The organism is Streptomyces sp. NPDC058758, assembly GCF_042746075.1.
Classification (GTDB): Bacteria; Actinomycetota; Actinomycetes; order Streptomycetales; family Streptomycetaceae; genus Streptomyces.
On the sequence record NZ_JBHYPS010000023.1, the window covers coordinates 54,324 to 110,146 of the forward strand.

Genomic DNA, 55,823 nt, shown 5'->3' on the forward strand with positions numbered 1-55,823 from the left:
GGATGGTCGATGCTTCTGCACGACGAGTGCGGCGACCCTGTCGGCGACCCGGTCCACATCAGCGGGGACGGCTCCACCGTGCTCGACTGCCTCGCGGACTCCGCCGCCCTGGCCGCCGTTGTCGCCGACTGGATCACCGCTCCGGTCTCGCGTCACTGCGACTGCTACGCCCAAGAGGGCCATGGGCGGCCGCACGACCGGGAGTGCAATCGCTACCGGCGCCCGGCCAGGGCCGTGCAGTGAGTGCCGGGTGCGCAGTTGACCGCCCTGGCCGGGCCGGGGAGTAGGGAACGGCATCACCCTTTCGGGTAACGGGGGCTTACCGTGATGGGTAAGGCCCTGTTACCTTCGGACTTCCGGACGGGTTCCTGCGCGTCCGGACATACGGCGCCGCCGCCATGCAGTGCTGCGGCTACCAGGGAGTAGACCCATGCGGACCTTGCAGTCGACTCACGACCGCGTCACCGAAGACCTGGACGAGGAAGAGCGCGACGCCCTCGTCGCCCTCGCCCGCGCCGGCACCAAGTACCGCTCGACCTACGCAGCCGGCCGGTACCAGGAGGAGAACGCCACCGTCGAACTGCGCGCCTACGTCACCGAGGACGGCGAGCAGCGGTGGGCCGTACTCAGCAACAACCCGGCCAGCTCCGACGTCACCGACACCGCGGACGAGGACAAGGCGGTCGCCGCCTACGAGGCCGAGGTCCGCGAACTCGCCGAGTGCGCGGGGAAGGACGACCCGCCGTGGTGGACGGAGAGCGACGTCGCCGGCATCCCCCACGGCCTCTACAACCTCCTCGTCGAGCGGCAGGACGGCGGGGAGTGGACGACCGTCCACGAGGCGAAGGAGCACCTGGGGCGCGTCCCGAGCGTGCCGGGCTACGTCGTGCGGGACGGCTGCGAGCCGTGGGCGCTGACCGGCGCCGCCGAGTTGCTCGCGGAGGAGATCGCGCGGGAGCAGGCCAGCATGAACTACAACGCGGCCATCCACACGGCGCTGGGGTGGCCGGTGACGGACCCGACCGCGCAGACGGTCCGCGTGACCGTGACCGGCGTGGGCGCCGACGGCGAGGAGACCCACACCGAAGAGCGCCAGGTGCCCGAGGAAGTCCCCACCACGCAGGAGATCGAGGAGCACCGCCAGCACATGGCCGCCGTGCACGCCGAGATGGCCGAGCGCGCCGCGTACGACGCCTACGACGACTGATCACCCTCCCCCGGGGCCCGGCCGACCGGCCGGGCCCCGTCTTCCTCTTGGAGCAGCACATGCAGAATCCCCTGGACCATGCGGCCCGGGTCCTGGCCGAGACCGATCCGGTCCGCCGCTTCCACGCCGCCGAGGCCGCCGCCGAGGCCGCCGCCGCCCCCTACAAGCAGGCAGCCGAGGAGGCGTTGGCGGAGCTGATCGCCCAGCACGGCGGGAACCGGGCCGCGGCCGCCCGCGAACTCGGCAAGACCCGGCAGGCCCTGTACATGCGCAAGAAGCGGGACCCCGCGAAGAGCAGCAGCGTGGCCGCCGCGGAGCAGGTGCAGCCCGCCCGGCGCTTCGACAGCCTGGAGGAGGCCGAAGACGCGCTGCGTGACTGGGCGGGCGATCAGCAGGAGGTCACCGACCGGCTCGACGTCCTCCTCCTGGGCGCGCTCGCCGCCGGCGCCGACCCGGTCGACATCTCCGAGAACAGCGGCGTCGGTCTCGACACGCTGCGCCGGATCCGGCCCGCCGGGAACATCGCTGTCTCCCGGCTGAACGAGTACGGCCCGGAGATCGACGACTTCGCCCGCGCCGTGCACGCCCGCGCCGCCACCCTGCGCGCCGCCGCCACCTCGACGGCCGAGCACGCGGCCGCCGACATCTGGCGTCACGCCGCCCGGGAGATCGCGCGGAACGCCGCCCCGGCCGCGCTCATGCCCGACCACGGGCTCCGCAAGGAGGACTTCGCCACGGTCGAGGACTTCGTTGAGGCCGTCGTCACCCGGAAGCCGAGCGAGGAGGAGGAGGCCGAGGACGCGAAGCCGCTGTCCCCCAGCGCGTCGGCCGGACCCGACGCCTACCTCGCCGCCACCTACGTCGCCTTCCGCCGCGAGGCCGCCCGCGGGCGGCTCGGGAGCGAGCGGACGCCGCAGGAGGCCGCCGTCGGCGAGGCGGTGCAGGCCGCGTTCGGCGAGCTGGCCGACGCGATCCTGCACCTGCGCACCACCGGCCAGGTCCCGCCCGCCCTGCTCACGGAGGCATCGTGACCTACCCCGGCATCGCATACGTCACCGAGGACGACCTGGAGGCCGCCGCCGAGTTCAGGGAGAGGCATGAGAAGGAGCCGGGGGCCTTTATCGATCTGCTCTTCGGCGTCAAGGACTACGGGCCCACCGCGATGCTCAACCCGCGGGACCAGGAGGCCGTGGGCGCGACGCTCACGCTCCATCTCTCCGGCGCGGCGGCGCAGGACCGTCTCCTGCCCGTCCTGCGGGCCGTGGGCCGGGTCCACTGCCAGGGCGCGGGACCGATGCTGCCGCTCGGCGCGGTCATGCTCGGCGGCGAGATCGCCGCCCGCTACCTCCACCAGCAGCTCTCCCACAGGCACCCCCCTGTCCTCCTCGCGCCCCTCCAGACCGCCATCGGCCTCCAGTGGCCCCTCCCCGGGGAGGAACGCCCCCAGGAGCCCGATCACCCCGCGAGGGCGGCGGTGGCGCTCCTGCGCCTCGCGAACGGCCCGCACCGGCACGCGTTCACCCTCACCGAGATCCAGGCCATGCGCCTGGTCGCCCGCACCCTGCCGGGCGAGGGCCTCCAGCAGCGGCTACGGTGCGCCGCCGGCGTCTGCGGCACCTTTGCTCGGGGGCGCATCCGCTTCGACCGTGACGTCCTCACCGCCGTCCGCGAGGACGTCCTCACCGCGCGCACCGCCGGCCTGCCCACTCTGACCCTGGAGACGCTGTGATCCTCCCCGTGACCGCCCGCGTCACCGACCGGGACATCGAAATCGCCGACGCGAAGGCCGCCGAGCTGGACCGGACCGAGCACGGCCTCACCGGGCTGCTGTTCACCGTCCCGGACTACGGGCCGACCGCGGGCATGCTCCCGCAGGACCGCGCCGCCGTCGGCATCGCCCTCACCCGGGGCCCGGGCCTCTGGGACCTGGACGAGGCCCGGCTCCTGCGCGTCCTCTACGCGACCGCCCGGTGCCACCGCTGGAACGGCGAGGGCGCCCCCTCCCTGCACGTCGGGGCGGTCATGCTCGGCGGCGAGGTCGCAGCCCGCTACTTCCACCGGCGGCTCACCCACGAGCACGGCTCCGACGGCTTCGAGGCCCTGGAGGCCGTCATCGCCACCCTGTGGCCCCTGCCCGACGAGACGCCCCCGCCGGTCCGAGGGCACGCCGGCATGGCCCTTCACCGGCTCGCCACCGGGCCCTTCCGGGACCTCTTCACCACCTCCGACGTCCAGGCCATGAACACCTTGGCCCGGGGCGTGCCCGGAGGGATCGACCAGGGCACGCAGCTGCGGTGCGTTGCACGGGTCTGCCGGCTCGTCCTGACGGACCGGGCCACGGTCTCGGCCCAGGAGCTCGACGCCGTACGGAACGACGTCCTCGCCCGGCGCCAGGGCTTCGGGCTCTCCGACGTCCAGGCCGCGGACATGGCCCTGGCCTCCCGGCTGCCGCGAAGTGACGCGTAACGCTCTGTTACCGGCGTGACGTTCGGTCAGGGTGAGCGGCCCGGAGGCTGTTTCATAGGTGGTCGTCACGGCACAGGCGGCATGCGGTCGGCTGACCGCACGATCGGGTGGCCTGCGCCCCACCGGCCCCTGGCGGCCTGGCGTTTCCGCGAGGATGCGGCCATGCCCATCATCACCCGCGTGAACGCCCAGGCCGTGCTCCTCGACCATCCCGAGGGGGCGATCCCGCACCTGCTGCTGGAAGACCCTCAGCGACAGGTGGCGGTGTCGGGGTCAGACCCCGTCACCGCGTTCATCTCGTCCGCGCTCGACGCCGGACTCCACCTGGCGCCGCGGAACAGCACCCTGACCGTCCCGGAGGCTGAGGGGTGGCAGGTCCGCTTGTCGAAGGGCCTGCTGAGCGTGCGTTCGCCCCGGCTGAGCGGGCCGTTCCTGCACCCCCTGCGTCTGTCGCTACCGCCCGGATGGCGCCGGGCGGCCCAGAGGGTGCGCGGCGTCCTCATCTTCGCGGGCGATGACCTGGGGCTGTCGCCGAACTCCGCGAGCCGGTCGGACAACATGATGGAAGCCGCGGCCGCTGCCTGCGACCGTGCGGGCCTGGCGGTGGGAACGGCCCGGTTCAGAGAGCGGTGACAGCAAATTCCTCGGAGACGCTACAGAGAGCTACTTGTCACTTGGCGGCAGCTTCGGAAGCCCCGGGCCGACATCCCGGCCCGGGGCATGCCCGGCGAAATCGACCAGGTCACGTAGCTGCGGCGCACCGTACGGGGCGGGGCTGCGTACGATCTGATGTGCCGATGCTGCCAAGCTGTCTGGCATGAACGAGGGGCCCGGGTTCACACGAACCCGGGCCCCTCGTCTTGTTGCTCGGCGGCCCCGCCCCACCCCCGCGAGGGCCGGACCGCCGGGTCTGCGCCCTGGGCTATCCGGCGAGCGCCGGGGCCTTCGGGGCGGTCGGGAGGACGCTCGCGAGGAGCTGGGCGACGGAGATGAGGGTGCGGTCGGTCAGGTGCGGGCCGATGAGCTGGATGGCCAGCGGCAGGCCATCGGCGGTCTGGCCGGCGGGGACGATGAGCGAGGGGAGTCCGACCGGGCCGGCGAGGTTGATCCACGCGGTCTGGTCGTAGTACGAGCGCTTCTGGCCGTCGACGGTGATGTACCGCTGGGGGACCGGGACGGAGGTCTGGTCGAGGACGGCGGCGGTCGGGGCCGCGGGGGTGATGAGGAGGTCGTGGGTCTCGAAGTACGTCGCCCAGGTGGCGCGGAGCTTCTGCCGGTCCTCGTCGGCGCGCGCCCAGTCGCGGTGCCGCATCGTGCGGCTCTTGAGGTAGAGGGCGCTCGGGTCGTCGTCGGCGAGGGCGTCGGCGGCCGCGACCTCGCCGGCGAACGCCGCGTCGGTGGAGCTGGCGGCGGACGTCGCGTACATCAGGCGCTGGAACAGCTTGTCGCTCGCGGCGAAGTCCACCGGGCGGGTGGTGTCGTCGACGCGGGCGCCGGCGGTGCGCACGGCCTGGGCGACGGTGGCGAGCAGGCCGCGGACGTCGGCGCCGACGCGGCAGTACGCGTCATCGGCCCAGATCCCGATCCGGTACTGGTTCAGGCACGTCTTCGTGGCCGCCGGGAGGTTGATCTGCCAGGCGGAGGCGTCGGCCGGGGCCGGGGCGGCGAGGACGTCCAGGAGGAGGTCGAGGTCGGCGGGCGTGCGGGCGATCGGGCCGAGGGCGAGCATGTCGCTGCTGGTGAGCCAGCCGGGCGGGCGCGGGATGTGACCGCGCGTCGGCACGATGGGGGAGGTGCCGCGGCTGGTGCGCAGGGCGTAGACGCCGCAGTAGGCGGCCGGGAGACGGAGCGATCCGGCGAGGTCGGAGCCGACTTCGAGGGAGGACAGGCCTGCGGCGACGGCGGCCGCGGGGCCGCCGGAGGAGCCGCCGGCGGTGCGGTCGGCGGCGAAGGGGTTCTTCGTCGTGCCGAAGATCGGGTTGCTCGTCTGGATGTCCTGGCACATGACCGGGACGTTCGTCTTGCCGATGATGACGGCGCCGGCGGTGCGCAGGAGCGCGACGGCGTCGGCATCGGCTGTCGGAATGTGGTCGGTGAGGTCGGGGGAGCCGCAGGTCGTCCTCAGCCCCTTCGTCTCCAGGGCGTCCTTGACGGTCATCGGCAGGCCGTGGAGCGGGCCGAGAGTCCGGCCGGTGCTCGCGAGGTACTGGTCGGCCTTGTCGGCGGCCGCGCGGGCGGCGGCCGCGTCGAGGGTGGCGACCGCGTTCAGGCTCGGGTTGAACTTGGCGTGGTGCGCGAGGAGCTGTTCGAGCAGGGCCCGGCTGGTGATGTAGCCGTTGCGCAGGGCGGTGAGCTGCTGGCGCGCGGGGGCGAGGTAGAGCGGGGTGGCGGCGCGGGCGGCGCTGCCTTCCTCGGCGGCGGTGGCCGGGCGGGCTATGCCGAGGGCGCCGGCGACGGCCGCGGACGCGGCGAGGAGAGTGCGGCGGGACATCAAGTGCGTGCTCCTGAAGAGGTTGTGCCGGTGGAAGAAGCGGAGGGGGCGAGCTGCGGCGGCGCGCAGAAGAAGCTGGCGACGCGCAGGAGGTGTAGTTCCTCGGCGCGGACAGTGTCGAGGGCTAGCGCGCGGTCGGCGTACTCGGTGGGGTCGTCGACCGGTGTGCCCTGGGCGTGGAGGACGAGGGCGCGCTGGACCTGGTCGGCGGTGACGGCGGCGGTGAGCCGGCGGCCGAACCGCCAGGGGCGGCGGCGGCGCTCCTCGATGGCGCGGCGGTCTGCGGTGCTGAGGTAGGGGCGGAGCGTGATCATGGCGTCTCGGATCTCGACGCGGCGCCGGATGAGCTCGTAGTGGAGGCCCCTCTGCTCGCGCAGGTACTGGCGCTGGGAGACCGGCGGCTGGAGGACGACGCTGGGGTCGGTGCGGACCAGGGTGGCCCACAGGTTGCCGAGCCGGGCGTAGGTGTAGTGCTCGCGGACCAGGGCGAAGGCGGTGTTGGTCCGGGCGGCGATGACCGGGAAGAAGAAGCCGACCTGGGTCAGGGCGGCCCCGATGTCGCCGCAGGCCCAGGCGAACCCGTTGAGGTGGCTGACGCTGAATCCGGCCTCGGCGCCGATGATGCCGGCGATGCGGATGCCGCTGTACCCGAGGGTGATGGTGGCGCCGACGGCGACGAGACGTAGGCCGAAGGCGATGGAGGGGGCAGCGGTACGTGCGTACTTCCAGCAGGACCGGGCGAGGTAGATCTCGGCAGCCGAGTACGTGCCGAAGTAGAGCAGCACGTACGCCTGGTAGAAGGGGTCGTGGGCGTAGTAGAGCGCGAAGTCCACGGGCCGCTGTGTGGCCGGGGTGAGCAGCGCGAAGAGGATTGCCATCGCGGAGATGACCGTGGCGGCCGCGATCAGCAGGTGTTGGGCGCGGCGGCGGGCCTGTTCTGCGGGCCGGGACCAGTAGGCCAGGACGATGCTCTGGAGCGTGAGGACCACGATCACGAGGCCCTGGGCGATCGGGACGACGATGTTCGTCACGCCGAAGAAGTCGTCGACCCGGATCCAGACCCAGGTCATGGAGACGGCGTAGCTCAGCGCCGAGGCGAGGAATGCCCAGGCCAGCGCTCCGAGGGCCGGGTCGGTACGGCGGTCGCGGACCAGGTCTCGGAGCAGGACGAGGAAGCCTGTGCCGGCAAGGACCAGGCACAGGGGGTGGAGGAGGTCTTTCACTGGGTCGGCCTTCTCAGGAGCGTGCGGGAGATCGGGTCGTCGCTGTGCGCGGGGCCCCGGCGGGAGCTGGAGTTGACGTGCTCCGTGAGCATCGAGCCGATGTGCTCGGCGTCCGCCTCCGTCGGTACGGAGTACCGGGTGCGGCCGCGAGCGGCGAGCAGCATCTTGATCATGTTCGGCGTCATGTCCGGGAGGAGTCCGCCGAGGTCGCCGAGGCCGGAAAGTTTGTCAGCTTCCGCCTTGTCGGCGAGCTCTTTGGCCTCGCGGAGGATGTGTGCGAGCTCGTGGCCGATGATGAGGTCCTGGTGGGCCGTGCTGGTCAACGCGTCGTAGAAGATGTTGTCGGTGCGGTCGAGGGCCAGCCACATACCGCACGGGGTGGAGCCTTCTCCCAGATCGGGCAGGGTGTCCCGGTCCGTGACCGGGACCAGCCGGATCGGCCGCCCGGTGTAGTTCTCGACGAAGGGAATCAGCTGGCGGACGCTGTTCGCCGGCGGCAGGCAGAGGCTGGTCACGAACTCTCGTGCTTCCCGGCGTCCTTCGTCCGGCTCTACGCGGGAGGGGCGCTGTCGGCGCCACGACTTCCACATGGTTTTCCCCTCCGCGGCTGTGCCCGTTTGCATCGACATTTGAACGCGTTCAAGTATTACGCCAGTTCCTCGGGAGTGGGGGGTAGCCCCTCCATCTTCCGGACCTGCTCGATCAGCGCGAGCACGTTCTTCTTGTTCGCCGGCGACAAGGCGGCGGCCCGGAGGGCTATCTGCGCCACACCCTGGTCGTTCAGCTTCCTCACCAGGTCGAACTGTCCGACGATCGACTGCGCGACATCGTCGTCGAGGAAGTAGCTCGGCTTCACCTCGAAGAAGTTCGCCAGGGTTTGGATGATTTTGCCGCTAGGGTTCTTCGACTCGGCCGGGTCCCGAAGCTGCTTGATGTACGTCGAGGTGATGCTCGTCGGGCCCAGCTCGGAGGCGACCTTGGCGACCCAGCCGTTGGTGAACTCGCCGGTCGATGTCGCCTTCTTCCGGTAGTCCTTGTCGCTGACGCTCGGCCTCAGGTTGTCGAAGAGGTAGTTCAGCCGGTGGGCGAACGAGGAGCCGGGGCCAGGAGCCGGCACCGGGCTGCTCTCACCCTCGGGTGACTGGCTGTGGGTATGGGGCATGGCGCGATTGCTGCTCTCATGGGAGGAGGTCGAACAATAGTTGACTATGCCATAGGCATATGTGGTCGCCGGTCGGAGCTGGTCAACTATTGTTCGACGGACGGTCGAGGGGGCGAAGGCCCCGGCCGCCACAGCCAGCTCATCTACCGCCAGTGGGAACGAGACAGAGAGTGACCGAGACGCCGGACCCGCCCATGGGCTTCCGCCGCGCCCTGACCGCCCGGACGAACGTCCTGGCCAGCACTGGCGAGCGCCAGGGTGCACCGACCCAACGAGTGGCCCTCCGGCCTGACCGCACCGTCGTCGACGCCGGACGGCTCCTCGCCGCGCGCTCCAGCCGTTACTGCCTCACGGCAGGCCCCGACAGCGCCGCTGACGCCAGGGAGACAGGCGGCATGCTGCTGCGCACGCTCTTCTTCCGTGGCTCGGTCGACCCCAGGGCCGAGGTTACGACTCACCGGGCCCTCGTCTGCCTCGGCGAGCTGGCGGCGTCGGCGGCAGCCCGGCAGGCCTGGGGAACGACCCTGTGGTGCCAGATCTGGATGGACGACGAGCACGTCTTCGTCGCCGTCGAAGAAGACGCCGGCCCGTTCTTCACGGCACCCGGACGCGTTCTCCACGCCGCTCACGTGCTCACCGAGGAGTACGGCTCGACCGTACTTCCCGACGGCTTCCAGACCTGGGCCGCGGTCCGCCGCCTTGGTTGAGAAGCGGCCGTCAGAAGCCCATCCGACCCCCGGCTTGCGTCCGACCTGACAGATTCCGGGGCACGCAGGAGATTCGCTTCACCGGGTTAGCCAGTGGAATGCGGACGCCCCTACGCCATGGGCATCCGCCTCAGGACCCGCTCCCAGGCCGCCTTGTGGTCGGCCCTGCCGAGTCGACGCCGGCCGTCAGCCGAGGTGATCACCTGCCGCGGGTACCGGCGACGCTGCCGCCACGGCCCCAGCGTCGTCAGGACGACCTCCCCCTGGTCCTCGTGCGTGCTCGGGCCCCGGCGGACCCCCTTCTTCGGGCTGCGCATCCACTCCTCTTCGTCCTGCCACCAGTTCCACAGCTCGACCTCCGCCGCGTAGAACCGGGCCCGGCGGGCGACCGTCCCGTGTACGCCGATCGTCTGGGCGGCTTGGACCAGGCAGACAACTTCCCTCGGCCTCCAGTGCCCGGCCTTTGCGCGGGCCTGCGCAAGGGCCGTCCGCTGGGTGTGGCGCTCGCCCTTCGGCAGGGTGCTCCCCGCTGATGTCCGGCACGGACTCCCCGGAGCAGCGTGGCAGGTGGGGCACTCGTGGTGGGGGACGAGAGAGGCCCTGGCGACGACCATCAGCTCCTGCATCCTGAGCAGCTTCCGGCGCACGCAGCGGCGTTCGTACCCGGTGGCGGCCACGAGCTCGTCGACGGTGAGCGGGGCCGTCCGGTGTTCGGCGAGCGCCACGTACACCCTGGCCGCGTGGTGGCCGATCCCTCCGGGGCGGCGGGCTCGGCCGTGCCCCAGCCGGCCGTAGGAGAAGACATCGGCCCGTACCTGCTCCAAGCGCTCCTGGAGCTTCCCCAGGAGGGTGGTGCGGGCGGTCTCCACCCATAGGCGGGGTCCTTGTGTCCCACCCCAGGCGCTGAGGGGAAGTTGGGGGGTCGCGGCGGCGAGGGGGTGCTCGTCGTCGAGGGGGAGGAGGGTCCAGGATCCGGCGGGCCCGACGCTCTCGCGGGCGGCGATGAACCTGTCGAGGGCGAGCCGGATCAGGGCGCGGTGCATCGTGGACCGGCCGTGTCCGGTGGCGAGGGCGGCCCTTCGGATGTCGATGTCGAGGGTGAGCTTGCCGGCCTTGAGGGCGTACATGCACAGCAGGTCGAGCACCGCGCGGTCGGCGGGCCCGGACTCGATGGCCCAGCGGCCGGGCGTCGCATCGGCGGCGGCCTGGAGCGCGACGACCAGGGCGACGACGTCACACAGGCGGTCGCTCCAGGGAGCGGCGTCCTCGTGGTCCTCGCGCGCGGGCATCCGGGAGGCGAACTCCACACACCGCTTCCACTGCCGGGCCAGGCGTCGCTCGGCGGCCTCCTCGGAGACCTGCATGCGGTAGCCGGCGCGGCCCCGCGTGCAGGCGTGCAGGAGAGCACCGCGGCGGTACTCCTTCTGTCGCAGCAGCGCTTGGACCATCGGCCACGTCCAGCGGCGGACGGCCAGGCGGACGAGGATCGAGGCGAGGGCGCGGCTCGCGTCGTCCGGGACGGCCCGCAGAGCGGCCGCGGTGTCGGTGTCCAGGAGGGTGGAGGGGATCCCCGCCAGGCGGGGGCCAAGCCGGTCGTGGACGACGGCGGAACGGCGCTGGAGCGGGGCGACGGTGGCGTCCCGGGGGTCGGCTCCCAGGAGCACCGCCAGGCGCTCGAACGCCTCGATCGGGTTGCCGCACGTCGCCGGCGTGAGTCGGCGGGCGGCCTCGGCCTCGGTGTCCGGGAACATGAGGGTCGCGCGGCCGCCGTCGCGGTGCGGCGACCCGATGGGCCGTACGGCCCCAGTCGCGGAGTTGTTCAGCACGGCGGCGTCGAGGGTCGGCAGCACCTTCTTGGCGGCCGCGTTGATGAGCCGGACGAGACGGCGCGGCAAAGGGGTGGTGGCGGCGATCCACACGTGGCGGCCGCCGGCCGGGCCCGAGGAGGCCATCACGAAGACCAGACCGGCCTCGTTGAGGTAGCGGATCAGCCGGGCCAGATCCAGCCCGACCCCCCCCAGCTTGGCGTCGAGGTCGAACACCAGCCAGCGGAAGCGGTGCTGGTCGTCCGTGAGGTGCAGCGCGTAGGGCCGCCCGTTCGGCGTGAAGCCGGCGAGGGGGACCGCCTTGTACTCGTGCAGCCAGCGCCCCAGCTCGTCGCGGGTGTCCACGCGGAGCTCCGCGCGCGGCGACAGGTCGAGCATCACCCCGGCGAGGCCGTCTTGGTGCTGGAGGGGAATCGGACGTGCTTCCGGGGCGCCCGGATGGGTGAGCGCGAAAAGGGTGAGTTGCGCCTCTCGGTGGGTCGATTTGTCGGCTTCTGGCGGGCTTGTTGTGCGGCGCGCCGCCCGGGAGGGCTGGAAGCGCGCGCGGGCATGCGGCATCATGGCTCCGTGCTCGGCCACCTTGTGCGGGCACGACAGAGCCCGCCTCGGCGGGGCTGGTGTGAAATTCGGAGATTCGGTCCTTGGGCCGGATCTCCGCGTCGGACGGGTGAGTCCGGCGCAATGGGCCGTGGCAGCGCTCGGGGGTAGGAGCCCGATCGTGACGACCGCGGTCTAGGCGGTACGAGGGCGGTGGACCCGTAGGAAGGTCCGGTGCCCGGCGGCCGCCGGGGAAGCTAGGTCATGACCACCCCAAGGGGGAGCGACGAACAGGCAGCGGGGAACACCGAGAGCACGAACGCACAACGGCCCACCGGACGCCGGCGCACGACGCGCCGCCCGGTGGGCCTTTCCGTTGCGTGTCCCCGTCGTGTGACGGGTACATTGGTGCTCATCGAGACCTGGTACTCCTGCTGGGTCTCCCAGATGCCCCGCCAGATGGGCTCGCTGCTCAAGGTTTCGCGGCCTTTTTCCTCGCAGCTGAGCCCGGCGGGGCTTTTCTGGTCTCTCGGTGTGGTCTTGTCGGGACGGTCGTCCGCCCGCCTGTGGATAGCGGACGCAGGGGCCCCGGAGGTCAGCCTAGACCTTCGGCTCACGCTGACGGGCGCATCCGTCACCGCGCGTCCCCCAAGTCGGTGGCGGGCCGTCACTTCTGGCCGCGCTTCGCCTCGTACGCCGCGTTCGCCCTCTCGGCCTGGTACTCGGCGAGATCCTTGTCGCCGTGGTACGCCACGGCGACGCCCTCGGCCGTGGCGACGATCGCCCAGGGCAGCGGCGCGCCTTGGTGGACCTGGTGGTCCTCGGGCCGGTGCTCGACGACGTACGCGGCCGTCGTCCGGGCGGTGGACGGGGCGCGCAGCGGGCCGGCCGCGGCGAACAGATCGCTGATGCGGCGGGAGGTCTCGGCAGACGCCTCGGTCTCGGAGGCGAGCGGGGTGCCGGCGGCGTCCTGTCGGGTACGCAGGGGCATGGAGTTGGAGTCGATCCCCGCTGCGGCGAGCTCTGGGACGGGGGTCTGGGTGTGGCGAGCGAGGAGGTAGGCGTTCTGCTCCGCCTCGGTGCCGACCTCTCGGGCGCCGAGCCGTGTGTAGGCCGCGCGCAGCTCGGCGACGGCCCTCTCGGCCTCGGCGTGGTGGCCGGCGGCGCGCGCGGCGGCGAGGCGGCGAAGGGTGCTGCGGCTCCAGTCGGTGAAGGAGTTCGTCACGGCGGGCGTCCTGGGATCAGCGGGCGGGTGGGGCTGCGTGCATCGTGCCAGCAGGCACCGTCATTGGGAGTCGATAACCGGCCCCAGGCCCCTCATTCTCGCTGCCCGCGCGGAAGCGCGGCCTCGGCCTGGCGCGTGAAAAGACGCTGGCTACGCCGAGGGGCCTGGGGCCGGTTATCGATCGAGGTCACGTGATCCGCCGGACGCGCATGACCTGCATCTCGTTGCCGCAGCCGGCGGTGCAGAGGGAGCCCGCCCGGCGCGCGCGGCGCAGCAGGGTGGGGACGTCGTCGGGGTTGATCCCCGTGTGCTCCGGCACGGCTTCGGCCGGGAGCCACTGCTTGAACGGGAGGCGGTCGAGAGCCTTCCTCCACGATGAGGCGCTGTCCATGCGCCGCTCCTTCCGGGCCCGGGTCGCTCTTCCCGGTGCGTTGCGGACACGATAGTGCACACCAATGTAGCGCGGCCCTGATTCACGCCCGCGCGCCGGAGTGAATTGCCTGGCGGCGGTCAGACAGGCGGGGTACACCTGACAACCCATTGGGTAACGGTTCCGTAACTGCTCTTCTGCGAACCGTCCGCGCTCACGCCGCGTTTGCCCTTGTTCGCATCGGATTCACTATCTCCCAAATACGGGCGAACAACCCATCCTGACCTTTTGACCGTTTTAGGGCGAAGCATTGACTTTCGGTTCTGCGTTCTAATTGACGCTGGCACATGCCGCTGGAGCTGTCGGAAGATGACGTTCCGACAGGACCGACATCTGGAGTGGAGCCGATGCGTGAGACGCCCAGCCCGAGCAGCACGCAGTCGCACAGCTGCGACCCGGGGCTGGACCTCAACGCCGTCGCCATGGCCGCCGCGCAGGACGTCGAGGACCGCGACGGCCTCGCCACCCTCTTCCAGCACATGTACGAACCCGTCGTCCGCTACCTCGAAACGAAGGTCAAAGACCCTGCGACAGCAGAGGACTTGGCCCAGGACACCTTCGCCCGCGTGGTCGAACGGATCGACACCTACACCGGCGCCGGCGTCTGGTCCTGGGTCTTCCGCATCGCCGACAACGCGTGCACCGACCACTACCGGCCCATGCGCAACCGCGGGTACGAGCAGCCCGCCGAGACCTGGCGCTTCGACCAGCCCAGCCACGACCTCGGCCCCGCGGAAACGGTGGAGTGGAGCGAGCTCGGCCGTGCCCTGAACCAGAAGATCAACCGCCTCCGGCCGGACTACCGCGAAGTCCTCCGCCTGCGCCTGATGGTCGGGCTCACCCCGACCCAGACGGCGGAGGTCATGGCCCGAAAGGTGGGTACCATTCGGGTCTTGCACTACCGCGCGCTCAAGGCACTCCGCAAGGAGCTGCCGGCCAGCGCCACGGCGGCGCTGTACTTGCTGTCCGCTTCCCCAGATGCCGGGGAAGACGATGTAATGCACGCATCACACATGGAGCTGAGGGAGAAAGACGATGTGGCTGGGGCGTCGGGATAGCGGAGCGGAGAAACTGGACCGCTGCCTGTCCGGCGAGAAAGCCGCAGACCGCGAGACGGAAGAGCTGGCCGCGCTCGCCGCCGCCATGACACCGCGCCGTCCCATCAGCGAGGGCGGCCGCACTCGCGCCTTCGAGGCGATGATGCGCCGCGCCGACCGTCGCGCCCACCCCGTCGCCGGCCACGCCGAAGAAGACCTCACCGCCCCCGCGGTCCACGTGCGCACCGCCAAGACCGGCGAGCGCGGACGCCTGCGCGTCGTCGACATCGAACCGCTCGACGACGCGAGCGTCGAGGAGATCGCCGCCCGCGTCGCGGCACGACTCCGCCAGGAAAGCCGAGACCGTACGTGATACCTGGCGACACCGGGTCTCGCCTCAACATCATCTGCGAAAACCTAGGAAAGGACTGCATCGCCTGGAACGACGAGGAGGGCGTTACTCACGTCTTCGTCTCACCAGCGCAGTCCTTCGGCTCGGCCGTCGACAAGCTGACGAAAGCCGTGCCCGGTATCTCCCTGCCTCGCGCGCAGCACCTGATCCGCACGCACTGCCCCGAGATCCGCGAGATGAACGAGCGGCTGGGCATCGACAGCGGCTCCATCCCGCGCTTCGAGGCCGCGCCCGACAGCGCCGCGGCCGAACCTCTCGTACCAGCGCCCCCTCGGCAATTCCGTGCCTCGCGGTGGGCCCGGCTCGCCGCGGTCGCTGCGCCGGCTGTTCTCCTCGGCGCGGCCGCCGCGCACTTCCTTGCCCCCGCGGTCGGGAACAGCCCCGCGAGGAGCGCTCCTTACCTGAGCCGCGCGGATGCCGAAGCCTCGCAGACCTACGGCCTGCCGCTGTTCAAGGAGATCGTCAAGGACGGCCAGATCGTGTGTGACCCGATCGGCGAGTTCGAGGCGAAGTGCGTGGACGCCGACGGGGAGATCATGACCTCCGAGGCGTCCATCGGCACGTCCACCGTCTTCACGTTCTCCTACCGGGACGAGAAGATCGGGTTCAGGGTGTTCCATGACAACAATGCCGCGCAGGCGTGGGTGGCCGAGGACGCCAACCGCGAGGTCTATGACAACGTGTGGCGTCATGGCCGAGTCGTGCTGTGGGGCACGGACCCCATCCGGCTGAGGCAGTGGCGGACAGCCCTGGAGAGAAACGAGACCGCCAAGGTCAATCCGCAGGCTCTGGGATCCCCGCTTCCCACTCCCTTGGCGGCGCTGGCGTTCGGCACCCTGGGCGTGACCGAGGAGACGTTCGCGTCCGGCCTGAACGACACCAGCAATTCCGACGAACAGCTGCTGCGCGCGGTGCAGCTGGTGCTGGGCATTGCCGAGCCGGCCACGGGCGAGGCGAAGGCCGGAGCCGATGACGCAGTCGCCATAGTGGTCGATGCGCCGGACGAGCCCCGCGAGGAGGCGAAAGCTACCCCTGATGGGCAGGCCGACCCCGGCGAGGAGGAGCCCCGGGAGACCGTCCCGCCTTCCACGCCGGCTCCCAAGCCGACCACTACACCGCCGCCGACGCTGCCGCCCACGCCCAGGCCCACGCTGCCGCCGCCGTCCAAGTTGACGCCGACGCCCACGCCGACGCCGGAGCCGACGCCCACGCCCACGCCCACGCCCACGCCGACGCCGGAGCCGACGCCGGAGCCGACGCCGACGCCCACGCCCACGCCGGAGCCGACGCCCACGCCCACGCCCACGCCGGAGCCGACGCCGACGCCGGAGCCGATGCCCACGTCCACGTCCACGGCGGAGCCGGAGCCGACGCCCACGCCCACGCCGGAGCCGACGCCGACGCCGACGCCGGAGCCGACGCCCACGTCCACGTCCACGGCGGAGCCGGAGCCGACGCCGTCGGCCACGTTGAGCCCCGCCCCGACCCCGCCGCCGGCTCAGGAGCTGCCCCCCGAGCCAACTCCGACCGCTTCAGTCGTCCCGGAACCGGCTCTCCCTCCAGGAGGGCCGTCCGAGGAGCCGGCGGCGGGAGGAGCCGCTGGCGATCAGCACTCCGGAACCACCCCGACCGGGCCGCCCTTCGAGGTTGTTGGACGGCCGGAGAAACCCGGAGCCGAGCAGGCCGGGCGGCGCTAGAAGGGCGGCTCCTGCCTCCTCGTCCAGGGGTCGGTGCCGCCCGCGGGCGTCGTTCCGGGCGCGCGCGATGCCGGCGCCTTCGTGACCTTCGCCGTCGCGCGGTTCAAGTCCGGTCCTACGGCTTCGACGTCCAGCTCGAAGACCGTGCGCTTGACGCCCTGGTTGTCCTCGTAGGACCGCTGTTTCAACCGGCCCTGCACGATCACGCGCGTTCCGCGCTGGAGCGATTCCGCGACGTTCTCCGCGGCCTGGCGCCAGACGGAGCAGGAGAGGAACAGCGCTTCGCCGTCCTTCCATTCGTTGGTCTGGCGGTCGAAGGTGCGGGGGGTGGAGGCGACGCGGAACTTCGCGACCGCGGTGCCGGAGGGAGTGAAGCGGAGCTCCGGGTCGTCGACCAGGTTGCCGACGACGGTGATGACGGTCTCGCCTGCCATGAGGGCGCCTTTCAGGAAGTGAAGGAGGGCCGGCCTGCTCGCGCGGGCCGGCCCTGGGGTGGGAGGGGCCGTGCCTGAGCGGCACGGCCCCGGGAAGGTCAGGAGAAGAGCGCCTTCCACGTCTTCGGGCCAGGGAGCCCGTCGGCGTCGCCGCGCAGCTCGGGGCGGGAGAGCTGGAAGTCGCGCAGGTTCTTGCGGTCGGCGTCGGACCACTTCGGGCCCGGGCCGCTGGTGTAGTGCTTGGTGAAGCCCTTCTTCACGAGCTGCTGGCCGAGCAGGTTGATGTGGTTGTTGGTCCGGCCGGGGCCGAACTGGTCGGCGCCGGGGAACGGCGGCGTCGGCTTGACGGTGACCTTGCCGGGCAGGGTGCCGAGGAGCTTCTTGAGGGAGTCCTCGCCGGGGACGCCGTCGGCCGCCTTGCCCTTGAGGCCGAGGGAGCGCTGGAAGGCCGCGTAGTTGCGGGTGTCGGCGTCGGTCCAGACCGGGCCCGGGCCGCTGGTGTAGTGGGTGCCGAAGCCGCGCTTCACCAGGGCCTGGCCGACCTTCGTCACGTGGTCCCCCTTCGCGCCGTAGCCGTACCGGAGACCGTTGATGGTGACCTGGTAGCGGGCGAGGTCGGGGCCGGTGCCGCCGGGGAGCGCCCCGCCGGGGTTCGGGGCGGGCTTGTAGGCGCCGGCGGGCATGCCCGCCTGGACCCAGGCGTAGAGCTTCATGCCGGGGCAGGCGGTCGCGAAGCCGTCGCGGTGGCCGTGCTTGGCCAGGGTGCGGCCGAAGCGGCGGTTGGCCTCCTCGTACAGGGCGCGGCAGGCGGAGAGGGCGGCCGCGCTGGGCTCCTGGTCGCCGCCGATGGCGATCTGCACGCCGATCGCGCTGATGTTGTGGCCGGGGCAGTGAGCGCCCTGGAGGTTCCAGCCGCGGCCCTCGTAGACGTTGCCCGCCTGGTCCACGACGAAGTTGTAACCGATCCCGCTCCAGCCCTGGCCGATGTGCACGGCCTCGATGGCGCGGACGATGGCGTAGCCGGTGCGGGTGATCGGGTGCGCGCCGTCGTAGTGGATGTAGAACTCGGTGCGCTGGGCCGGCGAGACGGTGTCGGGGGTGCCCTGCCAGGGCCGGGCGCCCCAGGTGTCTCGGGAGATGATCTTCATGGGTGCGGCTTCCTCCGTCGCGGGTGAGCTGGGAGGGAGCACGGTGGAGTACCGGGGGTGCTTGTGTCGCGGGCTCAGGTTTCGGGCTCGTCCTCGGCGTTGGGGTACTGGAGGGCGAACAGGGTCTCGGACAGGCGGGTGGCGAGGTCGTCGGCGCCCTGGTTGTGAACGGCGACCGGGCCGCCGGCGGCGCCGGTGAGCTCGATCTCCAGGTGGTCTTCCTTGCCGTACTGCTTGCGGTGCTGGCGCTCCAGGTACCAGGCGGCGGCCCGCCAGTCGGGGGGTGTGGTGATGGTCTCCTCGATGACCTTGCCGGTGTGGGGGTCGAACTTGCGGTGGGTGGTGACGAGTCCGCCGCGGGCCGCGCGGCGGATGTCGAAGGCGGCCTGGAAGGCGGCGTTGGCCCGGGCCTGCTCGATCTTCTGGAAGAAGTCGACGAGCTGGTCGTTCTCGGGGTTGGGCTCGGCGCCGTTCTCGCGGTCCTGGAGCTCGTGGTGGCCGATGCGGCGCCAGCGCAGGAAGGTCGAGCGGGAGATGCCGGCGTTGACCGCGGCCAGGTCGACCGACAGGCCCATGCGGGTGGCCTCGATGAGCCGCGCTTCTACCTCGGCGGTGAGGAGCTGGGCGCGCGGTCTGGCACGGCGCCGGTCTTTACGTCGAGGCATGGGCCGGAACCTAGATCAGCGGGGGGCCTAGCGTCCCGGCGAGAAGACGTGTCCGCAGGCCGGGCAGCACGTGCTGGTGGCGCGGTCGTCGTCGCCGCTGTCAGCGAGGCCGCCGTCGCCGCTGTACAGGTCGTCGTGGTCGGTGGTGCTGGTGCCGTCGGGGCCCTGGGGCAGAGTCTCGGGGTCGACCTGGCGGAGCAGGTTCTCCATCTCGTCGTCGGTGAAGCACAGCGAGTCGAGGAGGTCGGGGTCGGCGGTGGCGAGGTCTTCGAGGATGGTGGCGAGCGGGCCGGGCAGCCAGCCGCCGGCCTCGGGGAGGCGGTTGAGGAGGATCAGGAGGGCACGGGCCTGGCGGTCGTCCTTGGAGGCCCAGCCGCGGGTGACGGGGACGAGCCATCCGCCGTCGTCGTCCAGGAGGAGGCCGTCGGGCAGGGGCAGGCCGCGGATCTGCATCTCGATCAGGGCCTCGCGGCGGCCGTGGCCGGCGATGAGCATGCCGGTGCGCTCGTCGGCGACGACGGTCTCCACGAAGCCGTGGTCGGTGATGGAGGCGATGACGCGCTCGATCTCGTGGCCCTTGGGGTTGGCCGGGTCGGCGGGGAGATCGGTGAGCGGGACGTAGGTGATGTAGCGGGGGGCGGGGAGGGTCATCGCGGGTCCGTTCGGCGCACCGGCGGCGGGGGTGAGGGGCGGCGGCCGGCCAGCGAGCCCGCGGACTTCAACCGCGGCATCCCGTCTCGCTACCGGGACGTGCCGTCATGGCCGGGCCGGGCCGCCTGCCCCGTACCGCCGTGCCCCTGGGTGTGTCCGGACAGAGCGCGGCGGGCCTGGAGGCCCGGGCGCGGGTGCGCGTTCCGTGACCGGGCTTTTCGCAGGCCGGGGGAACGTAGAGGGGCGGGGGCGTTTGTGTCCTGCGGTGGCTGCGGAGCTTTCCCCGCTCGCATAAATTTGGTGTACAGTTTATTCAGCGTGACTGTTCCGAGCGGGCAGGTACGCAGGGTCTGGTGTAACGAAATCGCGTCTCACTCCGTCCATAGGCGTGCAGGCGACCGGGACACACGATCCACACCCCCAGCCGGCAAGAGCGAACCGGCTTCCCAGAAAGGCAGAACACCTCATGAGCACCGACGAGACCACGCCCCCCACGGCGGAGGAACTGGCGCAGCGCGCGATGGTCGCCTACGCGGTCAAGGAGTTCTTCGGCGGCGTCTGCGACCCCCACATCGCGGCGAACCAGGAGTACATCAAGAGCACGCCGGGTCTGCGCAGCACGACCGCGTCCCTGGACGGGCTGCTCGCCGTCACGTTCACGGAGTCCCGCAGGAAGCCGTCCTTCTTCGTCGAGGACCCGGAAGCCTTCCTGGAGTTCGCCGACGAGAAGAACGAGGTCCGGTACGTCGTCAACCCGGCCTTCGAGAAGGCCACGCTCAAGAACGCGGTCTGGCACGCCGCGACCGGGACCGCCGTCGACAAGCGCACCGGAGAGACGATCCCGGGCGTCGGCTACGACCCGGGCGGCGAAACCATCTCCGTCAGCCCTTCCTGGACCGAGGGCGGGCGAGCTGCGGTGCGGGCCGTGATGGAACAGCTCTTCGGGGGCGCCATGAAGGCGCTGCCGATGATCGCCCCCGTCGACGAGAAGCAGCAGAGCGACCCGGTTCCGGAGCCCGAGCGGTGATCCGCTCCGCATCCGCAGCCTGATCCGCTCCCTCCCAGCCCCCCGCCCGGGGGGCTGGGCTCTGCCTCAAGGAACCACCGTGAGACCGTCGAGGAACATCCGCCTTGCCCTGCTCGACCTCGCCGACACCCCGGAGATCAACGACACCACCTTCCGGCGCTTCTACCGACTGACGCGCGACGTCGAGGTGGACACCTGGTACACGTGCGGGCAGCTCGCGCAGAAGCTGAGCATCGATCACCACCCGGCCCGCCCCACGCTCGCCGCGCTCGTCGCCGCCGGCCTGCTGGACCGCTCCTTCGAGCCGCACCGCGTGGACGGCTCGGACCGGCGCATCGTCACCTACCGGCTGCGCATGCCCAACGAGACCACGGAGGGCACGAAGTGAGCGACCAGGACCTCGCCGACGTCGACGAGCAGCTGAGGATCGCCACCGGCCGCCGCGCGGCGCCGTTCACGATGGTGCCCGAGTGGGTCACCGTCCACCCGGACCTCGACCCGCAGGCCAAGGCCCTGTACGACGCGCTCGCGGCCCACGTCAACGTCAGCCGGACCGACGGCAAGGTGTGGCCGACCCGTCTCGCCCTCTCGATGATGCTCGGCTGGACCCGCGAGCAGTCCGTCGACCCGTACCTCCGGCAGCTCTCGAAGGCCGGGGCCATCACCATCGACGAGGACCGGCGCCCGGACGGCAGCCTCAACCGGCGCCCGGACGGCAGCGTCAAGAAGATCTACTTCATCCACGAGACGCCGCCGGACGACTATGACGGCCCGAAGAACCTGGCCGAGTACTACGCCTGGTACCGCGTGAAGGTCCAGGAGATGAAGGAGGCCAAGGCCGCGAAGAAGGCCGCGAAGAAGGCCGACCCCGCGCCGCCGGCGCGCCCCGCGGCCAAGAAGACGGCCCCGGCGAAGAAGGCCGCGCCGCAGGCCCCGGCCGCGCCGGCCGCCCCTGCTCCCGCCCCGGCGCCGAAGCCCAAGCCCGCGAGCCGCAAGAAGGAGAAGACGCCCGAGGAGATCCGCCTGGACAAGCTCGCCGACGAAGGCGCACACCGCTGGTGGGACGTGGAAGCGCCGAAGCTCGTCGAGGCCAAGAAGATGACCAGCTACCTGGGCGACTCCCAGCGGGGCTTCCTCGGCGTGCGGACCCTGATTCGTCAGGCCCTGGCGGCAAAGCCCCATCCGTACCAGCCCAACATGATCATGGCCGCGCTCGTGCGCGGTGCCCAGTGGCTTCCGCACCGCAGCACGTTCGAGCGGGCGCTGCGGAACGTCAGCGGCGTGCAGGACGTGCCGTCCGGTACCGGGCGGCCGAGGCTGTACCACGACGACCAGTGGACCAAGGGCAAGAAGACCGATCCGGCACCGGCCCCGGCGCGGCCACCTGCGCCGCCCAAGGACGAGTTCGCCGTTGTCGACGATGACTGACGCTGACGAGAGGAGCGCCGACATGGCCATGACCCTGGCCGCCCCCGAGGCGGAGAAGCCCGTCGTACCCGCCGTCAACTCGGCTGTCGCGAGCGTCATGCGGATCTTGCAGTCCAGGGGCGTGGACCCCGCGGCCGCGCAGAGGTTCGAAGACCGCCCCGACAGCACGGACACCTACCAGCTCCAGGTGAACCGGCGCGCGTGGCTCAACAGCCTGACGCTCTCCGGGCACGCGGACTACAAGCGGTACAGCCTGGACCGGCTGGAGGAAGAGCAGCATCCCGAGCGGCTGCGGAAGTTCGTCGACTCGCTGGTCATCGTGCGCCGCCACAACCGGGCGCAGATGCGGCTTCCGGAGCACCAGCGCCAGTTCAAGCGCGCGCCCCGCCTGAACGCGATCATGTCGGGCAACATCGGCGCCGGGAAGACCGTCGCGGCGGCCGCGGCCGGTGCGTACGGGGTCGAGGAGGGGCTGATGGTCCGCTTCGTCGGGCACTCCCGGTATCTGTCGTGGCTGCGGCCGAACTCGGCCCCGTCCGGTCTCACCCCGCTCCAGGTCCGGGAGTACTACGAGCGGTGTGACCTGCTCATCTTCGATGACCTGTGCAACGAGCTGGACGAGTACGCGACGACCTTCGTGCGGACCGAGACGGCCGAGCTGCTGAACGCCCGCCTGCACAGCGGCCGGGCGACCCTCTTCACCACGAACCTGTCCTTCAACCAGGTGGCCGAGGTGCTGGGCGAGCGGTTCGCGTCCCGGATGGGCAGCAAGGCGGCCCACTTCGAGATGGTCGGGGAGGACCGTCGGCAGCCGATCCGCTGGTGACAGCGGCAACGGAGCGGGGCTCGGCGGGCAGTTCGCCGCCGAGCCCCGCTCGGCATGCCGTGCTCCGGCAGAGCACCGGCAATCTGATCTAGACTGCGCGCGACCAGACGCTCAAGAGCGAGGGCTCTGGCAGTCGCCCAGGAAGGACTCTGTGCCGTGGCCGCATCCAGGAACCCGAAGACCGTTCTGCGGGAGATCACGCAAGGCGAGCGCGAGCTGCGTGACTGGCACCGCAACCTCCGGCTCGGCGCGGCTGGCGCGAGCTTCGGCATGATGCTCGCCTCCCTGTACCAGCTCCACTGGGCCGGCACCCTGATCGGCTTCCCCTCGTTCGCGGCCGCCGCGATGGCCGGGTCGCTGGAGATACTGCTCGCCTTCAACGCCGGCGCGGTCACCTCGATCCGCAAGCGCACCCCCGACGGCCAGGAGGCCGGGTACTTCTGGAGCCTGTGGGCGATCTTCGGATTCCTGCTGTGCATCTCGGTGGCCGCGAACGTCGGCCACGCCGTCGTCGCCCTGTCCGAGTGGTTCGCCTCCGGCGAGGCCCCGGCCGTGATGGTCCAGCACAAGATGTGGGTGTACGGGGTCGGCAGCGCCGTGGCGGCGATGGTCCCGCTCGGCGGCTCCTTCGGCCTCCACATCAGCGGGTTCGTCCGGAAGAACGGCGCCGGCTCCGACTGGTCCGACTCCACCGGTACGGCCGCCGTCGTATCCCCGGGCGCCACGGTGGTCCCCTCCGCGCCCGCCGACCCCAAGACGCCTGCCGTCCGGCGCCCGAAGCCTCCGCGACGGGTGCCCATGTGGGTCGGGCAGGGCGGGGCTCCCGAGCAGCAGCCGAACCTGGAGGCCGTCCCGCCCACGACGCCCGTCCCTTCCCCTGCCCAGCCTCCCGAGCAGCAGACGAAGCCGGCGGCCGCCGCCGAACCGTCCACTCCTCCCTCGGGGCCCGCGCCCGCACGGCAGCCGGCGCAGGACAGCGGGACGAAGGAGCTGCACCCCAACCTCTCCTTCGAAGAGCGCAAGGAGCTGCTGTACGTGGAGTGGCGCGCGGCCAAGCTGGCGGGCGAGGAGCACCGGTTCCGGCAGGGGGGCGACCTCAACGGAACGAAGCTCGGGCTGCGGCTGGGCAAGAACCCCGCGAGCGGCCGGAACTACATCCGGCCCGAGTTCGAGGCGCGCTTCGCGAAGGAGCAACAGGACCAGGCGGCCGACGAGGCTGGGGTGAAGGTGCTCGCCAGCGTCGGCTGACCTGCGGCTTCCCATCCACTAAGGCGGGCGCCCCGTATCCTCGGGGCGCCCGCCGCTTCGTTCTCTTCACGGATCGGATCACTACCGATGAACCCCAGCCGCCAGGTTGCCGCGGCCCGTCTTGCCGCCGCCCAGGCCGCCCGCGCCACAGCAGATCTCGCTCGCGCCGTGGTCGGCGAGACCTCGTCACCGGCGTCCGCCGCGGACCGGATTCGCGCCGCCCGTCGTCTGCGCGTGCTGTCCCTGGAAGCGCTCGACTGGACGATCCGGGCCGAGTACCTGAACGGGACGTCGTGGGTGGAGCTGGCGCAGCTCCTCCAGCGCGACGCCGGAACGCTGCGCCGGCAGTACGAGGCCGGAACGCTCCAGTGGGCGGAGGCTCTTCCGGAGTCCACCGACGACGAAGCGGACGCCGCCGGCGCGCTGGACGCCTGGTACCGGCGGCACGCCGAGGAACTGCTGGACCCGGCGCAGGAAGCTCCCGTCAGCGGGCTGTTCACCCCTCCCCACAAGTGCTAAGAGTGATAAACTGTACACCAAGTTAAGGGCGCGATCTTAGGGGTCCGCCCAGAGCACCATGTCCCGGCAAGAGCGAGCCGGGACTCGGTCCCCAGAACCAGGAAGGCGGTCACCCGTGGCCGAATCCACTTTCGACACGCCCGACCTCGACGAGCTGATGTCGTGGTCGGTCGACAAGGCGTTCATCGCCGCCCAGAGAGAGATCGCGCCGATCGGCAAGGACGGCACCAACCAGGACCAGAAGTACAACTTCCGCCAGGCGGAGGACGTGATCCGGGCCTGCTCCGGCCCGATGCGGAAGTACGGCTTGCGGATCTTCCCTGCCGAAATCATCAGCCGGGAGCACCAGAGCCGCGGCAAGATGAACGTGACGATCATCGAGGTTCGATGGGCAGTCCGTGGCCCGAGCGGCGACGTCATGGACACCGGGATCGTCACGGTGGGCGAGGCGTTCGACGCATCCGACAAGGCGTCGAACAAGGCGATGACCGCCGCCGAGAAGTACGCCCTGCTCCAGGCGTTCAAGATCGAGGTCCGGCCTGGCGACCTGGACGACGGAGACCGCGACCACCCGACGTCCGTCAGCTCCCCGATCGACGCCTACCTCGCCCGGCTCCGCCGGCCCGACGTCTGGTACAGCCGCGAGGGGCTGCACGAAGTACTCAACGTCGCGGCCAACCACGGGATGCTCCAGGCGCGGATCCCGGATGAGCCCGAGATCACGCTGGAGAAGTACGTCCTCCGGCGCGGCCGCGAACTCGCCGACGAGATCGCCGAGCGCGAGAAGGCCCGCGCAGAGGCGCACGACGCCTTCGTGGCCCAGATGGCTCTGGAGAATCCGACCCCGGGCCCGGAGAACGATCCGTGGGCCGTGCCGCCGACGCTGCGCCAGGGCGGGAGCGACCTCGGCGAGGAGGAGCACTCGGAGAACGACCTCAGCGAGGAGGAGCCCTTCGGCGACCCGGACACCGAGGGGACGGTGGAAGAGCCGTCGTTGCCCGACCCGGCCCTGGTCCAGAGGCTCCTCGACGACGCACGGACCGACAAGCAGGCCCTGGCCGGCATCCGCGACCGGTTCGGCGCGGCGGCCCTGGAGCGCATCGTCGTCACCTCCCCGTGGGGCCAGGTCAACGCCGACTCCGCGATCACCCTGGCCCTGGAGGACACCGCCAAGACGAAGCCGCCGACGGCCCCTCCGGCTCCGCCGAAACGGCAGACCACTCAGGAGAAGGCGAAGGCGAGGATGCTCATCGAGGCGCGCCTCCAGGCCGACATGCTCGGCAAGGAGGCCCACGAACACCTTGCTCCGGTCCTGCCGAAGGGAGTGACGGAACTGGAGCGGATCACCTCGCAGGTCAGGTTGCAGAAGCTGATCGCGGAACACCGGCGGGCCGTCCTCGACGCGATGAACGCCAGCGGGCAGACGGCAGCCGCGGAGCTGTACAGCAGCGCCGGCATGTACGTCCCGGCGCGCAACATCGAGGCGATCGTGGCCGCCGTCGTGCCCAGCCCGGCAACCTCGTGACGTGACGCGCCCCGCACTCCGACGCCCGCCCCCGGGGGCGATCGGAGGGTACGGGCATGGCCCCGCGTCACGTCGCTCGTCGGAGGGCTCAGGGCGTACGTACGCCTGCCGGGGAGCCGTACGTACGCCTCGCACCCCGGCGTACGTACGCCTGCTCCTCTCCGACGATGTACGCCTCGCACGTCCCCGCAAGGCGTACATCGCCGCTCGGGAGGTACGCCTCGAAGGCGTACGGGTACGCCTTGAAGGCGGAGCGCAGGGCGTACCCCCGCACGCGGCGGCGTACATGCCGCCGGCGCAGGCGAGGCGTACGGGTACGCCTTGCGCCCGTACAGGTACGCCTTCGCGAGGAGATGGCGAGGCACAGGGCTGACTCCGCAGCCACCCGCACCGGGCATACGCCTGGAGACGCTGCGCAAGGCGCACACCGGGGTACGCCCCATCTGACCTGCGGATATGCAAAGGCGTACCCGAGCCGAAGGCGTACCCGAGCCGAAGGCGTACCCGAGCCCAGGGCGTACCCGAGCCGAAGGCGTACCCGAGCCGAAGGCGTACCCGAGCCGAAGGCGTACCCGAGCCGAAGGCGTACCCGAGCCGAAGGCGTACCCGAGCCCAGGGCGTACCCGAGCCCAGGGCGTACCCGAGCCGAAGGCGTACCCGAGCCCAGGGCGTACCCGAGCCCAGGGCGTACCCGAGCCCAGGGCGTACCCGAGCCGAAGGCGTACCCGAGCCCAGGGCGTACCCGAACGACGAAGGCGTACCCCCGTGGGAGGGGGTACGCCTTCGTCGGGCACGGGTTGATCAGGATGGTGTTCGGTCGGCCCGCCGAACTGTCGCGCGCTTGTGGCGCTCGGCTTCGTTCTTCTCCGCCTGGAGGTCTTCCTCTTCTCGGACGAGTTCGAGGAAGCGCTCCGGGTACTCGTCCGCCAGTCGCTTACGGGCGCGCCCTCGGGCGTTGAACTCGGGCAGGAAGACGCCGCGCTGGGCTGCTTCAGCAGCCAGCACGCGGTACACCAGCCGGTCTTCCACCTGCGCTCGGCTGCGCAGCTCGGTGATCCGGTTGCGGTGGTGCTTGTTGGGTTCCTCGGGCCCCTGGGGCAGGTACTTCTCCGGCTCGCGGGCGATGGCTGCGAGCGTCGGGCGAACTGTCCGGGCAAGCTCGGGCGAGCGGAAGGCCAGGGCCTCGACCTCGTAGTTGGCGGGCCGCTTCTCCCACGGGAGGATGGTGATGGTGAGGAACTTGACGAGGTGGGGCGCCAGGCGCTCGATCTGCCTGTGGCGGTCCTTGTGCCTGCTGATCTTCACGAGCTCGGCAGTCCGGGCGGCGACGGCCGCCGGGTCCGGGTTTTTCCACCGCCGGCTTTTCGGGCGCTCGCCGTGGTCCGGCCTCGCCTCGCTTGCGGGGAGGGCCTTGTGCGATGCCACCATTCCGGCGCGTCCTCCTGAGTCATGCGGGTGCCGGCGGGGCGCCGGTGAGCGAAGGTGAAGTGGCCTTGCTGCGACCGGCCCCGCCGTGTGCCGGATCATCGCCAGAGCGATTGGCTCCCCGGCCCTCGGCGCCGGTGAGGCGCGGAGTGGGCTCGATTCGCTCTTCCTCGTGAAGCGTGGAGGGACCAGAAAGGCAAGACCCTCAGCCCGACGAGGCGCTGTCTTCAACGGCGAGGTCGGCGGCAGCAAGGCCACTTCACCTTCGCGGGGATGATACCCGCGCCTGAGGAAAGGCGCGGGCTCCAGCGAACCGATTAGGCCGTTGTGCCCGGCTTCGGGCTCGTCACGGATTCGATCTTGGCCGTAATCGTGCTCGGCTTCCAGACGAGCTCGTGCGCTGCCTGTGAGGCGGTCAGAACCGCCACGATCGTGCCCAGCGCGGGCAGACCGTGGGTGAACTGCTCGATGCCGCCCGTGCTGGCGACGGTGACGACGCCGGCGAGCAGGGCCACGACGACGGCGACGGCCCGCTTGGCCCGGGCCGACCAGAAGGGCTGCTGCACGACCGCGGTCAGGAGCGGCAGGAGGGCGCCGACTCCCGAGGCGGTGAGGGTGGTGACGGTACTCATGGCGAGGTCCTTGTCTGTCGGGAACGAGAGGACCAGACCCTGCACGGTGCAGAGGTCTTGCGTCGCGCGGCGGTCACTCAGCGGGCCGGTCGATGTCCTCGGCGATCTCGTCGGGCGGCGTGGGAGCGGTGCGGCCCAGCGTGCGGAGGTTGTCGAGCAGGACGCGGATGTAGTCGAGCGCGGCCGCCTTCCAGCGGCGGTCCTTGCGCTGCTCCTCCCGCATGTGCCGGACTTCCCGTTGGAGTTCGAGCTGTCCGGCCTCCAGGACGCTGACGCGCTCGATGGTCCGCGCGTGCACTTCGCGCTCCTGCTCCAGGACGACCTTCTGCTGGTCGAGCATCCCTCTCTGCTGGTCGAGCAGGGAGGAGAAGCCGGCGGTCACCGTCTTCATGGCCTCGACGTAGGTCTGTCCCTCGGCGGCCTGCGCCGAGGTCACGGCCTGCACGGAGGCGACCCGCTCGTCGGCGTCGCCGCGGCGCTTGACCTGGCGGTAGCTGAACCATGCTCCGGCGACGACGCCGCCCATGCCCGCCAAGGGGGCAATGACGGGCGCCAGGGAAGCGAGCCAGTCCACGGCGCCCCTCCTCGTAGTGGATATGGGTGCGCGGGAGCCGGGGCCGTAGGGCCGCGGCTCCCCGCAGTGCCGTACGGTGCACGACCGTCCGGCTTGTGTCGCGGGCTGGCCGCTCTACGTCCCGGAGCCGGTGGGCGGCTCGACGACGCCGGCGATGAGGTTCCAGGTGCGGCGGACGGCGTCGAGGAGCTGCTCGTCGGTGATGCCGGCCTGGGAGCTGTCGGGCTGGCCTTCGACGCGGCCGGCGGCGGCGGCCGCGGAGACGAGGGGGTCGGTCGCGAGGGCGGGCGCGTAGCCGGGGCCGGTGAGGTCGGAGGGGTTCAGGGCGTTGCGGGCGAGGGCGGACCGCAGGGGGTATCCCTGGGTGTCGGGGTCTTCGGCGAGGACTTCGCGGGCGACGCGGACGAATGCGGTGCGGACGCGGTCGGCGAAGGCCGGGCTGCGCATGAGGGCGTGCTCGTCGATGAGGGCGGAGATGGGCATGGGGCCTCCAAGGGCTACTTCTTGCAGGTGACGCGGAGGACAGGGGCGTAGGGCTGACCGACACCGCGCGCGCGGCCGCTGTATGCGGGGTCGGCGTTATTCGGGTCGAGCGCGATGCCGCGCCAGGAGGTGTGGTCGAAGACGGACGTGATGTCGACCCACTGGGCCGTGTTGCGGGTCCAGGCGATGGCCTGGGCTTCGGAGTCGCAGGAGAAGGTGGCGGGCCGGGAGGGGTGCTTGTGGGCCCTGATGACCGCGGTCCCGCCCGTGTTGCTCGCCCACTGGTCGAAGCACAGGAGGACTTCGGCCTTGAGGATGGTGGCGCCGGCGAGGTCGGTGGCGAGCTCGACGGGGAAGCCGATGAGGGCCGACTGCATGCCGTACACCGAGCTGTAGCCCTGGACGCACGCGTTGCCGTGAGTGGCGTTGTACGGGCCGCGGTTCATGTACGAGCCGGACCAGGAGGCCGCGTACTCCCTCTTGTAGAAGCGTGTGATGAAGGTGGGGTTGCCGCCGCCGGGGTTGTAGACGCCGGTGTCGGGAATGGAGGGGCCGATGTCCTCGACGTAGAACAGGCCGGGGAAGTTGCTGCCGCCGAGGAGGCGGACGGTCTGGCCGGCCGGGCCGCCCTGGGCGCGGAAGGTGATCAGCAGGCGGTGGAAGCCGGTGCCGAAATCGGCGCCGGAGCGGATCGTCTCCAGGTGCACCCGGATCCAGCCCTCCCACGGTGTGGGCTGGCTGAGGGACTGGATCTGCGGCGAGTTGAGGGTGGGGGTGGCGGCGCCGCCGTCGCGGAGGACGACCACGACCTCGCCGCCGGCGGCCGCCGGGTCGGCGTAGCAGTCGAAGACGACGCGGTACATACGGGTGGGGTTTGCCTCGAAGCCGAGCTCCATGTAGCCGTACTCGGTGGTGCCGGTGCTGACGGCGGTGGTCGGGTAGCCGACGGCGACCAGACCGCGGGGGTGGTTGGCCAGGATCCGGTCGAGGCGGTCGCCGCCGACGGTGAGGCTGCCGGCCACCGAGACGTTGCTGAACCCGGCGTTTCCGAGCTGGTCGATGGTGGCGACGGGAATCTGGTCGGTGGCGAGGGTGAGGTAGTTGGGGCGGCCGGTGACCAGGGCGACGGCCTCGCTGCCGTCCTGGTCGAAGAGCTGGATGCCCAGGGGGGACAGCTCGGCGCGGGCGCCGGTGGAGCCGGAGGCGACGACGAAGCGGGCGACGGCGTTGTCGAAGGCGACGGTGCCCGCGGTGCCGAAGACCGAGACGACCCGGACGCGGATGCGGACCGTGCCCGCCGGTGCGGCCTCGGCGGGGGCTCCGGCGAGGCGCTGCCAGGAGCCGCGGACGGCCAGGCCGTCGCCGGTGGTGACGATGCTCGCGCCGAGGGCGGTGCCGGCCGCGTCGAGCCACTGGGCGTAGATGCTGATGCGGGCGCCCGCCCAGTCGGTGGAGGCGAGGTAGTCGACGGCCAGCCACACCTTCTGGCCCGGGACGGCGGGGAGATCGGCGATGTCCAGCGGCCGGGAGACGGCCGTGGCGCTGGTGGCGTCGACCCGGACGGCGCGCGGGGTGCCGTTGCCGGCGGCGATCGACCAGTACGCGGCCGCGGCCACCCGCTGGTCGCTGAGCGCGGCCTCGAACGAGGGGTCGGCGATCAGGTTGCCGTCGGTGCCGATGGCGAGCTTGTCGGCGGTGAGCGAGCCGGCCTTGACGTGGGTGGCGTCGATGACGCCGGCGGCGATCTTCGTGGCCGTGACGGCGTTGGCGGCGAGCTTGTCCGCGGTGACGGCCAGGGCGGCGATCTTCTCCGCGGTCACCGCGAGCACGGCGATCTTCTCCGCGGTGACGGCCAGGGCGAGGATCTTCTCCGCGGTCACCGAGCCGGCCGCGAGCGCGCCGGTGTTCACGGCGCCGGCCTTGATCTCCCGGGCGGTGACCGCCTCCGCCGAGATCTTCCCGGCGGCGACCGCGTCGGCGGCCAGCGCCGCGGTGGTCACCGAGCCGACGACGAGGTTCGTGGAGTCGACGATGCCGGTCTTGAGGACCTCGATCGTCACCGCGTCGACGTCCATGACGCCGGTGGTGCCTGCCGTGCCGCTGCCGAAGTTCAGGTAGAGCAGGGGGGAGATGAACCGCGTGTCCGCGTGCATGACGCCGGGCGTGCGCGGGTCGAGGGCGGCGCCGCCGGTGCCCGGGGATCCTGTCGCGGCGCGGCCGCGGAGGTAGCCGGTGTAGACGGTCCAGCCCGAACCGGCGGGCTGCGGCGTGTTCGACGCGGCCACGTAGTGCCCGGAGGTGTACGAGTTCGCGCCGTTGCGGTTGACCAGGGTGACGCCGTCCGCGGCGACGCCGAGCGCGCCGACGTACAGGGTGTCGGTGCCGGAGACCGAGCCGGTGACGGTGCGCACCCGCGCGGAGATCCGGTACAGGCCGTCGGGGTCGTAGGGGACCTGGACGGTGCCGCGGACGACGGTGTAGCCGGTGGCCCTGGCCAGCGTCCGGCCGGTGGGCGCGTCCGGGGCCGCCAGGTGCGCCCACGCGGCGCCGGCCGGCTGGTTCAGCACCCGCCAGGCCTTCGGGTCGCCCATCGCGTCGACGTACCGCTGGGTGATGCCGTCGGCGAGCGCGCCGCCGAGGGCGTTCATCGTGACGGCGCCCGCCGCGAGGGCCGCGTCGGTCACGGCGCCGAGCGCGATCTTGCCCGCGGTGACGGCGTCCTTGGCGAGCTTGACCTCGCCGATGATGCCGTCGAGGAGGTCCTGGCCGACGGCTTGGCGCGGGGTGCCGGGGGTCGCCGCGGACGGCGGCCCGGTGATCTGGCCCGTGTTCTGCCCGACGAGCCGCACCCAGCGGGCGGCGTAGCCCTCCAGGGCGATGGTGGCGGTGCCGCCGGCCTGCGCGGTGATGGTGCCCACCTGCGTGGCGAGGCTCGGCACGAAGTCGGCGGCCGTGCCGACGTGGACCTGGACGAGCGCGAAATCCGAAGGGGTGTCGTACGCGTCCGCCCAGGTGCCGTCCCAGCCGACGACGAGGCCGGCGAGCACCGGCTCGATGGCCGGGGCCGTGGGGGTTGGCGGCGGCGTGGGGTTCACCGGGACCAGGGCGACGCCGCCGTCCGGCTGGACGCCCACGCTGCCCTTGAGGCTGCCGTCGGCGTCGTAGATGTCCATCGCGCCGCCCTCGATGGACGTGTGCGACGCCTGCGTGCTGCGCTCCAGCGCCTGGAGGCGCCGGGTCAGGTCGTGGAGGGTGCGTGCGAGGTCCGCCGCACCCGTGCTGCCCTCAAGGATCTTGACCATGGGGCGGCATGGTCCGGACGGCCGGGCTTAGCGTCGCGTCCTGGCCTGGGCGGTGGCCTAGTACACGAAGCTGTCCGAGCGGCGGAGGTCGAGGGTGATGATCCCGTCGGCGGAGACCTCGTCGGCGATGATCCGGTGCCACACGTCAACGTTCCCCACCCACGGCACCTGGACCTGGACACGGATGTCGTCGCCGAGCTGCCAGCTGCCGAACCGCGCGTTGGGGTGGTCGATGACCTGGATCCGCGGGATCTGGAGGGCCTTCGTACGTCCGGCGAGCTCGGCGCGGCCGCGCCTGGTCAGGGCCGAGGGTGAGGAGAGGGTTTTGTCCGTGATGGTCACGACCCGCCGCAGCCGCCCGTCATACGCGGCAACCTGGGCGCGCGCCATCTTTCGGCCCTCGCCCTTGCCGAGCACGATGGCCTCGTTGGCGTACTCATCGCCCATGCCCTCCGGCTTGGCGATGGCGATGATGTTCTCCGAGTCGACGAACCGCAGATCGCTGCGTCTGCGGCCGAGGCGCGGCTTACCCAGGCGCAGCCGGTGGGAGATCGTGTTGCCGGTGGACCTCGCCCAGAAGTGCTCTTCGCGCCAGTCGAACGGGGTGAGGCGGGTCAGAGTGTCGATGACCTGCCCGCAGTCGGGGTTGTCCCACCAAGCGAGTTCCCAGGGGTCGCTTCCGTCCCTGGCGCCCAGGAGCTCGCCGAGGTTGTGGGAGTCGACGACCAGTCCGATGTCCCCGTAGGGGCGCGACTTGATGTGGGCCCAGATGGCGCGGACAGCGGCGTAGACGTCCTGGCGGTGGCCGCCGTAGGGCTTCGGGGGCTTGGGCATGCGCTGCTTGCCCTTCTTCCCGTCCACCCATCCGTCGTGGTTCTTATCTTTTCCGGCATACGGATCTTTTGGGGTGATGAGCGGGCCGGAGATCATGTGGCTCTCGAAGGGAATGCCGTGCGGGTAGGCCGTGAAGCCCTCGGAGCGGATCGTGGCCTTCCCACCGTCGTACGAGGTGCTGGTCACGACCCCGCCCCAGCGGATCGCCCCGTTGATCTCCAGGTAGAGCTTCGTGCCCCACTCCTGGATGAGCGGCTTCCCGTCGGAGCCGATCATCCGCTGGTACTCGGGCTCGATCGTGCCCGTCATCGAGCCCGGCCCGGACAGCTCGCGGCGAGGATTCGACGTCAGGGCGATCGGGACGTCCCAGTCGAGGATCGTGCCGCCCAGGGCCCGTTGGGCGATGAATCGCCACCTCTCCATCTCAGACCCCTCCCTCCATCACGGGCTCGCCGGCATCCGGGAGGTCCGGCAGTTCCTCGGGCGGCTCCTCCTGGAACGGCGCCTCCAGGAAGAGCGGGCCCATGGCCACGGCGGGCTCCAGGAGCTCGGTGTCCGGGGTCTCGAAGAACTCCACCTCAAGAGTGAGCCACGAGCTCTGGTCGACCTGCACCTGTCCGTTGCCCGCCGCCGTCAGACGCGTCCACACCTCCAGCTCCTGCGTGGTGGACCGCAAGTCGGCCCCGATCGGGAACTCGCCGGAGAGCAGAATCGTGCGCCGACGGACCCCCGACCCCTCGTCGTCGTTGAGAGGGACGTCCGGGCCCGGCAGGCCGGCGAACGCCAGCCGGATGTCGCCCGCCACCGGGCTGCCCGAGACCCGGAAGCCGGACACGGACAGCTTCGCCGCCATCCGCGTCGCCCACACCGGGACGTCGAACCGCCAAGTCGTCAGCTGCCCGGGCCACTCCTGCCACGAGCCGTCGAAGTAGCCCAGCGTCGTCGCCTCACCGAGTCGGGCCGTCCGCATCTGCCGCTCCTGCCGCGGGTTCGCAACCGCGCGCAGGTCGGTGATCATCTCCTGCGTGATCGCCGCGGTGTTCGCCGGGATGTCGATGCGTGCGAGCGCGATCGCCGAGTCCTGGGGCGCGAGCGTCGGCAGATCCCGCCCGATCGTCGTCGACGGCACCCCGGAGATCACCCGGGTGAACAGGTACGGGCCCGCCTCCGGGTCCGCGGGGAGCGCCCACCCCTCCCCCGCGGGGTAGGGGTTCTCCACCCGCGCCACGATCAGGTCACTGCGCGGCTGGGCGCCGGTGGCCGCGATCGGGATCGTGTCCGGCACTGGCAGCCGGCCCGCGTACGCCTGGTACGTCGCACCGACGGCCCGGTTGAGGATCGCGCACGCACCCGGTGCGACCTGCACACTCGCGGCAGGCTGCTCCAGGGCGCGCACCACCAGGTCCCGGGCCCCCACCACGCCCTCGTTGCTGCCGAACGCTGCGTACGCCAGCAGCCGGGCTGTCTCGGCGGAGTGCAGCGCGCCCCCCTCCGTGAACCACGGGACTCCGTCCCACATGCCGCGTCTCCTTGCTCGTTCCGTTGAGGGCGCGAGCGTTTCTCAGAGAAACGGCTTGTGTCGCGGGGAGCGTTCGGCCGGCCGTCAGATGTAGGAGAAGGCGTTCCGCCATTGGATCGTCATGTAGGCGCTCGGGTCCGGAAGGCCGGTGTTCTTGAGCCGGAAGACCTGGCGGCCGGTCGGCAGCACCATCTCGTCCAGGCGCGGGGAGCCGCGCCGCATCAGGCCGGCGACAGAGGCGCTGCCGCGGGTGACGGTCGAGATCCACGGGCGCGTCTCGATGGTGATCTTCTCGCCCCGCTTGAGGGTGATGTCGAACGTCGCAGTCCACCACCTTTCGAGGACCACGGAGGGGTTGGTGATCGGCCCGTAGATCGTGATGATCGGCCACGCGGCCTTGTTCCCGCCGTTGTACACGACTCCCGGCGGGTCGTTGGGGGTGACCGGGTCGATCGGTTGCGGCTTGGGGAACCCACCGCCGATCGGGGAGGTCAGGCGGGGGCCGAATCCTCCCGGGTTGGCGATGTTCGCCCAGACCAGCGGTACGCGTTCCATCTGCTCGACGTCGTCGTAGGCGGTGTCGTCCACGCACGCGAACTCCGCGACGACCGGGGTGATCCCCTGCCGGGTCAGCCTCGATCCGGCGGGCGCCCACTTGCGGGGCCGGCCGTAGAACCGGCGCTGTCGGCCACCCTGGGTCGTCGACAGCACGGCCGAGTGCCCGTACCGCACGCGCAGGGACTCCGCGTCCCAGGCCCGGGCGAAGGTGGACAGGCGGCTGAGCCCGGCAGCATGCCGTCCATGCCGGGTGTTGGAGGCGCCGATGCCGTCGACGGCGAGCTCGAACGTGATCGTGGAGGCGGGCCGGTAATCGCGGCCGAACCGGATCCCGTCGCCGCGCGGCAGCTCCATGTCGCCGTTGTCGCGACTGCCGAGGGTGATCTCGTACGGCGCGGTCAGGTAGCAGCCGGTGCGGAAGCTGCCGAACGTGAAGTCGGCGCCCGGGTGCCACCGGTAGCCCGGGTACCAGAGTCTCCACTCGCCCTCAGCCGGCATGTACTCCTCCAAGTCGGATACGTCGGAACTCGAACATCGCGTCGCTGATGGCCTCGCCGGGCGTCAGCGGCTGGCTGGTCATCGTGAGATTGAAGTCCCCGCCCACGAGAGCAGGGGAGGCGTTTCCCTGGGAAACGGTGGAGCGCGGCGCGGCGGGAGCTGCGGTGCTCCGCGGCAGCCGGGTGGCGCCGTCCGCGTACTGGCGCAGTGCGCCGTTGGCGAAGTACACGACCCGGCCGCCGAACATCCGGGCCACCTCGTCGAGGATCGCGGCGGAGCGCCGGCGCTTGGACGGGGCGAGGGGGATGTACGCCTCGCCGCCGGTTTCCGGCTCGGCCCACAGGCGCCACTCGCCCGGGCGGGCGATCTGCGCGATGTGGTTCTCGGCTCCGTTCGCGAAGGCCCGGACGCGGTTGCGGACCTTGTGGATCCCGCCTTCGGCGAAGCGGACGATGCCTCCGTCGGCCTGCTGGGAGACCACCGCGGGCTTGCCGACCGAGTGGTACTGAATCGTCACTTGGACGGTCCGGCCGGTCAGTCGGTTGATGCTGCCCTGGATGTCGCGGACGTTCTGGAGCGCGGTCCCAGTGGGTGCGGTGATCTCGACGTTCTTCGTGCCGGGGACTTCCTTGATCTCGAAGCCCAGGCTCTTGAGCTCGTCCTGCGCGAGCTTGGTCGGGGCCTCCATCTTCACCGTCTTGCCCGCAGGAAGTTCTGCCACCTTGTCGCGGACGGCGGTGAGGTCGTCGGCGGCGGTCTTGATCAGGGCCTTGACGGAGACGTTCTTGTTCGCCGGCGTCGCGGCGAGGGATTCGACGAGCATGGAGAGCTGGCTGCGGGCGCCGCCGGTCGGAGCGGTGATCGAGACGTTCTTCCCGCCGGGCAGCGTGGCGACCTGGAAGCCGACGGCGCGCAGGGCGGCGATGGCCTCGGCGTTGGGCGCCTTGACGGTGATCGACTTCCCCGCCGGGATGGACGCGAGCTGGGTCTGGAGGCCGAGGATCTGTGCGTTCGCCTCGGGGATGCCCTTGGCGGCGAGGAGGATGCTCACCGTCGAGGGCATCAGGCCCATCTTGTCGGCGAGGGCCTCGGCCTGGGGAACCGTCAGGCCGAGGTCGCGGCCGTAGTCGACGGCAGCGTCCCGGGCCTTCTTCATCTCGGCCTGCCCCGTCTTGAGCGCGTCGGCGAGCGGGGTTCCGTTGCTCTTCGCGAGCTCGACGGCGGCGATGGCGGCCCCGGCCGCGGAGTCCCGAAGTTCGGTGAGGTGGGTGTTGAACTGCTGGCCGGCCTTGGTCGCGGTGTTGACGGAGCCGTCGTACTGGATCAGTTCCTTCGCGGCGTTCTTGAGCTTGCTGGTGTTGGCCTCCATCGCATCGTTGACGGAGATCACCGCGGCGTTCACCCGGGTCTGGGCGTCGTGGAAGGACTGGGTGCCGCCGGTGAGGGCGTCGAGGGCGCGCTTCAGGGAGTTGACCCGGTCGTCAGCGGTCGCGGTCGAGTTCGACATGCCTTCGACAGCGGTCTTGAGGCGGCTGAACGAGTCGGTGCCGCCGTCGCCGGCGTTCCGGGTGGCGTCGGCGAACTCCTTGTTCTTCTGCATGCTCTTGTCGAGGTCGCCGCTGACGGCCTTGAGGGCGTCCTTGGCACGGATCGCGGCCAGGCCCTCGTCGTCCCATGCCTGGGCCGCTCCGCCGGAGGAGACGATCCACTTCTCGTGCGCGTCGGCGGTGGCCTGGAGTTCGTCCTGCATCTCCTTGAGCGAGGTGCCTTGGCCCAGGTAGGCGTCGGTAAGTTCCTTGAGGGAGATTCCGGCTTCCCGCATGCGGTCGACGAGCTTGCCCTTGCCGTCGGCGATCTTGGCGTCCTGGAGGAGCTGGGCGGCCTGGGCACGGACGTTGGCGTCGATGGCGCCGTTGGAGTCCCGCAGGGCCTGGGCGAGGGAGTTGACGCGGTTCTGCTGTTCGGCGGCCGCGCGGGCGGCCTTCTCGTGCTGGTTGGCCAGCAGGCCCACGCCGATGGTGACGAGCGCGATGGCCGCGCCCCAGGGCCCGCCGAGGGCTCCGACGAGTCCGGACATGCCGACGCGGACCGAGCCGGCGACCGAGCCGACGGCCCGCATGGCGCCGGTCATTCGGCCGGCTCCGGCGGCCGCGCTGTTGTAGGCGCCCTGCATGCGCTGCCAGACGCTGATGTGGGGGCCCATGGTGCCGTTGGCGACGCTGGTGGCGGCGCCGAGGTTGCGGATGGAGCCGACCATGCCGGTCAGGGCTCCGGTGATGCTGCGGACGACCTTGAAGGCGAGCATCGTACCGAGGAGGATCCCGAGGCCGGTGCCGAGGCCGGGAACGACGTCCGTCAGCCGGTTGAAGATGTTGAGCAGGCCGTTGAAGGCGCCCAGGAGCATGCCGAGCCCGACTCCGGCGACGGACAGGGTGGCGATGGCCTGGGCGAGGTTGGAGATGATGCCGATGACGGCGGGGCCGACGGTCTGGCCGATGGAATCGAGGAAGGCGCCGATGCCGGGCATCAGCTCAGTGCGTATCTGGCGGACGAGGTCGGCGACGCCGTTGTCCTTGGCCATGCGGCCGAGGCCGCGGACGAGGTCGCCGACGAGCGCGTTGAGCTCGTGGAAGGTGGGGGCGGCGTCGGAGAAGAACTTCTCCATGGACTTCTTGCCCTCGCCGCTGTTGGCCCAGCGGTCGAACCGGCGCATGGCGCCTTCGAGGCCGTCGAAGAGGGCGTTGCCCGCGTCCATGCCGGCGCGGCCGACTCCGGCGAGGCCCCGCCCGAGGTACAGGGTGGTGCGGCCGAGCTGCTTGGCCTTCTCGGCGGCGTGGTCGAGGAAGCGGCCGAGCGAGCCGGTGGAGCGGCCTGCGGCGGCCGAGGCCCGGACCCACTGGGTGAAGCGTTCGCCAGCCGCGCCGATGCGCTCGACGAAGGGGCCGGAGGCGACCAGGAAGTCGAGGGAGGCACGGCCGAGGTTCCCCAGGCCGTTGGTGAGGTTGCCGATGACCTTCGAATTGGTCCCGGCTATCTTCTTGAAGTCGCTCTTGAAGACCCCGGTCTGCATGAACCGGGCACCACGCTGAGCGAGCGCGCCCATCTGCGACGCAGAGTCGCCCAGGGCGTCCCGCAGGAGCGGGAGAACCGCGTTCGACAGGGGCCGAATTTCGTTGGCGACCTTCGAGAAGAAGCGCTCCTGCACGGACTGGCGCATCTTGCGCCACCCGCCGCTCAGGGACGCGATGGTGCTCACCGACTTGCGGGCCGAGACGGACACGTTTTCCAGCGACTTGTCGAGCGCCTTCTGCTGCGCCTCGGTGAGCTTCGTGCCGTCCCGTAGCTGCGCCTGCGCCTTGAGGGTCTGCTTCAACGCCTCGCCGAAGCCGGAGAAGGCGACCTTGGTGCCGATGGCAGCCGCGCCGGCGGCCATGATGAGGCCGGGGACGGCGCCGAGGACACCGACGGCCGGGGCCATCGAGGAGGCGAGGGCGACGACCGCGCCGCCGTACTGCGTGAGCGCGGCGATGGCGGGCTGGAGGACCGAGATGATGCCGCCCAGGGCGAGCATCCGCAGGGAGCGCCGGCCGCGCGGCATCTGGAACTGGACGGGGACCCGGACCGGGGTCCGGTCGGCCTCGCTCTGGGCGCCGCCCAGGAGAGACCGGATCCGGTCCAGCAGCCCGCCTCGGCGCCGCCCTTCGTCGACGTCCACCGGGACGCGGATGTCGTTGCTGGCGGCCTCGCGTGCGACATCGTTGAGCTCGCCGCGCAGGCCGTCGCGGTCGACGCGGACCCGCACCGTGGCGGTGACGCCGCGGGAGGCCCGCTCGACGGCCTTCTCGATCTTCTTGCGCAGGCCCTTGGTGTCGACCTTGACCTTGACCTGCACCGCCAGACCTTCGGCGGCCGCCTCGACCTTGGTCCGCAGCTCTTCGGCGAACCCCGCGAGGGAGGCGACGACCGGCACTTCGAGGCGGCCGGCCTGCATGCCCTCAGCCACTGCGGACCATTCCTCTCCTGGCTGCGGCCGCCAGCATCGCCTGGTGGCCGTTCATCGGCTTCGTGGGCTGCTGCGCCTCCGTGTCCGCCGTGTCGTACGGGCGGTTGATCGTCCGCGGTTCCTTGCGGCGGTGGTCGGAGGCGAGCAGGGAGATCTCCTCCACGAGCTGCGCCAGGAGTTCGGTGCGGACAGTCCAGCCGCCGATAGGCGACGAGCTGACGCGGGACTCCTCGGGCAGGCCGTCGAGGAGCGAGGTCAGCCGGCGGAGTCCGAGGAAGCCGGGCTGTCCTGGGCGAAGCCAGATGCCCCGGGCGTCGAGTCCGTAGTACCGGAGGAGGTCGGACTCGACGTCGCCCCATCGGGAGCGGAGGAGCCGGCCGACCCGAAGAGCTTTCCCAGGTCCACCCCGTAGACGCGGATCAGGGCGGTGCTGAGCCGGACGTAGTCACCGATCGACGGGCGCGCGGCGATGAACTGCTCGTACTGGTCCTCATCGAGGAGCAGCGCGTACGTCTCGCGGATCGCGGCGAGGAACTGCTTCGGGAGGCGGGGGCGCTTGAACAGCACCTCGATCACCTCGCCGACGGCGGTGCCGCTGTCGGTGCGCATGATGTCGGCGAGGAGGCCGACGAGGTCGAGCTCGGCGCTCAGGAGCGGGTCCAGGGCGTCGGCCGGCAGTTCGGCCGGGAAGAGCAGGTCGAGCTTCTTGGAGAAGTTGACGGGGATGCCGTTGGGGTACTGCACCTCGCGGCGCTGGGCTTCGAGGTCGATGGCGTAGGACGACATGGTGCGGGTTCCTCCCGGGGCGGTGTCGGACCCGCGGAAGGTAGAGAGCGCCACGCGCTTACGTCTCGTGCTGGGGTTGCACACGCAGCAGGGCCCGTGTCTCACATGTGAGACACGGGCCCTGTGGTGGCCGGGCGGTCAGGAGGACTTGGCCTCCTTGCCGCTGGGGAGCGCCACGGTTTCCAGGGCGTCCACGAACGGCTTGAGCTGTTCGTAGAGCTCGCGGGCGGCGGCCGCGCTAAGCTCGCTGGCCTTGGTGGGGTCGAACACCTTGGCCGCCTTCCCCCAGCGGTCCAGCTGGCTCGGGGCGGCTTCTCCTGAATCGCTCAGGTCATCCGTGGTCTCGATAGCCTCGACGGACCAGCCCAGACGCTTGATCGTGGCCCGGAGGGCGTTCGGGGTCTTGGCCTCGGACTCCTCCCACGCCTTCTGTACGGCGGCGTCGCCTGCCTCCTGCGCGGCTTCAAGGCCGCTGTCGGCGTTCTCCTTGCTGACCTGGCGGTGCAGGGCCAGGAGCACCGGTACCTGCCGCGCGCTCAGCGCCTCGGGTGCCAGGTCTCCCAGCGCCCGGCGAACCGTGTGCTCGTTCACGACTCGGTACCCATGGGCCCGGGAGATGCCCCACCGCTCCTGGAGGTACGCCTTGAAGGTCTTGTACGGGGCCCCGGTGGCCGGCGAGACCATGTCGAGGTAGAGGCCGTCCTGGTGGATGACGTAGAGCGGCAGATTCGCCTTCTCGACGAACCGCTTGTCAGCGGCCGCAACCGCGTCGCGGTACCGGGCGCGCTCCTCTTCGACAATGCGCTCCCAGAACGCCAGCTGCTCCGCACGCGTCGCGGTCGAGGCAGGCACCTGAAACGTGCGGACCTCCAGCTCGGCTTCGGGCGCTTCGGCCTCGGGATCTTGCGGCGCGCCCTCTTCCTTGGGGCCGGGAAGAAGCGCTTGGGCACCCGGAGGAAGGCCCAGGGTTCGCAGGACGTCGAAGACGTTCCCGGAGTTGGGATCGCCGCCGAACGCGTCTTCGAGCTCGCCCTTCTCCTGGGGGTCATCCGTCTGCGGGGCGGCGGTCATGCAGTGGTCTCCAATCGGGTGCGCATCTGGCGCAGAAGGGCAGTCGTCAGATTGTTGTGGGCGCCAGCAAGGTTGCTGATCTGCTCCGCCATGCGCTTGTCCTCGTCACGGGCCCGCTGTTCCAGCTCCCACACGGAGAGCCCGAGCTCGCGGGCCAGCTTCGCCGACTTCGGTGAGGCGTGGATCGACTCCTCGAAGACGTGCGTGCTGTTACCGAGGAGCCTGCGGGCCTCGGTAACGACTTCCCTGTGGATGCTGGTGGCCCCGCTGGGGGAGCCGAAGTGGACTACACCGAGGAGCTGGAGGAGCGGGTTCACGGCACGGGCGGACTTGAAGGTGTCGGAGATGTCCTTCAAGGCGTCCTCCAGCGAGCAGACGTCCATCTTGACCGGGGTCACGAGCCATCGACTTGCGCACAGGCAGAGGGTGAGGACGTTGGGGTTCTCCGGGGGCGCGTCGATCCAGATGACGCCGTACTTACTCAGGAGGGGCTGCAAGCACTGCGCGAGACGGCAGAAGGCCGCGATCGGACCTGACGCCGTAGCGATGTCCATGAAGACGGCGTTGATCGCGCGGAGTTCCTTGCCGCCGAGCACGACGTCCAGGTTCGGCCGGTTGGTCTTGACGGGCACGAGGGGGGTACCGTCGCGCAGGGCTTGGACGAACGCCTTGCCGCCGTCGCCTTCCCCTATCCCGAACTCGCGGCGGAGGTTGCCCTGCCCGTTGGCGTCGATCGCGAGCGTGGGGATGCCCTCGGCGGCGGTCTTGGTGGCGTTGTTGCCGGTCAGGGTCGTCTTTCCGACGCCGCCCTTGCCGCTGGCGAAGACGAAGACGGGCGTGAACCGGCGGTAGTCGATACCGAGATCTCCGGCCGACATGGGGATGGTGGCCACAACAGCGCCCTCCGAGGCACGGCGAACAATTCGCTCGCATTCTGCCAGCCCGACGATTATGTGCGGGCAGAGACCTCCGAGACGGGAGAGCCCTGTCTGGCGTGTCTCACATGTGAGACACGCCAGACAGGGCTCCAGGGGGCCGTGTCTCACATGTGAGACACGGCCCCCTGTCAGGCTGACGCGGCGAACGCCGGGTCGTTGGTCAGCAGGTACCAGGGGTCGGAGTCGTCGCCGCCCTGGACGGCGAGCCTGAGCGGCAGGACGGCCTCCTTGCCCTTCTGGAGCTCCGTGCTGACGCCCTCCATCTGCATGGCGCGGGGCACGACGTACCGGTACGCCTTCTCGCCGTCGGTGACCTCGATGGTGGCGGCGACCTCACTGCGGCCGCCGATGCGCGGCGGGGTGAACTTGTAGTGCTTGGGGGTGCCGGTGCCGCCGGCCGGGGTGATCTCGACGATGCTGCCTCCGCCGAAGACGGCCTTGAAGTTGCGGCCGCTCCACTGCTGGAGGTCGACCTCGATGGTGGCGGAGTCCGAGGTCTGGATGGTGCGGCTGGGGAAGTCGGTCTGTGCGGATCGGATCTCCTCGAACTGGGGCTCCTCGGAGAACTTGAGGCTGTCGGGGGTGGTGAGACCGACGCTGTACCAGCCGGCGGGCATCGCGACGAGGGCGTCCGCAGGGGCCGCGGTTCCGACCGTGGCGAGCCAGACGCGGGTTCGGGCGGGGGTGACGAGCTGTGTGGCGTTGGTGATCTCGACGGTCATGGGCGGGCTGCTCCTTGCGGCCGGGTTCTTGGGGCCGGGCCACGATGGAGAGCCGGCAGGGCTTACGTCGCGTCCTCAGGGCCCCGGGGTCAGGCAGGGGTGAGGGGCGGCCGCACGGTCACGAGCAGGCCGAAGATGTGGCGGGGCTGCCCGTCGGCGAGGGGTGAGTCGATGAGTGCGCCCGAAGGGCGGACGGAGCTGACGACCGGCTGGCCGGGCTCCGCTACGGCCTCGGGAAGTTCCTTCGCGGCGAGCGCGGCGATCAGGGCGATACGACGGAGAGCGGCCGGCCCGGGCCAGCCGCCGGGGTCGCCGTAGACCTCCAGGGTGACCTCGGGCTCGGTGGTCCACTCCAGCGCGCGCATGTCGCCGCCGGGGCCGGAGGTGACGCGTAGGTGCGGCCAGGGGGCCTCGCGGATACCGGAGACACGGCCGGGCCCGCCAAGCGCCTCATGCACCTTGGGGTGATTGGCGAGCCAGGACAGGACGACGGCGACCGGATCGGCGTCGGCGACCGAGTAGGCGGTGTCCACGTGGTCAGCCGCGGGTGCGCGCGAGGTAGCCGCTGCCTCGGAGCTGGCGGGCGTAGTCCGGTGAGACGTGGGCGGTGTCGCCCGGCCGGACCTCCTTCCCGCCGACGCGGAGGTGGTGGGCGAAGGTGACCTTCTCGGCCGTCTGGCCCGGGCGCAGCGGCGGGCCGACGAGCACGACGTCGTCGGCCGGCTCCTCGCTGGCGTTGGCGGCGGCCGTGGTCTTCTTGATGTTCGTGGTCATGCCGCGCAGGGTGCAGAAGGGTGGGGCTTTGTGTCGCGGGGTCCGTCAGCGGCGGGCGGCGACCGCTGCGGCGGCCCGGGCCATGAAGTAGGTACCGGCCGCTTCGATGTTGCCGGGGTAGACGGTGCCGACTTCGGCCTCGATGACGAACTCGCCGCTGGCGACGACCTTGGCGGTGACCGTGCTGCCGGTGATGACGGGCGGCAGCGTTCGGATGTTGCGTGCGATGCCGTCGGGGATGGTGCGGGCAGTGCACCGGCAGTTCTTGATGTTGGCCACGGCCCGGGAGGACTCGTCGCGGGGCGCCTTCATGTAGGTGATGGGGCCGACACCGCGGTGGCGGCGGTCCCAGTCCATCGAGTTGATCTCGAAGCGGAGGTTCGCGGGCTTCTCCTGGTTGTGCGCGGCCGCGTGGGTAGGGCGCACGCGGTCGTCGGCGATCGTGACCCACTTCTTCGTGGGCGGGGCCAGCCGTTTGGCCTCGCGCTCGACCTCGCGCGCGATCTCGTGGACGTGGGGGGCGATCATCACGGCGAGCTGCTGCTCCAGGCCGGGGGCGGCTCGGAACTTCGCCATCAGGGGGTTTCCGGGGGGTTGAGCGTCGCGACGACGGCGATGTAGTCGGCGGCGCCGTAGCCGGGGACCTTCTTGAGGAGCGCGGTGGTGACGGTCCAGGTGCGGGTGCCGTCGCCGAGGACGTCGCCGGCGCGCAGAGGCCAGGCCCGCGGGTCGACTCGCAGGGTCCACGAGCCGTCGATCTGCTCGACGGCTGCGCCCGGCCAGGTGCCGCTCGGGGTCGGCGGAGTTCCTGGCGGCGGCGGGACGGGAGTGCCGTGGGCGTCTCGGGCCCATGGGTGGGGCAGCACGTAGGCGGTGAGGTCGCGGTCAGGAAGCAGGACGGCCATGGGGCGGCTCCGGGCTACCAGCGGCGGTAGCGGCGCCCGCCGCCGTACGGCCAGGGGACGGTGGGGGCGGTGTTCAGCGGCCGGTAGACCTGGCGCTTGTAGCCGGAGAGGGAGTCGAGGGTGGGCAGGGCTCCAGGCTGGCCCGGGGTGGGTGCGGTGTCGTACGAGATCGACTGGCCTTCGGCGGAGACGGAGGAGACTCGCCTCGTGCCGTCGGCGTCCGAGGAGGGGTCGTTGCGCAGCGTCTCGGCGGCGTGGGCGACGACGTACCGGACGATGGGCTCCTCGGTGCTGCCGTCGAGGCCGACCAGGAGCTGCACCTCGTAGGTGCCGTCGGCGTTGCTGATGTAGGAGACGACGCTGACGACGTCGTCGTACTGCTGGATCGGCCACGCCTGCGGGTCGTCGAGTGCGTAGCCGAACATCGGCATCGCGGACAGGATCCGGCGGGGGGTGGGGATGAGCGGGCGGCCGATGTAGGCGAGGACGTCGGCCTGGGCCTCGCGGATTTTCTGCCAGTACCGCTCGCGCTGCACCGCGGTCAGCGGCAGGGGGACGTTCAGCGCGTCGGCGACCTGCTCGGCGGAGGCGATCAGGTCGCCTCCGCGAGGCAGGTCGAGACGCACGGCGCGGTCGGTGGCGGTGAGCTGGTTCTTCGCGGGGGTGAGAGTGACGGTGCACCAGTACCGGCCGTCGGGAAGCGAGTCGGGGATCTCGAATCGGTAGACGGACTCCCGGAGGCGGGTGGCCGGCCCGGCGGTGGCCAGAGGTGTGCCGGTTCGCTCGGGCCCGGCGTACAGGTCGATGCGGTCGACGCTGCCGCCTGCGGTTGCCGGGTCGCACAGGGCCCCGGCCCAGACCGGCCGGTAGTCGTACACCGCCATCTCTACTGCTCCCTTACTTCTGGTCGGCCTGGGTGCGCAGGCGGTCGAGGATGCGCTGCGCGTCGGCGGGGGCGATCTCGGCGCCGGCGGGGATGAGGAGCCGGGTGGTGGGCGTGTTGTAGGCGCCCATGCCGACGTGCTCCACGAGGCGGCAGGTGGCTCGCAGGCCGGAGCCGTACGGGACGGCGACGGGCTGGAAGAGGTTGTCGAGGTCGGCCGGCGGGAGGCCGGTCGCGTCGTCGACGATGGCGTTGCTGATGTGGGCGGGGAGGATCTGCTGGGAGTTGCGGATCTCCTCCTTGGCGGGCGGGGGCGTCGCGGCCGGCGGCTCCAGCGGGGCGACCTCGGGAGCGGTCGGGCTGTCGAGGGCCGGGCTCTTGGTCTCGGGGGCCTCGGCGACGGCCTTGTCCTCGGCGGTTTCCTCGGTGGTGTCCTCGGGCGCGATGGCCTTGTTCTCGGCGTCGGTGTCGGCGGTGGTCTTGCGGGTCCGGGGCGTAGGCATGTGGGTCGTCTCCATGCTCGGGTGCGGTGCTGCGGCACTATGCCGGGCCGCAGCGGCTTACGTCGTGCGGTTGGGCGGGTTAGGCGTAGGTGAAGGCGGTGGTCTTGGTGACGGCGCCGGCGTCGTCGTTGAGGACGATGCTCACGGCCCCGGCCGCGCCTGCCGGGCTGGTGACCTGGATCTTCTCGGAGGTGAGGATCTTGAGGGCGGTGCCGGTCGTGCTGCCGAACTTCACGTCCGCGATGCCGTCGAGGTTGGTGCCGGTGATGGTGACGACCGTGCCGCCGGCCGCCGGGCCCGTGGCCGGGGTGACGGTCTTGATGGTGGCGGCGGGGAAGAGCTTGTCGATCTGCGACTTCCGCACGATCGCCCCGGCCTTGAACAGGAGGGTGCGGATGGAGCCCTGCGGGACGCTGTCGCGGCTGTCGAACGGTCGGCTGCCGAGGTCGAACGGCTTGGTGGAGTAGACGTCGGCGGTGACGGTCATCTCCGGGTCGGTCGTGTTCGTCGCGGGGAACGCGGCCCGGGTGATCCGGGTGTTGTCTGCCGTGTAGAGGCCCATGGTGGGTGGGGTCCCTTCTCTCGTCGGTGTGGCGGGCGAAGGGTGCAGGATCGCGACGCCTTGGGTCGCGTCCTCGCGGTCAGAGGATGCGGAGGTCGTCCCAGCCGTCGGCGGTGGCGGAGAAGACCATGAGGCCGGGCTGGGAGACCTCACCGGAGCGCATCGCGTACCAGTCGCTGCCGTTGTCGAGGGTGGGGGCCTGGAGCCACAGGCGGCCGTTGCCGAGCTGCTGGGCGCGGAAGTGGTGGTAGTGCGCGGTGACGAGCACGCGGGCGTCGGCGATCGGCTGGCGGCCGAATGTCTGGGCCCTCCACCAGTCCACGGCCTTCTCGGGCCGGGGGTACTGGTGGCCGTGGGCGAGGCCGACGACGGTGCCGGCCATGTCGAGGGAGATCGTGTCGCGCCAGGGCTCGGGGGTGACGAAGCTGACGTGGCCGTAGGCGTCGGAGTTCCGGCTGTAGGCGTCGGCGATCTGGCTCATGACCTCGATGCCCCAGTCGTCCTCGGGCGGTCCGACCGGGTCCTTGCCGCGCCGGACGCGGGCGTGGTTCGAGCCGACGGTCGCGGCGACGACGCGGGGGAAGGTGGCGGCGAGACGGTCCAGGCCCTCGAAGGTGAGCCGGCGGTGGATCCGGACCATCTGCGTCAGCGTCAGGTCGTTGGTGTATGCCTGGCTGGTGACGTTCTCGAATCCCTCGATGCAGTCGCCGCCGTCGAGCCAGTACGCGGCATCGGGGGCGCGGCCGACCTTGCCGAGGTCGCGGAGGTGGTCCTGGAGGCGGTCGAAGCGGTCGGCGATCCGGCCGACGAGTTCCTTCGTGCCGCCGTCGCGGCCGACCTTGCCGGCCTGCGGGTCGGCGTAGACGACGCCGAGCGCGCGAGCCGCGGTCTCGGGGGCGGGGCGTTGCTTTCGGCGGCGGCGCATGGCGTCGCGGACCAGGCTGTTGAGGTCGTCGGTGGAGGCCCAGCCGGGGGTGGCGGGCTCGATGAGGTAGCGGCAGCGCCACACGGGGCGGGTGACGGCGTCCTCGCCCTGGGCGTCGCGGTGCCAGGCGGCTGGGTCGTGCCGAGCTTCGACGAGGCGGACGCGGTAGCCGTCGGGGACGGCGAGCCCGAGGGCTTCGACGCGCTCGCGCCAGCCGGTCTCGTCCTGCGGGGGCGCTTCGGCGGCCGGGGCGGTGACGAGCATCGAGCCGCCGGCCTCGTAGCGGACGCCGGGCTCCCACCCCTTGGGCGCCATGGCGGCGGGACGGACGGTCTGGGGAGGTTCGGCCTGCGTGTCGGCCGCGGGGCGCAGGAGGGCGTCGAGGTGGTCTTCCAGGCTCATCGCGGGCACCTGCATCCGCTGCTGGTGCCGCGTCGGCGGTGCCGTGCGACGGCCGGGGCCTGGACGGGGTGGCCGTTGCGGGTGAGGGCGTCGGCCACCTGGGGGGCTGAGGTCGGGGAGTCGAGGACTTCGCGGAGCTTGGCGGCGGCCGGCTCGTCGAGGGCGTCCAGGATCAGGGCGAGCGTGCACAGGGGGCCCTTGCGCACCGGGGCCGCGGCGGCGAGGGCGTCGAGGTCGTTGATGAGCCCGCTGGTGGTGTCCGGCAAGGGGTCCTCGTTCTGCTGGTCGGACGCAGGGCCGGGCGTGGTGCGCCCGGCCCTGCTGGGGTGATCCGTGTCGAAGGCGCGGGGCCTTCGCCCTGTTACGGGGTCGGCGCGGTCCAGGTCCCGAGAACGAAGCTCTCGGGTCGCGGTACTTCGAGGCTCAGCCTTTCGTCAGCTCGGAATGTGATCACGCCCCGCTCAAAGTTGTCCGAGTTCTCGGAGCTGACGGTGACCGAGACGTTCTCGCGGTCGTAGAGCTGGGCGCCCATGCCGAAGGCCCCGAGGAGGTACTTGCCGTCCGGCATGGCGGTGGTCTCGACGACGTTGATCCGCCAGACCTGCTTGGTCGCGCCGACGGCGACCTGGAGGGCGACCCGGAAGGCGCCGGTGTCGTCCTCCTCGACCTCCACGTGCTCCCACATGGTCGGGCTGAGGACGATGCCGGTGGGCTCGTACTCCGCGAGCAGCGACTTGGTGATCGCCCGTCGGATCTGGACGGAGTACTTGTCCTTGGCGTCGCCGGTGTACTGCTGGACGCCCGGGACGTTGAAGAGGCCGGTCAGCTTCTGGCCGTCGCCGACGGAGTGGAGGAGGTCGTAGTCCTCCGCGAACTTGACGCCTTCGATCATGCGGCCGTTGATGAAGGACTTGAGCCGCGAGTCGTCCGACAAGATCGACTTGTGGCTGTCGATCAGGTGGGCAATCTCTGCGACCGGGTACATCACGGGCTCAAGGGTGAGCTTCGAGCGCGGGGCCCGGCCGAAGACGTCGCTGTCGGCACCGGTGGCCGGGGAGACGCCGTCGGCGGCGTACCGCTCCTTGACCTGGGCGGCGTTGTTCACCCAGCCGGTCTCGCGGACGCCCATCAGGAACGCGGCCTTGGTGCGGGCCTTCGGGAAGAGGTCCCGGATGTGCATCTTCCGGCGCCGGAGCTCGGTGAGCGGGAGCTCCTGGCCGGTGCCGAGGGCCTGGTGGGTCTGGGTGCCGGCCGAGAGCGAGAAGATGCTCTTGCCCTCCATCTCCGCGCGGATGAACGGCCGGTCCTTGAACTCGGCGGCCGCGGCCCGCTTGTAGGCGTCGGACTCGACGAACATGTCGCCGAGGGACTTGAACTCGGCGTCCGGCTGCGGGCTGCCGTAGTGCTGCGCGGCCGCGGGCGTCCCGCCCTCGGGGGCGTCGAGGTAGGTGCCGATGTCGGCGGCGCCGGAGGCGGCGTCGATCAGGCCCTTGATCTCCTGGGCGTCGCGGACGGCCTTGACGTAGGCGCTCTTCTGCTCGGTGCTGATGACGAAGGCGCCGTTTTCCTCCTTGAAGGTTCCGGCGATGCGCTCGGCCTCGGCGGACTTCTCCGCGAGCTGGGTCTTGAGCGACTTGAGGAAGCTCTTGTCGGCGGTGGCGGTGGCCATGATGCGGGTCTTCTCCCTGTGCTGGGCTGGGCGATGGCGTGCGTCGCTCGCCCGGCCAGCACCGGGACGCCTCAACGCGAGGCGCATTGGAAAGGACGGAAGTGGTTAACGTCGCGTGCTCCCGGCTCCTGCGGACTTCACGGGGCCGGGAGCACGTAGTTGGGCAGGTCAGGAGGGGTAGGCCAGTGAGGCGAGGGCGGCCTTCACCTCTGCGGGATCGAGGACGACCTGGTCGTCGTCCTCGGTCGGGGGCGGCGTGTCCGCGGTGCTGCTGGCGGCCGGCTGTGGGGCCTCGCTCGTCTCTTCCTCGTCCGCGTCCTCCTCGTCGTCGCCCCAGCCGTCGGTGACGTCGTACTCCTCCTCCCACAGGTCGAGCTTGAACGGATTCGGGCTGGGGGTAGAGCCGTCTCGGGGGTCGGGCCGGACGGGGACTCCCTTCTCCGACATCGCGCGGACGAGCTTCTCCACGCCGGGCCGGAGCTGTTCGATGGTCCGGGCCGGGGCGTCGGCCATGAGGAGGGAGACGGTGGCGTCCTCGATGGCGTCGGCGGCGGGACGGAGGTACCGGGCCTCGGTCTCCTCGTCGCCGCGGGCGGTCCTCTCGGGCCCCTGGGCGGGCAGGGCGATGGTGGCGAGCTCGACGGGCTGAGGGGTGCCGAGGTCGATGTCCCGGCCGGCGGCGGTGTACGGGATGGCGTACGTCCTCGTCTCGCTGTCCTGGTGGTGGGAGACGATGACGCGGTCGGGATAGGTCGCCTCGACCATGACGTAGCAGCCGTCGCTGCCGCCGTCGTCGAGCAGGGTGCGGGCCGCGTCACCAAGCCGGGCGCGCAGCTGCTCGAAGGAGTAGGGCATGGGTGCGCTCATGGCGGTCTCCGGGTGGTGTGCGGACTTGGCTTCGAGGACGGCGGCATGGGCCGGGGCGACGGGGCGCAGGGCGGCTGCGGCCTTGGCCTCCAGGACGGCGGTGCGCGCGGTCTTGGTCTCGACGGGCGGCGGGGGCGCGGCGGTGGCGGGGCCGGTGAGCGGTACGGCGGTGCGGTCGGCGCCGAAGACGACGTGGACCTGGTTGAAGGTGACGGGGGTGGCCGGCACCGGTTCGGTGGGGGGCATGTCGTAGCCGAGGGTGAGGTGCGGCGTGAAGCCGTGGTTCGTCCGGACGACCTCGGCGTACGGGGAGGTGGCCAGGGCGGTGGCGATGGCCTGGCGGAGTTCGGTGAGGCCCGGCACGTCCACGGGCACCCACGTCGGGGCGCCTTCGCCGGTGTCGGGGAAGGTCCCGATGCCGCCGATGGTGCCCTTGAGCGGGGTCGCGGCGCGCACCGCGTCGGTGACGATGGCGCGCAGGTCTTCGGCGGCGTCGCCGAGTTCGGCGGCGTCGCCGAGGTAGGCGAGGGTGATGTGCAGCTCTTCGGCCGGGGTGCCGTCGGGCTGGGCGATCTGCTCGGCGACGTCCAGCGGCGGGTACAGGGCGATCATCACGCCGCGGCCGGTCTGGGTCTCGGCGGCCTTCTGTTCCAGTTCGATGGAGGACCAGGTGGCCTTGTGCTCCAGGTCGCCAGCGCGGCTGGACTTCACCTCGATGCTGCGGGTGAGGGGGTGTGCGCCGTGGAGGACGGGGCTGACCTCGTACAGGTCGAGGTCGTGGATGATCCGGACGCCGTCGTGGCGCTTGGACGCCCCGCCGGGCGGGACCTTGTAGCCGATGGAGAACTGGGCTTCGTTGGCGTCGTGCCACTCGCGCACCTGCTCGTAGGCGTCGCGGCCGCGGGAGGTTCGGAGGTTGAACTTCACGATGGCGACGAGCGCGCCGGCTTCTCGGGGCCAGGCGGCGCCGCCGGGGATCGTCGCGAACCGCGGATCGCCGGGCATCCACTCCTCGATGGTGAGGACGCGGCCGATCGGGTCCTTCCACTCGTGGTGCCAGACGCTCTTGACCTTGCGGGTTCGCAGGGTGCGGGTGAAGGCGCCGGGCAGGATGAGGTCCTGAACGTCGTCGACGACGCCGGTGACGGCGAAGATGGCGCGGACGGCGCCGCGCGGCAGTAGCGGGTGGCGGGGTGGCGGGGGGCTCGGCACGGCGTTTTCCTCCTGGCGGCGGTGTGATCGCCGCACCGTGCCCCCGGCCGGGGGCTACCGTCGCGCGCTGCTCGTCAGTCCCACGGCTTCTTCGCCCCGCCGCCCTCCTCCTCGTCGTCCTCGTCTTCCTCGTCCTCCAGGCCCTCCTCCTGCTCGGCGGCGGGGTCCTCGCCGTCCGCAGGCGTCGGCGTCTCGTCTGCGGCGGTGACCTCCATCGCGAACGGGTCGGCCTCGTCAGCCGGAGCCGCGGCCGGGTCGGACGGGCCGGGGGCCTGCTCTTCGTCGCCGCCGGGCGCGGGCGGCGCGGTCGCGCCGTCGGGGCCATGGGTCTGGGTCATGCCCGCGTCGTCGACGTCGATCGCCCAGGCGTCGGGGTCCGCGTACCGCCACACCTGGCCGGTGCCGTCCCGGACCCAGCCGGTGAGGGTGCCGTCCGGCGCCTTGTCGAGCCAGGCTTCCTCGCCGTTCTGGCCCCCGAACCCGAACATCGCCGTGGTCGGGTCGGTCTCGTCGCCCTCGTCGTAAGGGTCCCCGGCCCACGGCCGGCTGTCGTCCGTGCGCTCCTGCGGCGCGGGCGCCGGGGGCTGCCCGGCATCCGGCTCGGGTGCCTCGCTGCCTTCCTGGGGCAGGGCCTTCACTGCGTATGCGTAGTCCACGCCGGGAGGTTGAAGGGCTGACGGCCCTTGTGTCCCGTCCGGGTTCCTCAGGTGCCGGGGGCGGTTCGACTGCTCGACGTCTCCACGACGTACGTCTCCTGACGCAGCAGCGCGAGCACGGCCTCCTCGTCTGCCGGGTCCAGGCCACGGATCGGGCCGAGCACCGCCATCACCATGGGGGTGCCGGTGCGCTGCTCCACGAGGGCCGCGATGCGGTGGGAGCCGATCACCGGCCGGTCCGACCGGCCGGTGATCTCTACCTCGTAGGCCGCCCCGTCCTCGAACGTGCCCGTCACCCTCATGCGCTTCTCCTACCTCGTGGCGAGCAGGCCAAGGAGGAAGGCCCGCAGGTCGTCCGAGAGGTACCACTCGCCGGAGAACATCGTCGCGGCACCCTGCGCCACGAGGGCGTCGGAGTTGCCGGTGCTCGCCTGGTCCCGGAAGAGCCGGGCGAGGAGCGTGTCGATCGCCGACCGGCGGGCTCCGACCCGGCCCCGGTGGGTCCGGGTGAAGTGGTAGATCTCCTGGGCGGCCTGGACGTCGGGGTTGCCGCGCTGGAGGTGGGTCAGCAGCGCGTGGATGGCGGTCGCGCGTCCGTCGTCGCCGAGGTCGGCGATCGTCGCCGTCCGGCTGTGCGCGTCGTACCCGCCGGCCTGACCGTCCCGGGCGGTGATCATGCGGCTGTTCGCGGGCGTGAGCCAGTCCCGGGGGATGAACTGCTGGATGTCCGTGAGGACCCGCGCGGCGTCCCGGTCGCTGTCGTCGGTGACGACGAGCGCGGAGACACCGCCGGGGCCCATCTCCCGGACCTGCGACAGGACGTCGTGGACCGCGCCGGGCAGGGCGGCGGCGTACAGGTCACGAAGTCGTGCGGCGTCGCGGCGCGCCCCCATGGCTTCGACACGGGCGGCGTCGAGCTCGCCGTCGGTGTCGGCACCGGCGGCGGTGGCCGCGGTGAGGTCGCGCAGGCGCCGCTCGGCGATGGCGGCGTAGTCCATCGCGTCCCGGACGGCGTTGTGCGGGTTGGTGCCGAGCTCCGGGTGGGCAGCTGCGAGGCGGGCGGTCAGCTCGCCGTCGACATCCGCGCCGGCGGCCCGCAGGGCGGCCAGGTGCCGCAGGGCCTCGCGGCCGGGGCCGCGGTCGGCGGTACGGTCCGCGGTCCAGCGCAGGCCGTCCTGGATCTGCGGGAGCTGTCCGGCTTCGAGGGTCGCCCGGCGGGCGGGCAGGTACCTGCGGGCCCGGCGTGAGACCTGCCCAAAGCGGCCGGGCGCGGGCAGGAGTCGCGTCCAGTGGGCGAGGCGGTCAGCGAGGTCGGCATCGGCGTCGGGCTGCGGGAGGGCGTTCGCGGCCAGGCGGCGCAGACGCCGGTTCTCCGGCCAGGAGCGGACCCGGTCGGCGAGGCGGCGGTGGAACTGGGCGGTCTTCTCCCTCAGCTTGGCCAGGGCCTCCCGGCTGGCGCGCCAGGCCCGCGCGATTCCGCGCAGGAAGGCGGCCACGATCGCGGCGATCTTCCGGGCGATGAAGACGAGGGCGGCGATGATGTGCGGCAGGACGCCGGCCCGCTGCCCGGGCGGCAGGGTGGCGGCGATCCGCTGCGCGGTCTCGTCCCGGTTCTCGGCCATCTGCTCGGCGAGCTGGGCGACGATCCGCGCGCGGCGCTCCTCGGTGAGGGGCTGGCCGTTGGCCGCCTGCCCCAGGGCTTCGCCGAGGGCACTGTCGACGTGGGCGGTGACCGCGGTGTCGATCTCGGGGTTGGTGTCGGTGTCGGCCTCCGGCTGGAAGTACTGGTCGCGCAGGGCGGCCGGGATGAGGCGGAGCAGGTCGGCGGCGCGCCGGGCGGTGTCCTGCTCGCTTTCACCGTCCAGGGGCTCCAGGTCGTTGAGCGTGCGCAGGACGGCCTTGATGGCGCCCTGGCGGGCCCGGGCGGCTTCCGGGCGGAGGCTGCGCAGCAGCGCGGCTCGCTCGTCGCCGGTGATGCCGGCGCTGTCGACAGCCTGCTTGGCGTCCTCGCGGGCACGCTTCATCGGCTGCGTGAGTGCCTGCGGGGTGAGGCGTTCGGCGACGTCCTGGCGCAGCTTGTGGATGCTGCCGGGCTCGTTGGCGCCCTCCAGAGCGGCGTCGATGACGGCGCGGACGACGGAGTCGCGGTAGTCGCTGGTGATGCGGGCCGGGGCCGGTGCCGGGTTGGGATCGCGCTGTTCCTCGTCGGGGGCCGGCGCCGGGGTGGCCGGGTCGGGAACGTGCCACAGCGGGTCGGAAGCGGCGAGGGTGCGCCGGGTCCGGAGCCCGTCGCCATCCTCCAGGGTCATGTAGCGCATGCCGTGGGGCTGTTCGGCGATGGCGATGACCTTGTAGGAGGCGACCTTGTCGGGGTCGAACTCGTCGGGGACGGTGATGTGGTCGCCGACGCCGACGGTGCCGATCGTGCCGGGCTCGGGTGCGGCAGCGGCAGCGGCTTCCGGCGCCTGGCCGGCGGCGGTGTCGAGGCGGTCTGCGGCTCGGTGTGCGGCCCGGCCCTCCGGGGTGGCGGGATTGGCGTGCTCGCGGAGGGTTCCGGCGAGCGAGGTGGCCTGGCTGGGGGTGAGCGGCAGGCCGGCAGCGACGCGGGCGGCTCCCTGCTGGGTGTCGGGGTCGTCGAGCGGCCCTTCGCCGAGTCCGTCGACCGCGTCGCGTTCCTCGGGCGCCAGCTGCGGGTCGACGGTGGGGCCGACGACCGGGGTGACGGACGGCGCCGGTTCGTGGCTGATCAGTTCGTCGGTGTCCTGGGTGTCGACGGTGCCGTTCGCCGGGACGGCGCCGTTCTCTCCCGCGACTCGGGTGTAGGGGGAGGTGGGTGACCCGTTCAGGGTGTGCTGGCGGCCGGTGGCGGGGTCGGTCGCGGTGATGCGGACGTGGGTGTCGCTGACCTGTTCCTTCTGTGTCACCGCAGCAGGGGTGAGTCCGTTGACACCGTCGTCCACGAGGATGGTGTCGCCCTCGTTCAGGTCGGTGGCAGGGACGCGCTCCAGCCGGGCTGCCGGCGCCGGGGGCTGAGGGGCATCGGCCACTCCGCCGGCGACCCGCAGGTCGGCGATCGGAGTGTCGCGCATGCCGTCGGGGGTGGCGACGGTCGCGGTGTCGCCGTCGACCTCCTCCACGGTGCCCAGGAAGGCCCCGGTGCGGTCGGTGACGGCGTTATCGGGCCGTACGCGGTGGCCGTCTTCGGTCCAGCCGGAGGGACGGGCTGCTC

General features: G+C 71.4%; 55 protein-coding genes and 1 pseudogene (2 of these 56 cut by a window edge). 17 read left to right on the forward strand and 39 right to left on the reverse strand.

All coding sequences use genetic code 11. From position 1 onward, the window contains the following. From ACFW6A_RS24585 to ACFW6A_RS24610, 6 genes are all read left to right on the forward strand, one after another. Positions 1 to 243, forward strand: partial view of a DUF6884 domain-containing protein gene (locus ACFW6A_RS24585; RefSeq protein WP_386642873.1) — the final stretch only. The gene continues 1,218 nt to the left of window position 1, outside the view; the window shows 243 of its 1,461 coding nt (coding positions 1,219-1,461); its start codon lies beyond the left edge, outside the window; the stop codon is at positions 241 to 243. Between the two features lie 187 nt (positions 244 to 430). Further along, on the forward strand, positions 431 to 1,207 hold the full coding sequence (locus tag ACFW6A_RS24590; RefSeq protein WP_386642876.1) for a hypothetical protein: 777 nt from the start codon (positions 431 to 433) through the stop codon (positions 1,205 to 1,207). Positions 1,208 to 1,266: 59 nt separating this feature from the next. Continuing rightward, positions 1,267 to 2,238 carry a hypothetical protein gene (locus tag ACFW6A_RS24595; protein WP_386642879.1) on the forward strand — a complete coding sequence of 324 codons (972 nt, stop codon included), beginning with the start codon at positions 1,267 to 1,269 and terminating at the stop codon, positions 2,236 to 2,238. Continuing rightward, the gene (locus tag ACFW6A_RS24600) at positions 2,235 to 2,936 is read left to right on the forward strand and encodes a hypothetical protein (protein WP_386642882.1); all 702 of its coding nucleotides are present in this window, start codon (positions 2,235 to 2,237) and stop codon (positions 2,934 to 2,936) included. The genes ACFW6A_RS24595 and ACFW6A_RS24600 overlap by 4 nt, the downstream gene beginning before the upstream one ends. Then, a complete protein-coding gene (locus ACFW6A_RS24605; protein WP_386642885.1) occupies positions 2,933 to 3,673 on the forward strand; it encodes a hypothetical protein in 741 nt (246 codons plus the stop codon). The genes ACFW6A_RS24600 and ACFW6A_RS24605 overlap by 4 nt, the downstream gene beginning before the upstream one ends. A 162-nt stretch (positions 3,674 to 3,835) precedes the next feature. Next, positions 3,836 to 4,306, forward strand: a complete 471-nt coding sequence (locus ACFW6A_RS24610; RefSeq protein WP_386642888.1) for a hypothetical protein — start codon at positions 3,836 to 3,838, stop codon at positions 4,304 to 4,306. A 289-nt stretch (positions 4,307 to 4,595) separates the two neighbouring features. Here the strand turns inward: ACFW6A_RS24610 and ACFW6A_RS24615 are convergent, their stop codons facing one another. From ACFW6A_RS24615 to ACFW6A_RS24630, 4 genes are all read right to left on the reverse strand, one after another. Continuing rightward, positions 4,596 to 6,164 (reverse strand): amidase family protein, encoded by a 1,569-nt coding sequence (locus ACFW6A_RS24615; RefSeq protein ID WP_386642891.1) that lies wholly within the window; start codon positions 6,162 to 6,164, stop codon positions 4,596 to 4,598. After that, positions 6,164 to 7,387 carry an MAB_1171c family putative transporter gene (locus tag ACFW6A_RS24620; RefSeq protein ID WP_386642894.1) on the reverse strand — a complete coding sequence of 408 codons (1,224 nt, stop codon included), beginning with the start codon at positions 7,385 to 7,387 and terminating at the stop codon, positions 6,164 to 6,166. The genes ACFW6A_RS24615 and ACFW6A_RS24620 overlap by 1 nt, the downstream gene beginning before the upstream one ends. Then, on the reverse strand, positions 7,384 to 7,902 hold the full coding sequence (locus ACFW6A_RS24625; protein ID WP_386642897.1) for a hypothetical protein: 519 nt from the start codon (positions 7,900 to 7,902) through the stop codon (positions 7,384 to 7,386). The genes ACFW6A_RS24620 and ACFW6A_RS24625 overlap by 4 nt, the downstream gene beginning before the upstream one ends. A gap of 131 nt (positions 7,903 to 8,033) precedes the next feature. Continuing rightward, positions 8,034 to 8,504, reverse strand: a complete 471-nt coding sequence (locus ACFW6A_RS24630) for a hypothetical protein (RefSeq protein ID WP_386642900.1) — start codon at positions 8,502 to 8,504, stop codon at positions 8,034 to 8,036. A 215-nt stretch (positions 8,505 to 8,719) separates the two neighbouring features. Here ACFW6A_RS24630 and ACFW6A_RS24635 point away from each other — a divergent pair, with 215 nt between their 5' ends. Next, positions 8,720 to 9,256 carry a hypothetical protein gene (locus tag ACFW6A_RS24635; protein ID WP_386642903.1) on the forward strand — a complete coding sequence of 179 codons (537 nt, stop codon included), beginning with the start codon at positions 8,720 to 8,722 and terminating at the stop codon, positions 9,254 to 9,256. Between the two features lie 110 nt (positions 9,257 to 9,366). Here the strand turns inward: ACFW6A_RS24635 and ACFW6A_RS24640 are convergent, their stop codons facing one another. From ACFW6A_RS24640 to ACFW6A_RS24650, 3 genes are all read right to left on the reverse strand, one after another. Then, positions 9,367 to 11,427, reverse strand: a complete 2,061-nt coding sequence (locus ACFW6A_RS24640) for a hypothetical protein (RefSeq protein ID WP_386642906.1) — start codon at positions 11,425 to 11,427, stop codon at positions 9,367 to 9,369. Between the two features lie 859 nt (positions 11,428 to 12,286). Further along, complete coding sequence (locus ACFW6A_RS24645) at positions 12,287 to 12,844, reverse strand: hypothetical protein (protein ID WP_386642909.1); 558 nt, start codon at positions 12,842 to 12,844, stop codon at positions 12,287 to 12,289. A gap of 187 nt (positions 12,845 to 13,031) precedes the next feature. Beyond that, on the reverse strand, positions 13,032 to 13,235 hold the full coding sequence (locus tag ACFW6A_RS24650; RefSeq protein ID WP_386642912.1) for a hypothetical protein: 204 nt from the start codon (positions 13,233 to 13,235) through the stop codon (positions 13,032 to 13,034). 326 nt (positions 13,236 to 13,561) lie between these two features. On the opposite strand from ACFW6A_RS24650, the gene ACFW6A_RS24655 reads away from it, so the two are divergent. The 3 genes from ACFW6A_RS24655 to ACFW6A_RS24665 are packed head-to-tail and all read left to right on the forward strand — an operon-like array spanning position 13,562 to position 16,420. After that, on the forward strand, positions 13,562 to 14,332 hold the full coding sequence (locus ACFW6A_RS24655; protein WP_386642915.1) for an RNA polymerase sigma factor: 771 nt from the start codon (positions 13,562 to 13,564) through the stop codon (positions 14,330 to 14,332). After that, positions 14,310 to 14,684, forward strand: coding sequence for a hypothetical protein (locus ACFW6A_RS24660; protein ID WP_386642918.1), 375 nt, complete (start codon positions 14,310 to 14,312; stop codon positions 14,682 to 14,684). The genes ACFW6A_RS24655 and ACFW6A_RS24660 overlap by 23 nt, the downstream gene beginning before the upstream one ends. Then, entirely contained in the window at positions 14,681 to 16,420 is a 1,740-nt protein-coding gene (locus ACFW6A_RS24665) for a hypothetical protein (RefSeq protein WP_386642921.1), read from the forward strand. Before ACFW6A_RS24660 ends, ACFW6A_RS24665 begins: the two co-directional genes overlap by 4 nt. Positions 16,421 to 16,455: 35 nt before the next feature. On the opposite strand, the pseudogene ACFW6A_RS24670 reads toward ACFW6A_RS24665, so the two are convergent. The 4 genes and pseudogenes from ACFW6A_RS24670 to ACFW6A_RS24685 form a co-directional block, all read right to left on the reverse strand. Then, a pseudogene (locus ACFW6A_RS24670) lies at positions 16,456 to 16,854 on the reverse strand (single-stranded DNA-binding protein); the annotation flags it as partial. 98 nt (positions 16,855 to 16,952) lie between these two features. Continuing rightward, positions 16,953 to 18,002: a peptidoglycan-binding protein gene (locus tag ACFW6A_RS24675; RefSeq protein ID WP_386642924.1), complete on the reverse strand. Its 1,050-nt coding sequence runs from the start codon at positions 18,000 to 18,002 to the stop codon at positions 16,953 to 16,955. A gap of 74 nt (positions 18,003 to 18,076) precedes the next feature. Next, positions 18,077 to 18,667 carry a hypothetical protein gene (locus ACFW6A_RS24680; protein ID WP_386642927.1) on the reverse strand — a complete coding sequence of 197 codons (591 nt, stop codon included), beginning with the start codon at positions 18,665 to 18,667 and terminating at the stop codon, positions 18,077 to 18,079. 27 nt (positions 18,668 to 18,694) lie between these two features. Further along, positions 18,695 to 19,318, reverse strand: coding sequence for a ParB N-terminal domain-containing protein (locus ACFW6A_RS24685; protein WP_386642930.1), 624 nt, complete (start codon positions 19,316 to 19,318; stop codon positions 18,695 to 18,697). A gap of 466 nt (positions 19,319 to 19,784) precedes the next feature. Here ACFW6A_RS24685 and ACFW6A_RS24690 point away from each other — a divergent pair, with 466 nt between their 5' ends. The 7 genes from ACFW6A_RS24690 to ACFW6A_RS24720 all read left to right on the forward strand — a co-directional run bounded on the left by ACFW6A_RS24690 (position 19,785) and on the right by ACFW6A_RS24720 (position 25,891). After that, a complete protein-coding gene (locus ACFW6A_RS24690; protein WP_386642933.1) occupies positions 19,785 to 20,345 on the forward strand; it encodes a hypothetical protein in 561 nt (186 codons plus the stop codon). Between the two features lie 79 nt (positions 20,346 to 20,424). Beyond that, positions 20,425 to 20,733: a hypothetical protein gene (locus ACFW6A_RS24695; protein ID WP_386642936.1), complete on the forward strand. Its 309-nt coding sequence runs from the start codon at positions 20,425 to 20,427 to the stop codon at positions 20,731 to 20,733. Next, on the forward strand, positions 20,730 to 21,773 hold the full coding sequence (locus ACFW6A_RS24700) for a hypothetical protein (RefSeq protein WP_386642938.1): 1,044 nt from the start codon (positions 20,730 to 20,732) through the stop codon (positions 21,771 to 21,773). The genes ACFW6A_RS24695 and ACFW6A_RS24700 overlap by 4 nt, the downstream gene beginning before the upstream one ends. A 22-nt stretch (positions 21,774 to 21,795) precedes the next feature. Next, entirely contained in the window at positions 21,796 to 22,599 is an 804-nt protein-coding gene (locus ACFW6A_RS24705; RefSeq protein ID WP_386642941.1) for an ATP-binding protein, read from the forward strand. Between the two features lie 156 nt (positions 22,600 to 22,755). After that, positions 22,756 to 23,847 carry a hypothetical protein gene (locus tag ACFW6A_RS24710; protein WP_386642944.1) on the forward strand — a complete coding sequence of 364 codons (1,092 nt, stop codon included), beginning with the start codon at positions 22,756 to 22,758 and terminating at the stop codon, positions 23,845 to 23,847. A gap of 87 nt (positions 23,848 to 23,934) precedes the next feature. Continuing rightward, the gene (locus ACFW6A_RS24715) at positions 23,935 to 24,366 is read left to right on the forward strand and encodes a hypothetical protein (protein ID WP_386642947.1); all 432 of its coding nucleotides are present in this window, start codon (positions 23,935 to 23,937) and stop codon (positions 24,364 to 24,366) included. A gap of 115 nt (positions 24,367 to 24,481) precedes the next feature. Next, positions 24,482 to 25,891: an ERF family protein gene (locus ACFW6A_RS24720; protein ID WP_386642950.1), complete on the forward strand. Its 1,410-nt coding sequence runs from the start codon at positions 24,482 to 24,484 to the stop codon at positions 25,889 to 25,891. Positions 25,892 to 26,692: 801 nt separating this feature from the next. On the opposite strand, the gene ACFW6A_RS24725 is transcribed toward ACFW6A_RS24720, so the two are convergent. The 28 genes from ACFW6A_RS24725 to ACFW6A_RS24860 form a co-directional block, all read right to left on the reverse strand. Continuing rightward, on the reverse strand, positions 26,693 to 27,319 hold the full coding sequence (locus ACFW6A_RS24725; RefSeq protein ID WP_386642953.1) for a hypothetical protein: 627 nt from the start codon (positions 27,317 to 27,319) through the stop codon (positions 26,693 to 26,695). Between the two features lie 314 nt (positions 27,320 to 27,633). After that, the gene (locus ACFW6A_RS24730; protein WP_386642956.1) at positions 27,634 to 27,948 is read right to left on the reverse strand and encodes a hypothetical protein; all 315 of its coding nucleotides are present in this window, start codon (positions 27,946 to 27,948) and stop codon (positions 27,634 to 27,636) included. A 73-nt stretch (positions 27,949 to 28,021) separates the two neighbouring features. Beyond that, positions 28,022 to 28,522 carry a hypothetical protein gene (locus ACFW6A_RS24735; RefSeq protein ID WP_386642959.1) on the reverse strand — a complete coding sequence of 167 codons (501 nt, stop codon included), beginning with the start codon at positions 28,520 to 28,522 and terminating at the stop codon, positions 28,022 to 28,024. A gap of 114 nt (positions 28,523 to 28,636) precedes the next feature. After that, positions 28,637 to 29,005, reverse strand: coding sequence for a hypothetical protein (locus tag ACFW6A_RS24740; protein ID WP_386642962.1), 369 nt, complete (start codon positions 29,003 to 29,005; stop codon positions 28,637 to 28,639). Positions 29,006 to 29,019: 14 nt separating this feature from the next. Continuing rightward, positions 29,020 to 32,307, reverse strand: a complete 3,288-nt coding sequence (locus tag ACFW6A_RS24745) for a hypothetical protein (RefSeq protein ID WP_386642965.1) — start codon at positions 32,305 to 32,307, stop codon at positions 29,020 to 29,022. A gap of 57 nt (positions 32,308 to 32,364) precedes the next feature. Then, the gene (locus ACFW6A_RS24750; RefSeq protein ID WP_386642968.1) at positions 32,365 to 33,564 is read right to left on the reverse strand and encodes a hypothetical protein; all 1,200 of its coding nucleotides are present in this window, start codon (positions 33,562 to 33,564) and stop codon (positions 32,365 to 32,367) included. Position 33,565: 1 nt separating this feature from the next. Further along, a complete protein-coding gene (locus ACFW6A_RS24755) occupies positions 33,566 to 34,660 on the reverse strand; it encodes a hypothetical protein (protein ID WP_386642970.1) in 1,095 nt (364 codons plus the stop codon). Between the two features lie 84 nt (positions 34,661 to 34,744). Next, the gene (locus ACFW6A_RS24760; protein ID WP_386642973.1) at positions 34,745 to 35,716 is read right to left on the reverse strand and encodes a hypothetical protein; all 972 of its coding nucleotides are present in this window, start codon (positions 35,714 to 35,716) and stop codon (positions 34,745 to 34,747) included. After that, a complete protein-coding gene (locus ACFW6A_RS24765) occupies positions 35,706 to 39,719 on the reverse strand; it encodes a hypothetical protein (protein ID WP_386642976.1) in 4,014 nt (1,337 codons plus the stop codon). Before ACFW6A_RS24765 ends, ACFW6A_RS24760 begins: the two co-directional genes overlap by 11 nt. Further along, positions 39,712 to 39,882: a hypothetical protein gene (locus ACFW6A_RS24770; protein ID WP_386642979.1), complete on the reverse strand. Its 171-nt coding sequence runs from the start codon at positions 39,880 to 39,882 to the stop codon at positions 39,712 to 39,714. Before ACFW6A_RS24770 ends, ACFW6A_RS24765 begins: the two co-directional genes overlap by 8 nt. Before the next feature lie 92 nt (positions 39,883 to 39,974). Further along, positions 39,975 to 40,505: a hypothetical protein gene (locus ACFW6A_RS24775; RefSeq protein ID WP_386642982.1), complete on the reverse strand. Its 531-nt coding sequence runs from the start codon at positions 40,503 to 40,505 to the stop codon at positions 39,975 to 39,977. Positions 40,506 to 40,643: 138 nt separating this feature from the next. Continuing rightward, positions 40,644 to 41,576, reverse strand: coding sequence for a hypothetical protein (locus tag ACFW6A_RS24780; RefSeq protein ID WP_386642985.1), 933 nt, complete (start codon positions 41,574 to 41,576; stop codon positions 40,644 to 40,646). After that, positions 41,573 to 42,469, reverse strand: coding sequence for a ParA family protein (locus ACFW6A_RS24785; RefSeq protein WP_386642988.1), 897 nt, complete (start codon positions 42,467 to 42,469; stop codon positions 41,573 to 41,575). The genes ACFW6A_RS24780 and ACFW6A_RS24785 overlap by 4 nt, the downstream gene beginning before the upstream one ends. Positions 42,470 to 42,642: 173 nt before the next feature. Then, complete coding sequence (locus tag ACFW6A_RS24790; protein WP_386642991.1) at positions 42,643 to 43,236, reverse strand: hypothetical protein; 594 nt, start codon at positions 43,234 to 43,236, stop codon at positions 42,643 to 42,645. A gap of 89 nt (positions 43,237 to 43,325) precedes the next feature. Further along, the gene (locus ACFW6A_RS24795; RefSeq protein WP_386642994.1) at positions 43,326 to 43,769 is read right to left on the reverse strand and encodes a hypothetical protein; all 444 of its coding nucleotides are present in this window, start codon (positions 43,767 to 43,769) and stop codon (positions 43,326 to 43,328) included. Between the two features lie 4 nt (positions 43,770 to 43,773). Then, positions 43,774 to 44,010, reverse strand: coding sequence for a hypothetical protein (locus ACFW6A_RS24800; RefSeq protein WP_386642997.1), 237 nt, complete (start codon positions 44,008 to 44,010; stop codon positions 43,774 to 43,776). Positions 44,011 to 44,055: 45 nt separating this feature from the next. Next, positions 44,056 to 44,586: a hypothetical protein gene (locus ACFW6A_RS24805; RefSeq protein WP_386643000.1), complete on the reverse strand. Its 531-nt coding sequence runs from the start codon at positions 44,584 to 44,586 to the stop codon at positions 44,056 to 44,058. Further along, positions 44,586 to 44,915 (reverse strand): hypothetical protein, encoded by a 330-nt coding sequence (locus ACFW6A_RS24810; protein ID WP_386643003.1) that lies wholly within the window; start codon positions 44,913 to 44,915, stop codon positions 44,586 to 44,588. Before ACFW6A_RS24810 ends, ACFW6A_RS24805 begins: the two co-directional genes overlap by 1 nt. A 14-nt stretch (positions 44,916 to 44,929) precedes the next feature. Beyond that, positions 44,930 to 45,799: a hypothetical protein gene (locus ACFW6A_RS24815; protein ID WP_386643006.1), complete on the reverse strand. Its 870-nt coding sequence runs from the start codon at positions 45,797 to 45,799 to the stop codon at positions 44,930 to 44,932. A gap of 13 nt (positions 45,800 to 45,812) precedes the next feature. After that, positions 45,813 to 46,301, reverse strand: coding sequence for a hypothetical protein (locus ACFW6A_RS24820; RefSeq protein WP_386643009.1), 489 nt, complete (start codon positions 46,299 to 46,301; stop codon positions 45,813 to 45,815). Positions 46,302 to 46,380: 79 nt separating this feature from the next. Further along, entirely contained in the window at positions 46,381 to 46,863 is a 483-nt protein-coding gene (locus ACFW6A_RS24825; protein ID WP_386643012.1) for an IPT/TIG domain-containing protein, read from the reverse strand. A 79-nt stretch (positions 46,864 to 46,942) separates the two neighbouring features. Further along, positions 46,943 to 48,190, reverse strand: a complete 1,248-nt coding sequence (locus ACFW6A_RS24830; RefSeq protein WP_386643015.1) for a hypothetical protein — start codon at positions 48,188 to 48,190, stop codon at positions 46,943 to 46,945. Further along, positions 48,187 to 48,456, reverse strand: coding sequence for a hypothetical protein (locus ACFW6A_RS24835; RefSeq protein WP_386643018.1), 270 nt, complete (start codon positions 48,454 to 48,456; stop codon positions 48,187 to 48,189). The genes ACFW6A_RS24830 and ACFW6A_RS24835 overlap by 4 nt, the downstream gene beginning before the upstream one ends. Before the next feature lie 95 nt (positions 48,457 to 48,551). Then, complete coding sequence (locus ACFW6A_RS24840; protein WP_386643021.1) at positions 48,552 to 49,859, reverse strand: phage major capsid protein; 1,308 nt, start codon at positions 49,857 to 49,859, stop codon at positions 48,552 to 48,554. A gap of 168 nt (positions 49,860 to 50,027) precedes the next feature. Continuing rightward, complete coding sequence (locus ACFW6A_RS24845) at positions 50,028 to 51,938, reverse strand: 2'-5' RNA ligase family protein (RefSeq protein WP_386643024.1); 1,911 nt, start codon at positions 51,936 to 51,938, stop codon at positions 50,028 to 50,030. Positions 51,939 to 52,012: 74 nt separating this feature from the next. Next, entirely contained in the window at positions 52,013 to 52,594 is a 582-nt protein-coding gene (locus ACFW6A_RS24850) for a hypothetical protein (RefSeq protein WP_386643027.1), read from the reverse strand. Positions 52,595 to 52,641: 47 nt separating this feature from the next. After that, positions 52,642 to 52,896, reverse strand: a complete 255-nt coding sequence (locus ACFW6A_RS24855; protein ID WP_386643030.1) for a hypothetical protein — start codon at positions 52,894 to 52,896, stop codon at positions 52,642 to 52,644. A gap of 9 nt (positions 52,897 to 52,905) precedes the next feature. After that, on the reverse strand, positions 52,906 to 55,823 hold the 3' end of the coding sequence (locus ACFW6A_RS24860; protein ID WP_386643033.1) for a hypothetical protein. Its footprint extends 5,059 nt past the window's final position; only the last 2,918 of its 7,977 coding nucleotides appear in the window; its start codon lies off the right edge, out of view; it ends in the stop codon at positions 52,906 to 52,908.

What these genes read in the sequence shown, in the direction of transcription:
- ACFW6A_RS24590 (WP_386642876.1), top strand. Translation starts at nt 431, where the DNA reads ATGCGGACCTTGCAGTCGACTCACGACCGCGTCACCGAAGACCTGGAC.
- ACFW6A_RS24595 (WP_386642879.1), top strand. Translation starts at nt 1,267, where the DNA reads ATGCAGAATCCCCTGGACCATGCGGCCCGGGTCCTGGCCGAGACCGAT.
- ACFW6A_RS24610 (WP_386642888.1), top strand. Translation starts at nt 3,836, where the DNA reads ATGCCCATCATCACCCGCGTGAACGCCCAGGCCGTGCTCCTCGACCAT.
- ACFW6A_RS24615 (WP_386642891.1), bottom strand. Translation starts at nt 6,164, where the DNA reads ATGTCCCGCCGCACTCTCCTCGCCGCGTCCGCGGCCGTCGCCGGCGCC.
- ACFW6A_RS24650 (WP_386642912.1), bottom strand. Translation starts at nt 13,235, where the DNA reads ATGGACAGCGCCTCATCGTGGAGGAAGGCTCTCGACCGCCTCCCGTTC.
- ACFW6A_RS24655 (WP_386642915.1), top strand. Translation starts at nt 13,562, where the DNA reads ATGCCGCTGGAGCTGTCGGAAGATGACGTTCCGACAGGACCGACATCT.
- ACFW6A_RS24660 (WP_386642918.1), top strand. Translation starts at nt 14,310, where the DNA reads ATGTGGCTGGGGCGTCGGGATAGCGGAGCGGAGAAACTGGACCGCTGC.
- ACFW6A_RS24675 (WP_386642924.1), bottom strand. Translation starts at nt 18,002, where the DNA reads ATGAAGATCATCTCCCGAGACACCTGGGGCGCCCGGCCCTGGCAGGGC.
- ACFW6A_RS24680 (WP_386642927.1), bottom strand. Translation starts at nt 18,667, where the DNA reads ATGCCTCGACGTAAAGACCGGCGCCGTGCCAGACCGCGCGCCCAGCTC.
- ACFW6A_RS24685 (WP_386642930.1), bottom strand. Translation starts at nt 19,318, where the DNA reads ATGACCCTCCCCGCCCCCCGCTACATCACCTACGTCCCGCTCACCGAT.
- ACFW6A_RS24690 (WP_386642933.1), top strand. Translation starts at nt 19,785, where the DNA reads ATGAGCACCGACGAGACCACGCCCCCCACGGCGGAGGAACTGGCGCAG.
- ACFW6A_RS24705 (WP_386642941.1), top strand. Translation starts at nt 21,796, where the DNA reads ATGGCCATGACCCTGGCCGCCCCCGAGGCGGAGAAGCCCGTCGTACCC.
- ACFW6A_RS24715 (WP_386642947.1), top strand. Translation starts at nt 23,935, where the DNA reads ATGAACCCCAGCCGCCAGGTTGCCGCGGCCCGTCTTGCCGCCGCCCAG.
- ACFW6A_RS24725 (WP_386642953.1), bottom strand. Translation starts at nt 27,319, where the DNA reads ATGGTGGCATCGCACAAGGCCCTCCCCGCAAGCGAGGCGAGGCCGGAC.
- ACFW6A_RS24730 (WP_386642956.1), bottom strand. Translation starts at nt 27,948, where the DNA reads ATGAGTACCGTCACCACCCTCACCGCCTCGGGAGTCGGCGCCCTCCTG.
- ACFW6A_RS24740 (WP_386642962.1), bottom strand. Translation starts at nt 29,005, where the DNA reads ATGCCCATCTCCGCCCTCATCGACGAGCACGCCCTCATGCGCAGCCCG.
- ACFW6A_RS24745 (WP_386642965.1), bottom strand. Translation starts at nt 32,307, where the DNA reads ATGGTCAAGATCCTTGAGGGCAGCACGGGTGCGGCGGACCTCGCACGC.
- ACFW6A_RS24750 (WP_386642968.1), bottom strand. Translation starts at nt 33,564, where the DNA reads ATGGAGAGGTGGCGATTCATCGCCCAACGGGCCCTGGGCGGCACGATC.
- ACFW6A_RS24755 (WP_386642970.1), bottom strand. Translation starts at nt 34,660, where the DNA reads ATGTGGGACGGAGTCCCGTGGTTCACGGAGGGGGGCGCGCTGCACTCC.
- ACFW6A_RS24760 (WP_386642973.1), bottom strand. Translation starts at nt 35,716, where the DNA reads ATGCCGGCTGAGGGCGAGTGGAGACTCTGGTACCCGGGCTACCGGTGG.
- ACFW6A_RS24775 (WP_386642982.1), bottom strand. Translation starts at nt 40,505, where the DNA reads ATGTCGTCCTACGCCATCGACCTCGAAGCCCAGCGCCGCGAGGTGCAG.
- ACFW6A_RS24780 (WP_386642985.1), bottom strand. Translation starts at nt 41,576, where the DNA reads ATGACCGCCGCCCCGCAGACGGATGACCCCCAGGAGAAGGGCGAGCTC.
- ACFW6A_RS24790 (WP_386642991.1), bottom strand. Translation starts at nt 43,236, where the DNA reads ATGACCGTCGAGATCACCAACGCCACACAGCTCGTCACCCCCGCCCGA.
- ACFW6A_RS24800 (WP_386642997.1), bottom strand. Translation starts at nt 44,010, where the DNA reads ATGACCACGAACATCAAGAAGACCACGGCCGCCGCCAACGCCAGCGAG.
- ACFW6A_RS24805 (WP_386643000.1), bottom strand. Translation starts at nt 44,586, where the DNA reads ATGGCGAAGTTCCGAGCCGCCCCCGGCCTGGAGCAGCAGCTCGCCGTG.
- ACFW6A_RS24810 (WP_386643003.1), bottom strand. Translation starts at nt 44,915, where the DNA reads ATGGCCGTCCTGCTTCCTGACCGCGACCTCACCGCCTACGTGCTGCCC.
- ACFW6A_RS24815 (WP_386643006.1), bottom strand. Translation starts at nt 45,799, where the DNA reads ATGGCGGTGTACGACTACCGGCCGGTCTGGGCCGGGGCCCTGTGCGAC.
- ACFW6A_RS24820 (WP_386643009.1), bottom strand. Translation starts at nt 46,301, where the DNA reads ATGCCTACGCCCCGGACCCGCAAGACCACCGCCGACACCGACGCCGAG.
- ACFW6A_RS24825 (WP_386643012.1), bottom strand. Translation starts at nt 46,863, where the DNA reads ATGGGCCTCTACACGGCAGACAACACCCGGATCACCCGGGCCGCGTTC.
- ACFW6A_RS24830 (WP_386643015.1), bottom strand. Translation starts at nt 48,190, where the DNA reads ATGAGCCTGGAAGACCACCTCGACGCCCTCCTGCGCCCCGCGGCCGAC.
- ACFW6A_RS24840 (WP_386643021.1), bottom strand. Translation starts at nt 49,859, where the DNA reads ATGGCCACCGCCACCGCCGACAAGAGCTTCCTCAAGTCGCTCAAGACC.
- ACFW6A_RS24855 (WP_386643030.1), bottom strand. Translation starts at nt 52,896, where the DNA reads ATGAGGGTGACGGGCACGTTCGAGGACGGGGCGGCCTACGAGGTAGAG.